Below are 57,671 nucleotides of genomic sequence, written 5' to 3'. Positions count from 1 at the left end.
CGGTAATGACTATATGCATATGAGCGGGACGATTTCGTATTGCATCGATGACTTCAGCCAATGGCAAGACATCATCAATCGGGAATTTGGAAATGGCTAAAGCATTGTTCAGCTCATCCAAAACAAGTAAATCAATGCCCGGATCAGCAAGGGCCAGTTTCACCTTTTCCCAAGCTAACGCCAATGCATTGCGATGCTCTTCCGGGGTTTTGGTCCATGTGAAACCAATACCTAGCTGTTCCATTTTAACTCCTAATTTTCCCAATGCCAATGCTTCCCCATATGTACGCTCTGGAGATTTTATGAACTGAAGGTATTTGACATTCATTCCTCTGCCGATAGCCCTTAAAGTCACCCCTAATGAGGCAGTCGTCTTGCCCTTCCCGTTTCCGGTATAAATAAGCATTAATCCTCTGCGTGCCACTCACTCACCTACCCTCATAGCCAAACTGTTTTTTCTATGTATGAAGTCCTTTTAGTAGCAGGAACCGGTTGATCTCCTTTTGGGTATCCGACAAAAATGGTGCCGATCACTTTTTTGTTATCCGGTGAGCCGATAAATTCGTGCAGGCGTTCATCCCTGACAAGACCCACTCCTCTAGTCCGCCAAACGAATCCAAGACCTAGCTCTTTTGCGGCAAGCCACATCGAATGGACAGCGCAACAAGACGCGAATACATTGTCTTCGGATGAATCTGGATCATCCGGCAAAATATCAGAAGTCACGACAATGATGAGCGGTGTCGTCTTAACAACTTCCAGTGAACTTTCAATCAATTTTGGTTTGGTAGGGAAGCGCTCATGCAGATACCTTTCTGCCAAACTTTCATACCGGTGCTTCGCTTCTCCCTTGATTACATAAAAACTCCAAGGTTCACGCAATCGGTCGTTAGGGGCATACGTAGCCGCTTCCAATAACTGCCTGATTTTTTGATCTTCCACTTCTTTTTCTTCGTAATTCCTTATCGCCCGGCGTTCCTTCAATTCTTGAATGATGGACATTCCAACTCATTCCCTTCCATAATGGACTCTGATTCAATCACTCTTTCAAACCATTGGATTTTTTCTCTTAATTGGACGACATCCCCTACTAGAAAGATTGACGGATTTTGAATTTCTTCTTTTACAGCCTTCGAAGAAATCGAATTCAAAGTACCGGTGATCGTCCTTTGTTTATCTGTCGTGCCCCATTCAATGACGGCCACTGGCGTTTTACCGTCCCTGCCATGCTCCATCAATTTTTCACAGATGAACGGCATATTACCAATTCCCATATAAAAGGCAATGGTATCGATGCCTTGAGCCAACGCCTGCCAATTCAGGTTATCCTGCCCCTTGTAATCACGGCCATGGCCTGTCACAATGGCATAACTTGAGGCATGTTCACGGTGGGTTACCGGGATGCCCGCATAAGCCGGTGCTGCGATTCCTGCTGTGATTCCTGGGACGATATCATATTCAATCCCGTTTGCAGAAAGTATTTCCGCTTCCTCACCACCCCGCCCGAAGACAAATGGATCTCCACCCTTCAGACGGGTGACGTTTTTCCCCTGTAAGGCTTTCTCCACTAAAAGTTCATGTATTTCATTTTGAATGAGATGATGTTTCCCTGGTGATTTCCCGCAATACACCAGTTCTGCATCTTCTTTTGCATAGTTTAATAGTTCTGGATTGACAAGCCTGTCATATGCAATGACATCCGCCTTTTGGATACATTCCAGTCCATATACCGTAATCAATTTCGGATCTCCGGGACCCGCACCGACCAGATGAACTTTTCCCGGTTTCATGCTCGCGCCTCCTCTTAAGCTTCAAAAAATACCTTTTACTAGTTGATAGTTTCATGGGCAGATCTGTTTTTTTGTTTTAAGCAAGCATCGATCCAGTTCTTTGCAAGTGTTGGATTGGAAGCAAAATGAAAGTGAGTATACCCTGCAACAAGGTTGCCCAATACACACCCCTCTTGTTTCGAACCGAATCTGCCTTTGGCTTGATAGGCATATGTAAGATCGGCATCCGCTTCAAATGTCGAGTAGTGGAATTCATGACCTTTTGCCTGCTCCATTTCGTTGATCAAAAAATTGCCTGGAGTTCCTGTGATTTCACGATAACCAAGTGCTGCCAGTTTTTTCTGCATTTTAATCCTGCCCGGTATCATTCCTGCCATCTGATGCGTTTCTCCGGAAGTTGTTTCAATCGATTTGCTCAAAAACATGAAACCGCCACATTCCGCAAGAGTCGGCATCCCCTTTTCTATGGTGCTTCTGATGGATTTGATAGCATCCATGTTACCGGAAAGTTCAGCTGCAAATTCCTCAGGAAAACCCCCTCCAAGGTATAAACCATCGGCATCCAATGGGACTTCCTCCCCTTTTAAAGGAGAAAAATATTTGATGTTCGCCCCATATGCTTCAAGCAGCTCAAGGTTTTCCTGATAATAAAAATTGAAGGCTGCATCTTTTGCGACGGCAATGCACACGTCACTTTCATTTTTGGGTTGAAAAATATTTGAGTTTCCACTGGTAACGGGATCTGTCTTTGACAATCGGTATAACTGATCGATATCGATTGTTTCCATGACCAATTGTGCAAGCTTATCGAAAAACGGATTTAGTTCCCCGCGTTCAATCGCAGGAATTAAACCTAAATGACGGCTTGGAATATCAATATCCAATTCCCGCTTCATAAATCCCAGCACCGGTACATCGCATTCTTGCTCAATGGCTGATTTGACGATTTTGTAATGGCCTACACTTCCCACTTGATTGGCAATGACCCCAATGATGTTCGGACCGGTCGAAAAGTCCTGAAATCCTTTTACGATGGCAGCTGCACTCCGAGCCATGCTGGCACAATTGACTACCAACAGGACAGGGCTTTGCGTGATGATGCTGATTTCAGCCGTCGATCCTGTATTGGCTAACGGACTTTTGCCATCGAAGAAGCCCATGACTCCTTCGATGATTGATATATCAGCTCCGGCACCTGCTTTGTTAAGAATTTCCCGGACAGTGTCATGTTCGAACATCCAACTGTCAAGATTGCGTGAAACCCTTCCTGTAACTGCTGTATGATAAGTAGGATCAATATAGTCAGGACCACATTTGAACCCTTGAACGGTATAGCCTTTCTTCTGGAGGGCTGCCATGATTCCGATGGTCAATGTCGTTTTTCCGACCCCGCTTCCGGTACCCGCAATTACCAGTCTTCTATCGTTCATATTTGTTTCTTCCTCCTTAAAAAGGAATGATCCCAACTGATATGGTTACGTTCCCCGATTTTTTCTTAACAAGCTCCAATTGTTCAGCTTTGGTATAAATCCTCACAGCCGGTTCACTCACGCCATATGCACCCGTGTATTTAAACACTGTATCCGATGGCGCCTCGATTTTGGCTTGATTAAGCTCTTCGGGTTCATAATGCACGAATTCCCAGCCGTATTTTTCAACTACTTCAATCAAGCCGAGTTCGTCTTTCTTCAAGGAAATTGTACAGATAGCCTTAACGCTTTTTAATGAAAATGATAATTCGGCTAATGTTTCTGCAATCACCTGCTCAATTTCAGCCGCCGCCGTTCCCCTATTGCATCCGATACCGAGGGCAATGACCTTTGGACGATATACGATTCCATTTTCCAGGATCCTCATTTCCGACTGCTTAAGCATGCGGTGAGTCACGACCAGAGCAGCTTGCGGCTTTGCTTGAAGCGCTTCTTCAATGGATGGGTATACGATAATTCGTTCAGGTAAAGCCGTATCATAATGCCACCAGTTCCGTTCCCCTGATTCCTGTACAACGGCAACATGCTCTTCATTTACTACGGACGCACTTACTGGCGTCAATTTTTCGGCTGAATCCCAAATCCAGCCGAAGCGCTGGCCGAATAAGTCGACAGGAATCGTTTTTTGTACATCCGAAGCCGTCGTGATTATGGCTCTTGCGTCAAGCGCTGCAGCCACTTCCTTTGTGAGTTCATTTGCCCCTCCCAGATGCCCTGAAAGTACACTGATAACATTTTCCCCTTTATCATCAATGACTACGACACCTGGATCCGTTTTCTTATCCTTCAAAATTGGTGCAATCATCCTGACTACTGCCCCGAGAGAAATAATTAGTATGATTCCTTTATATTCCTTGAACAAAGCTGGCAATAGCATACGGACACTGCCCGAAAAAAGCTGGATCCGTTTATGCTCTTCGTCCCCTTTTTCAAACTTGCTCATGTAATATAGATCGGAATTCGAAAAAACGGTATGTAATTTTCGTGCCAGCTCGACACCATGCTTTGTAATCGCTACGATCGCATAAGTATGGGACCGTTTAATGGGAGCAAGTTCCGCTTCTTTCAATTCAATGATCATGGTTTAACACCTTTTCTGAAACCGTGGGTAAAACTCGCATCATATAGTTTGGAACGGTATTCATCTTTATCATGGATGTCAGGGTCCAAAGCCCATCCAGCCAAAATCATCGCGTGCTTGCGAATACCGTTTTGACGCATGGCATCATCTAAGTTCACTAAAGTGGTACGGACAATTTTTTGGTCCGGCCATGTTGCCCGTTGAATGACTGCGACCGGTGTTTCATCCTTCCAACCTGCTTCCTGAAGTTCTTTAACGATTTTTTTTGTCAAGGTCGCACTCAAGAAAAGGGCAATCGTACAATGATGACTAGCCAAATCACGTAATTTTTCAAATTCCGGAACAGGCGTACGTCCTTCAGCCCTCGTTAATATGAGTGTCTGGGTTAAATCAGGGATAGTCAGCTCTGCTCCTATTGCTGCTGCGGAGGCGAATACCGAACTCACTCCAGGGATCACCTCATAACCAATACCCTCTTTCTTCAATAGGACAATTTGTTCCATGATTGCACCGTACATGGCAGGATCCCCTGTATGGATTCTGGCAACCATCTTTCCTTCTTTAACACGATTGACCATGATGCCAACAATTTCTTCCAAATGCATTCCAGCCGTTTTTAGCACCTCAGCATCGGGCTTTGCCTTAGCAATCAATTCTTCATTCACTAATGAATCCGTATATAAAATCACATCGGCCGTTTGGAGAATGTTCAATCCTTTTACAGTAATCAAATCCGGATCACCCGGGCCGGCCCCTACAATATATATCTTCATTTTCTCACCACCATCAATGTTAAGTATTCTAGTTCAAGTCCTTCCAATTCACTCACTTTCCAAATCACTTCTTCATCGGAAGTGACTTTGGTTACGACCGAGGCCTTTTCAAGTAAGTCCAAATCTTTTAAAACGGAAATCATTAAATCGATGACCTTTGCCACTTTGATGAACACCACGGCATCATGATCTTCGATCGCCTTCTTCATCGCTTCATAATCATCCCTTGCAGGAACTATCGCAACATGATCATCACCATCAGCCAAAGCGATGCCCAGCCTTGACGCTGATCCATTAAAGGAAGAAATGCCTGGGACCGTCTTGATTTCGACTTCAGGATGCAACTCCTGCATCAATTTCATCATATGTATGAACGTACTATATAAAAGCGGATCGCCTTCCGTAACGAAAGCTACATTTTTTCCTTCGTTTAATTTTTGCCAAACCTTTTCAACCGTTCCATTCCATTCCCGATCCAAGATGGCTTGATCTTTCGTCATCGGAAAAACAAGGCCCAGCATCTCCTTCTCTTCAGGACGAATGTAAACTTCAACAATGCGATGGGCGTAGCTTTTACTCCCTTTTCTTTTTTTTGGATACGCAATGACCGGAGATTCCTGAATCACGCGAAATGCCTTTACTGTAATTAGCTCTGGATCGCCCGGGCCCACGCCAAGGCCATATAATGTACCAAGATTACTCATTCATGTCTTCCTTTCGTTGTGCAGTAATGATATAAACCGGATTAAGAGGTACAAATCTGTTCATTCCCAATATTGGCTTACTTCTGGAGATTTGCGCATGCATGATGGAAGTGTGAAAACCAGCTTCAGAAAATGCCTCATTAGCCCGGTAAAGATTCTCGATCGTCGCAGCATTCAGAACGATCCTGCCGCCAACTTTAAGCCGTTTGCAACAAGTATTGATCAGCTCTGCCATTTCGCCGCCGGTCCCGCCAATGAAGATTGCATCAGGATCCGGAAAAGTTTCCAATCCCTGCGGGGCTTTTCCATGAATAGCCGTTATATCGGTACGGAATTTACGTTGGTTTTGATAACAGTTTTCTAAATCAGGCTCATTTTTTTCAATTGCGAAGATTTGGCCTTCGGATGCAAGCTTGGCCGCTTCAATTGCCATTGAGCCCGTACACGTCCCAACATCCCAAACTATGCTGTTTTTCCTTAGCTTCAACGCATGCAGACTTAGTACCCGAATTTCCTTTTTGGTTATGAGGCCTTTGTCCGGCTTACGCTGCGAAAATTCTTCATCTTCTATCCCCAAGGACCAGCTTGGACCTTCTGATTTTCTTTTCAAAATGACGACATTCAAGGGAGAGAATTCCCGCTCCGTCATTTCATCTAGTTCATACCAGCCAGATTCTTCGGCTTCTCCTTGAAGGTTTTCAGCCACAAATGCCCGGTATTCAGTCATTCCGAATGAAAGGAGATATTTAGCCAGTTGATCAGGACTATTTTCACTGTCTGTAAGTAAGGCCACTTTCGCTTTCCCATCAATTCTTTGGGCCAGCCCTTTCATACTGCGGCCATGAATGCTGACGAGAAAGGCATCTTGCCAGCTTTCCCCCATTTTTGCGAAAGCAAGCTGAATCGAACTGAAATATGGGTAAACCTCCATGTTGATTTTGCTGGAAAGATAGCCTCCCATTCCATAAAACATTGGGTCACCGGAAGCTAGGACAACCGTTGGACGAGTTACATCCTGCAGTTGCTCCACGACCTTTTTCAAGCCGCCCTTTATGACAATCTTCTTGCCAGAATAGTTCGGAAAGAAGGATAAGATCCGTTCACCTCCGACCAGCACTTCACTTTCTTCTATCCATTGGGCATATTGAGGCAGTAAGCTTTCCTGACCGTTATCCCCTATCCCAATTAATTTAATCGATTGACTCAATTCCAACAGCCCTTCCCAGTAATTGTCCTTTCAACGAATAAATCGCCGTTTCCATTTCAATGCCGCCCTTCACCTGGTTAATGGCAGAGTGACAGCAGGATTCACATAGTTTATTAAAAAAGTCAAAGTTATTAATCGCTGACATCATATCCCCCACTTGTGATGCTGTGTTTGCATTCTTGATTTCAAGAACAAGATCATCTTCAGCTCCGACGCTTTGGGCTATTTCCGATAGAAAACCAAAGTCGACCGGGGCACTTTTTGAATGCACCATCATCACACCTTGGGCCACTTTGGAGAATTTACCCATCATGCCGACCAATGATACCTTTTTAATTCCCTGCCTCTTACATTGCTTAAGTGAGAAGCCCACAAAATCACCCATTTCAATAAAGGCTTCCTCAGGTAAGTCTGGAAGAAGGCCCATTGCATACTTTTCACTGCGCCCGCCAGTTGTTAAGACTAGATGCTCACACCCACTCGCTTTGGCGACACTGATAGCCTGTACGATACTTGCCATATAGGCGGAACTGGAAAAAGGGACGACAGTGCCCCTTGTTCCCAAAATGGAAATGCCTCCCACAATCCCCAAGCGGCCATTTAATGTCTTTTTCGCTATTTCTTCACCTGCAGGTACGGAGATGACGACTTTCACTCCTCTATTGATCTTAAATTCTTCCAATGTTTGCTGCACAGTGGTTAAAATCATTTTGCGCGGTACAGGATTAATAGCCGCTTCCCCTACAGGAACGGGAAGCCCGGGTTTGGTCACACGACCAACTCCGGTCCCTCCATCCAAGATAATCCCAGGTGCATCGGACCAGCTGACAGTAGAGATAATATGGGCCAGATGTGTGGCATCGGGATCATCTCCGGCATCTTTAACCGTTTCTGCACTAACCGCATTTTCCGATATTTCATATTTCTCAATAGTGAAAGTGGCATCTCGGCCAATTGGCAAGGAAATCGTTGCCTCCTCTAGTGCATCCCCCGTGATCAATGCAGTCAATGCCGCTTTGGTCACGGCTGTCGAACATGCTCCCGTCGTATATCCATGACGCATTTGTGAGGGGTCTTTTTTCACCTTCTTTTCCATGTTTTTTAACTATCAGCTAAAAGGGAAATCGCGTTCAATGCGGCAACAGTGACAGTACTTCCACCTTTTCGGCCAATATTCGTAATGAATGGAACTTCTGTGATCTTAGCGAGTTCCTCTTTCGATTCTGCTGCAGAAACAAACCCAACAGGCATTCCAATGATTAAGTCCGGTTTTGCAATCCCTTCTTTAATGAGGCGAATGAGCTCAAGTAAAGCGGTAGGTGCATTGCCAATGGCATAAATGCCCCCTTCATTTTCCTTTACAGCTTTTTGCATCGAAATGATCGCCCTTGTCGTATTCAAACGTTTTGCCTCGACCATCACATCCGGATCTGAAATATAGCAATGAACGTCCCCGCCGTGTTTTTGAAATCTTTTCTTGCCTGTACCGCTCTCGATCATTTGCACATCAGCAATGACATGCCTTCCTTTGCGAATGGCTTCCACACCAGCTTGAATGGCATTTGGGTGGATGATGACACTTCTTCCCAATTCAAAATCCGCTGAAGCATGAATGACCCTGCGGACGATCTTCCATTCATCTTCAGAAAAATCATGATTGCCCATTTCTTCAGCAATGATCGAAAAGCTATAATCATATATTTTGTCAGGGTCTACCGTGAGTGGTTTAAAATCTGTTTTAAAATCCATCTTGCATTCCTCCTATTTTTCAATTAGCTGTTTATTCAACTCGGCAATGACATGATCAAAACTGGAATGAACATTCTGATAGTCGACATCCGGTCGTGATATCATGATCGTCTCTATTCCACATTCCAACGCGGCTTCCAATTTCTCATCAACTGCACCGACCTTGCCGCTTTCTTTCGTTATCATCAATGTGACCCCATATTGTTCATATAGAGCTTTATTTAATTCTTTGGAAAATGGCCCTTGAATCGCAACGATATTTTTTTGTTCAATGCCCAGCTGTGCACATTTTTCCATATTGTCGATGCGTGGCAGCATTCTCGCTATGACTCTGGTATTCTCGAGCCCCACCAATTCTTTTGCAAACACGGCTAGGGTTTTACTTCCGGTCGTGAGCATGATGACTCCCCGTTTTTCTGCGGCAAGCTTGGCAGCTTCCTCATAATCACGGACAACTATCAATTTATCATTCTGAAACCGTTGACTTTCACGCTCATAACGAATATAAGGAACATTTGCTGCCTTTGCTCCGTTAAGGGCGTTTTTGGATGCTTCTTCGGCAAATGGGTGACTTGCATCGACTACAGCCTGAAAACCTTTTGCAGAGATTAAAGATGTCATATCTTCTGCAGATAATCGGCCAATCCGGGTGGATATCCCTGCATCCTGCAAACTCTTAGCAGCAGATTCGGTTACAACAGTTGCCAAAACCTTGTGCCCCACCTGCTGCATCTCAATCGCTAATTCCCTTGCATCACTTGTACCCGCCAAGAACAAAATCATTTTGATGTCCCCACCGCTTGCCCATCATGATCGTGGTGATGGTCGTGGTCGTGATGGTGATCATGATCGTGATCATGATCGTGGTCGTGATGGTGATGATGGTGAGCATGTCCATGTTCCTCGACATGTTTACGATAGTTTTCCAAATCACGCGCCCCGCTTGATTTGCCTTCACTGGCTTCAATTACTCGTTCTTGCAGAATGTTCTGTAAGGTTGGATGGTATCCAAAATACTTTGCCAATATGAATTCTCGATCATGATATTGCTCTTGATAGCCTTTCAGCATATCCTCCATTCTTTCCATCAACACCCCAGTGAAGAGGAAATATGGCAGCATCACAATTTTTTTTGCCCCTAATCGGATGCATCGTTCAATACCTTCATCCACGTGAGGGTCCGTTACACCCATGAAGGCTGTTTCGACCCATTTAACGCTTAATTTTTCCCATAATAATCGTGAAATTTTATATATATCACTATTGGCATCAGCATCACTGCCACCTCGGCCAATTAGCAATATCGCTGTCTCAGAATGTTCAGAGGTCGTATCGAATCCCGCTTCCTCAAGACGGTCTGTCAGGATCGTCAATACATCATGGTGGACCCCGATCGTTTGGCCGTATGTGAATTTCACTTCTGGATACTTGGTTTTCCCATCCTCTATTTCAGCTGGGATATGTAATTTCGAATGTCCTGCATGCAACAAAATGATCGGTATGACGATAACTTCAGTAGCCCCTCGTTTTACACAATTATCGATTCCTTTGGATATATTCGGTGCCGCAAATTCCAAGAAGCACGTTTCCACTAGGAAACTCCCTTCCATTGCCGGAATCATATTTTCAATAAAATGACGGATTTCTTCATTTCCCGAAGCCAACCGGCTTCCGTGTCCTACGAACAAAACTGCTTTCATTTACTTTCCCCCTCTTGATTAGTCTTCACAAGGCGCAGGCTCTATGTTTATTTTGGGAGCGATGTCCTGATAAGAAAAATTCTGTATCTTTTTCGAACGTTTGAAGTATTTAAAAAGCCGCTCATTAGGATGGGCATTTTGCTTATACTCGCCGACAATGTCCGTGATCAGTTCTACAAGCTGTTCCGGTTCAATGCCTTCCGCTACCGGCTGACCCGGATGGGCCGTTCTTCCAACCGGTTTAGCTCCAAGAAATAAGTCGAACTTCCCTTTTCGGAAGACAATCCCGATATCATCCATCACAGCACTATAACAAGCCATCCCACACCCATTAAAACCGATGTTAAGTTCCTTGGGCATGCTCATTCCGCCAAGCACCCGGTGTATTTCGTCCGCATAAGGAATGGATTCCGCTTTTTCACCATCACAGAAATCACAGGCTTTTAATGTCAGTACATCCCCAATCGGCGACAAAAGAAAGTTTGCTGATTGCAATTTCCCCGTAATGACTTCCGGATCCATTGTCGGGATCTTTAAGACGATTTTATGATTTGGCGTATATTCCATCGTTCCCTTTTCCCCGACAACTTCCGCAAGTGTCATCATTTGTTTGGGAGTGAATTGTTTATTCGCCACACCTGGACTAACGGCAAGTTCGAACACCGACTCCATTTTTTGCTGAACAACCGGCTTAATGGATTGCTGAACGGCTTGACCCTTGACTCTGGACAGGGCTTCCATTGCCATTTCAAAGGAAGCTTGCTTCTTTTCAGGTGCTTTTGTAAGTAAGCCAACTCCTCCAACGGACTCGGGTAAGGCTTCTTGATCTAATGCCCACGGTTCCGCTTCTTTTTGCAGTCGCTGATGCGGCTTCAAAGTTTGCTTTTCCGAATTCAACGTATATTTTCTTTGATAGCCTCTCGGTGTGATGATTTTGTCGTCATATAAAAAGGTGGATGAATTACCGATAATGACGGTGGTCAACATTCCAATATCGTGATTCAACATATCCTGCAAATTGGTAATGACAATATCCTGCCTATCGCGATAAGCACTTTTCACCAACCCGACAGGTGTATCCGGCGAGCGGTAGCGGAGGAGAATTTTCTGTGTTTCAACAATTTGCCGGGTCCGCCTGCCGCTGCGCGGATTATACAGTGCAATGACAAAGTCTGCCATTGCAGCTGCTTCAACCCTTTTAGCGATCAGTTCCCAAGGAGTTAAATGATCACTGAGGCTGATCGTACACGAATCGTGCATGACGGGCGCCCCAAGTAAAGACGCACATGAGTTGATTGCTGAGATGCCAGGAATGACTTCAATGCCCACTCCAGTTTCTTCTTTCCAGCCTTTTTCAATCAATACTTCATAAACCAACCCTGCCATCCCGTAAACTCCGGCATCCCCACTGGAAATCACCGCCACTTTCTTTCCCAGCTCCGCTTGTTTCACTGCTTCCTGTGCACGTGATACCTCTTCGGTCATCCCCGTACTAATGATCGTTTGATCTGTTAGCAGTCCCTGAATGAGTTCAACATAAGTTTTATAACCAATGATGTAGTCACTTTCTTGAAGGGCTTCGACGGCACGTTTGGTAATGTGTTCAAAATTCCCGGGCCCAAAGCCCACGACGAATAATTTACCGTTTGTACTCATTAAAACATCTCCTTTTACGCTTTGTTCTTTGAAATACCCGTATGAGCAGGAAAATCTGGATTAGGGGTCATTTCCCCGTCTTTGTATTGATAGATCATCTGTGGAACAAACTCACCATCATCGATATTACTGACGATCTGCCGACCGAAATCAGGCGTTTCCACTCGATACCAGTTTCCTTGGGGATAGGCAATCACAACGCAGGCATCCTTACATCTCCCGTTACAGCGTGTCCTCGTTGTATGGATTTTCAGATCCAGTCCTTTTGAAGCAATTTCATCGCGAATCGCTTGGGTTACTTCTTCCCCGCCCTTTTTCATGCAGCTGCTCCCATTACAAATCAACAGATGCGTATTTGTACCCGTCAAGTTCCAAGTAGTCATCTTCTTCCTCCTGAGTTCAGGGAAAAGGCAAAATAAAAAACCTTAACATAAGAGTCAAGGTTTTAAAAAAACTATATGAATGAGGAGCCAAAGGCAAGCATGCCAAATCCTCTCAAAATCGTCATAGTCCTTCTACCTTTCCCTCCGAAAAGTATCATGCAATTTTAAAAGCAGGTTTCCTGGCTTACGCTTCATTTTACTTTGTCCCTTCCCGGCATCATGCCAGTGGCTATCGACAATTCATCAGCGTTTACAGTAGCGGGGGCTGCATCGGATTTTCACCGATTTCCCTATTATCCCTTGCTTATTCACACAAGGGCACTTTTAAAATGAAATATTTGGTTTTATTATACATTTCAAACTAACTTAATCTATCATATAACAACTTTGTCAAAATTCAATAGTTTATTCCGACTGTTTAGAAAAGTTTAAACGTGTAAAACCAGTTACAATCCTATCCTCGCAACAAATTTCGGCCCCAAAAAAAAGATAGTGTAGCTGGAATTATTTCTTTATGGTACACTATACGAGAATTTTCTAAATAATTACATAAGTTTCATGGTGTTGAATTTCTCGGAATTCAGCTTAAAAGGGAAGCCGGTGAAAATCCGGAGCGGTCCCGCCACTGTAAAGGGAAGTTCCATTACGTTAACTTTAATCCACTGTCAAATGAGATGGGAAGGATGTAATGGGATGATGAACCAAAGCCAGGAGACCTGCCATGAAGCGTGAAACTGTTTCAGCCTACGAGGATGGGCGTGCGGATCAGGCAAAATGGCCCATGGTTGGTTCATGCTGCAAAATTCCTGTTCATTACGCACTTCTTTCCTTTGAGAGAAGTGCTTTTTAGTTTGGGCGCCGCTTTTCTTCTCAAGATTGATCAGAACAATTAAAAGTGTTGAAAGGAGAAAGAATGAAAAGAACCAATTGGAAAATTATTTATTTTGTCATTTTATTGCTTTTTGTCCCGAAACGGGCATTGGCCATGCATATCATGGAGGGCTTTTTACCCATAGAATGGGCTATATTCTGGTGGGCCGTGACGCTTCCATTTTTAATCTTGGGTTACCGGTCCATTAGGTCCAAAGTAAGGGAAAACCCAGAAACAAAAATGATACTTGGCCTATCGGGCGCATTTGTATTTATATTATCGGCCCTAAAGATTCCTTCCGTTACGGGAAGTTCTTCGCACCCTACCGGAGTTGGTTTAGGTTCCATACTATTCGGACCATTGGCCATGAGTGTGGTCGGCTCCATCGTTCTGTTATTTCAAGCTGTTTTACTGGCACACGGAGGATTGACGACATTAGGGGCCAATGCATTCTCCATGGCCGTTTGCGGACCCTTCATTGCTTACTTTGTCTTCAAGGGCGCAACTAAATTGGGATGGTCTTTTTCACTTGCCGTATTCTTGGCAGCTGCCTTTGGTGATTTGGGCACCTATGTGGTAACTTCTGTTCAACTTGCTCTTGCTTTCCCATCCGAGGTAGGAGGATTCATGGCCTCTTTCAGTAAATTTGCAGGGATTTTTGCCCTGACCCAAATTCCCTTGGCCATCAGTGAGGGGTTATTGACAGTCGTCGTAATGAATTTCTTGAAAAAATACAATCTAGGCGAATTGAAATTGCTGCGAGTTTTATCTAAGGAGGCCCGTTAAAATGAAAAAAAGTTTACTGCTGCTTTTCCTGGTTGTCATTCTTGCAACCTTACCGTTAATCACCCAACAAGGAACGGAATTTGGCGGTGCCGACGGCGAAGCTGAGGAAGCCATCACTAAGATCCATCCGGAATACAAGCCATGGTTCAACAGTATTTGGGAGCCGCCAGGTGCAGAAACCGAAAGCTTATTATTTGCGCTTCAAGCTGCAATTGGAGCCGGTTTCATTGGATACTTCATTGGCGTGATGAGACAAAGGAATAAGCAAACCAAACTAGAATTGGCCGAAAAATCGAAGCATGTTACTAATTGATAAGTATGCCTATTTCAATGGGCTAAAGGATGTACATCCGTTGGAAAAGATGGTTTTTGCACTCTCTCTTTTGCTGTTTTCGTTAACGGTAAGGGATATGGCCGTTTCGCTCATCACTTTTACGGTGATGAGCGCTTTAATCATTTTCGCGGCAAAAATCCCGCTTTCTTATTATCTTAAATTACTTCTATTACCAGGATTTTTTATACTATCAGGAACCATTACCATCCTTTTTTCTTTCACTAGTAAATTCACTTCGATTTCGAATATATGGTGGTCCTGGAAGATCGGGAATTGGCAAATATTCATCAGCGATGACAGCTTTGGTACGGTGGCCAATTTGATCACTGTCGTATTTTGCAGCATCAGCTGTTTATATTTCCTTACCTTAACTACACCCATTACCGTCATCCTATCCGTGCTGCGAAAACTTAAAGTGCCTTCGTTATTGGTCGATTTAATAGAATTGACCTATCGATTCATCTTTATTTTTTTAGATACGGCTTTGGCCATTCACCAATCACAAGCTTCACGGCTGGGGTATGGTTCGTTTAGGAAAGGCATTCGATCTCTCGGATTACTAATTTCATCATTATTTTTAGGAGTATTGCAGCGCTCTGGACAGTTGACGATGGCCATGAACGCAAGAGGCTATCAGGAGAACCTTTCCTATATCGAGGATACTTACACCTATTCCTCACGCAATTGGCTGATTGCGATTGTCATACTAGGAAGCTTAATCCTTATTAATGGATATTTGTAAATTGGAGGCAACCCAACAATGGACGAGCATATTTTTCATATAGAAGGCCTCACCCATCAATTCACAGATGGAACCTTCGCTTTAAAAGGACTTTCGCTAACGATCCAACAAGGTAAAAAAATTGCATTATTAGGCAATAATGGTGCTGGCAAATCGACTTTATTCCTCCATTTAAATGGTCTATTACAACCTACTGCAGGAAAAATCAGATTTAAGGGCAAGAAAATGAAATATGACCGGAAAGCATTATTATCATTACGAAAGCAAGTCGGTATCGTTTTTCAAGATCCCGACTCTCAGCTCTTTTCCGCTAATGTACAACAGGATATATCGTTTGGACCAATGAATTTAGGATGGGATAGAATTACAGTCCAGGAGAAAGTAAATTGGGCAATGGCTGAAACGGAAGTAACCGAACTAAAAGATAGACCTACCCATTTTTTGAGCCTTGGGCAAAAAAAACGGGTCGCCATCGCAGGGGTACTTGCCATGGAGCCCGATGTCTGGCTCCTGGACGAGCCTACCGCTGGATTGGATCCTTATTTCTCAAGACAGATCATGAATCTGCTGGATAGTATCCACCACCCTGACAAAACGATAATCCTCTCAACTCATGATGTTAATTTTGCTTACCAATGGGCTGATGAAATCGTGGTCATGAACGATGGTAAGGTCATATACCAAGGTGACCCTGTTTCCGTTTTCCATGATGAAGACGTTTTGCTGCAGGCACATCTGGAGAAACCGTGGGTTTTTGAAATGTTTCAAGCCCTTCTTCAATCAAGGAATCTTGCAGAAAGGGATCTTTTCCCAAGAACGAAGGAAGAATTGCTTCAAAACTTGGAAACAGAAAAAATTTATTAATTAAGATCCCCTAGCATCTGTTTCACCTTTCCAGAAGCTAGGGGACCCGTTATATCTTTAAAATATTCAGCGATAATCCTTGTTCAAAAGCAAAAACCTCAGTATTACTTTTCTTCCTTTTCTTTTTTAATCTCAATATCCCTTCCGTTTACATCATCAATGACTGCCTTTATCTCGCCTTCCGCATAAGTATCCGAGACTTGTTCGTGGGTTTGAGCCAGTCCAGAAGATAAAGGATCTTCCCGTTTATAATCGCTGACATCATATATTCTCCCGGCAACTTCTGAAGATTCATTTTTTGATTGCTTCCTATCCATTTTTTTCACTCCTAGTTTTTAAATTATCATTGCAGTATTAAAGACAAAGGTATTTTGTGTAAAAAACGAAGCAATATTCAATAATGATGAAAAAAGGAGGGAAAAGACGAAAAAAGCTTACAAGTAAAATCCCCATTCAAGGACTTACTTGTAAGCTTAATGAGAACTTAGGCTTCCTTCTTCACATCCACATTATCGGATGGGTCACCCCAACATTCCACATTCTTCAAACCTTTAATATTGTTAACATGGAAAACTGGATTTTTCCCACTTTTCTTTTGCTTTTGATAATCAGCCAGTGCAGCAAAAGCAATTTTCCCTAGTAATGCTATGGCAATCAGGTTGATAATGGCCATAAGGGCCATAAGCAAGTCAGCCAGTCCCCAAACAAAATCCAGTGAGGCAAGCGAACCGAATATCACCATTCCTACGACTGCGACACGATAGACATTCAGCCAAACCTTATTTTCATTGATGAAGCCGATGTTCGACTCTCCATAATAATAGTTGCCCACAATAGAGCTAAAGGCGAATAGCAGGACGATAATGGCAAGGAAAATACCTGCCCAAGATCCCAATGCCGTTCCGAGGGCATTTTGGGTAAGGACGATTCCATCCGTTTCCTTCGATGTATAAAGACCGGAAAACAAAATGATGAAGGCTGTCGAGCTGCAAATGATGAGCGTATCGACAAAAACACCTAGAGACTGAATGAGCCCTTGTTTGACGGGATGACTGACATCAGCCGTCGCACCAGCATTTGGTGCACTACCCATCCCGGCTTCATTTGAAAATAGGCCGCGCTTGATTCCCTGCATCATGGCAGCTCCCAGTACTCCGCCAGCCACTTCTTTTATTCCATCGAATGCACTTTCAAAGATCAAAGCAAAAACACCAGGTAACTCGGTAATGTTCATGATGATGATAATCAACGCCACTATCACATAGGCTCCTGCCATGATCGGAACGATGACTTCAGATACCTTTGCAACCATTTTGATCCCGCCAAAAATGATGACAGCCGTGACCATAGCCAAGATGAGAGCCGTAACCCACTTTTCAATCCCAAACGATTCGTTGAATGCGCTCGTAATCGTATTGGATTGTACCGAGTTGAAGGCCAGTCCAAATGTAAGCGAAATCAACACAGCGAAAGTGATGCCCATCCAACGGGCATTCAATGCCTTTTCCATATAATAAGCTGGACCGCCGCGGAATGTATCCCCATCCTTGACCTTATAGATTTGAGCAAGTGTACTTTCAATGAATGCGGAAGCAGACCCGATCAGCGCTATTAACCACATCCAGAAAACGGCTCCAGGTCCGCCCGTCGTGATCGCGATGGCAACACCCGCAAGGTTTCCTGTTCCTACCCGCGATGCCGTACTTATGCAAAATGCCTGAAAGGATGTAACACCTTTTTTATCCGCAGCAGCCCCTTCTCCCAAAAGCCTGAACATTTCCCCTACCATTCTGAATTGGACAAACTTCGTGCGGATGCTAAAATAAAGACCCAATCCCACCAACATGATGATCAATATGGAAGACCATAACACACCATTAGCCTCACTAATAAATTTTTCTAAGAATTCCATTAAACCAAACCCCTCTACTTAACTCTAATTATTATTATAAAAACATATACAACTATAATTTATTTCCCGGTTCATTGGGGAGATAAACAAATGAAACCCATAAAAAAAGGAAATTCCACAATGAATCTCCAATACAATAATATATTATATCCTAACACGCAATTTTTTTCATTCATGAATTGGTGGAATCAATCGAAAAATATAATATTTCAGTATCATTTCCTTTAGATAATAATCATACTTCCTCACTTCATTAAACATTCATTCCCAACGGAAGTTATTTTCTATTTATATTACCATCATTATAAAAATACTAAGCGGGTACTGTTTAAATTGAAAAACAAAAAATATTTTGCTGTGCCTATCGTAAAATCAGTAGGCAGAGACTAATAAAAAAAGGAGCATTTCAGCTCCCAAAATCCAAACAAAAAGAGAGACTTAAACAGCCTCCCTATACTCAGCAGTTTTTAAACTACCTCCCTCAGGACATTAAATACCTCTGCCTTACTTGGAGCTATTATGTATCTCCTTCATCCTCATAAAAGCTCAGCATTTTACCATTACATCCTCAGCCATTACTGCAGCCTGAGACACTGTCTCATCATCTGTAAAGAAATTCTCTAAATCAGGAAAGCTCACAGATAAACTCCCCCCTCTTGCTCAACGACAGCATAATATTTGAAGATTTGGTCAAATAAATGAAGTAAATGAAATGAAAATTCACTTACCAAGTAGTGATTTAATGATTATCATGTTGTCACATCACAAGCCCGCCATCTACAAATAAAGTTTGCCCTGTCATAAACTGACTCCAATCTGATGCCAGGAACAACACGGGTCCTGCTACATCTTCTGGTGCTGCAATTCTGCGGAGTGGAGTTTGGGAGATGATGAGGTCCTTCAACTCTTCTTTTGTATCCTTGCTTGTATCCGTTGGATAGACAAGCCCCGGAGCCACACAATTGACCCTGATTCCAAAAGCTCCGAGCTCTGCAGCTAAATTACGGCTGTACCCCATAAGTCCACTTTTTGCTGTCGTATATTCATGGTAAGGTACAATCGGCCTTTGAACTAAATTGCTGATCATATTGATGATGCTGCCATTGCTCTGTTTTTTCATAATGGGTAAGACTGCCTGACACATATAATGTGTCGAGCGTAAAGCCCCATCAATTTGCGCCTGATAATCTTCCCATGTTAGCTCCCATGACATTTTTCGATTGTCAGCATCAAAAATGTAAGACTTGAAGGCATTATTCACGAGAACATCAATTTTCCCCGCTTCCAAAACTTGTTCGATCATCTGTTTGACGGACGATTCAGATGTGACATCTCCCTGTATAGCCCATCCTTCACCGCCCAGTTTAGTACAATCCACGGCAACCTGTTCAGCGGCCTCGTGATTTTGCAGGTAGTTGATGATAACCAGTGCCCCTTCTCTCGCAAAGGCACGGGCAATACTAGCTCCTATTCCTCGGCTAGCTCCCGTCACCAGTACTACTTTCCCCTGAAATTTTTTCATTTTTTCTCCTCCGTTTTGTTAGGAAGAAGATCGTCACGCACTGCCTCTTTCATATCGATGCTATTTTTAATTAGTCCTAATTGCTGGTACGTATCTGCCCCTTTTTGTAAAACCGATGTATCAAGTACCCCTAGCCCCTTACTATCAGTCCCCTCAGAGGAAACACTCGAAATATTTCTCAAATTAATAATTTTCAAGTTTTGTTGTTCATCTTTTCCATCAATGGCATATTCAGATGCTAGTTTAGCGGCTTCCTCCGGATTTTTGATCATCCACTGTGCACTGCTGCTATAAGCCTCCAAAAATTCTTTCAGAACGCCTTTCTTTTCATCATACGTCTTTTCTGTGACAACAAATACATCGCTAGGCACATTCAAATAATCTTTTACTTCCATGACATTTACTTCATCCAATCCTTTTTGTTTAGCGACTGCTAATCCAGTATCCGTTGCAGCTGTTGCATCCACCTTTCCCTGCATCAAAGGAGCAAAATTCAACAATCCCGTCTCCACGATTTTTACATCGTTTTCCGAAAGTCCAGCCTGATGCAGAAGTACCAATAAATTTTGACGCGTCCCGCTTGTTAAACTATATACACCAATTGTTTTCCCTTTAAGATCCTGTGGCTTATTTATTTTTTTGTCTTTAAGGGATACAATGTTAAACACATTTTGTGGATAGATATTATAAATCACCTTCAGCTTTTCCCCTTTGTCTAATGCAAAGAAAAGAGAGCCGGGATCTGTAAACGCAATGTCAGCTTGTCCAGAAACAATATTTTTAATGGCATCCCCGCCACCTTCTCCTGGAATAACCGAAACGTCCAATCCTTTATCCTTGAAAAAGTGTTTTTTCTCATCCACCAATAAATTCGTTTGCTCAGTTATCGGCTTACTCCAATTCGCTACTCTGACCGGCTGTATTTTCTCTGAGCCTGATTCCTTGGTTGTCTCTACCTTCGCTCCACAAGCGCTTGTAATTATTGCTATCATTAATAATAAACCCATTAGCATAATTTTTGATTTCATTTTTTCTCCGTCTCCTTTATAAATCGTTTGACCCATTTCTTTTCCAATAGTTGAACCGCCTGATATAACCCCATTCCCATGGCCGTTAACAAAATCAAGGTAGCGAACATCAATGGTGTATCCATCATTCCCTGTGAAGCGATGATCACAGCTCCTAATCCGTCACTTCCGCCGATAAACTCTCCAACAACCGCTCCTACTATTGCCAAAACAACCGCTACGCGAAGCCCTGCTATAATCCCAGGCATCCCGGCAGGTATCTTTAAATGAATCAAGGTTTGCCAGCGTGATGCACCCAGCATTTTGAACAGTTCCTGCTTCTGCTTATCCGTATACTTTATGGCCATCACCGTATTCTCCAATAATGGGAAAAAACAGATCAGTGCCGTAATCACCACTTTAGAGGTCATTCCAAATCCAAACCAAAGGATAAAAAGTGGGGCTAAAGCAAGCTTCGGAACGGCTTGACTGGCAATAATGTAAGGAAACAAGAGCTTCCGTAAAAAAGGCACCTCGCCCAAAATAATGCCTGCCACAAATCCGAATACCCCTCCAAAAAACAGTCCCAGCAACACCTCTGATGTGGTTCGGATAATATGCGGGGTAAAGTATCCGTCGATTATGCCTTCAAAAAGAGTATGGAAAATCACAATAGGTGTCGGCAGGACAAGCTCTGACATGGACCTTGCTGCTAGATCCCATAAAAATAGCAAAAGCATTAAAAGGATTACGGAGTATATAGGAAATCGTTTCATATCCGTGCTCCCCCCATAACCTGGTGGATCTTGAGGCAAAGTTCATTAAAATACGAGCTGTACCTCATTTCCACCATTCGCGGCTTTTCAAGATCGACAGCTGTATCATAGACAATGCTTCCTTGATCCATTACCGCTATCTTGTTCTGAGAGATAAACAGCTTCTGAAATATCATGTGTTATAAAAAGGACTGTCGTATTTTGCTGTTTGCATATCTTTAAAAGGTCGTCCTGTAATTCTTCTCTTGTAATCGCATCCAATGCAGCAAATGGTTCGTCCAAGAACATCATGGACGGCTGTTCAACAAGTGCCCTTGCAATGGCTACACGACTCTGCTGACCTCCTGATAATTGTGCCGGGAAACTTTGAAGATAGTCTGCTAACCCAACAGTGTCCAATAACTTCATCGCATACTCTATATCCTTTACCGTCACTTTCCCCCTAAGGGAAACGGGCAACAGAACGTTATCCATTACAGTTTTCCACTCTAATAGGGTTGGGGATTGAAAGACAAATCCGGCTTCAGGGGACGGCTTGTTTACGATGTTTCCATTCAGGGAAATAATTCCAGCATCAACCTGCAGTAAGCCTGCTGCCAGCTTTAATAACGTCGTTTTCCCGCACCCACTCTTCCCTAGCAAACAATGAAACTCCCCTTTTTCTAATTCCCAGCTTACACGATTGATAACTGACCTTTTGCCCTGATAGCTGTATGTCACATCTTTAACTGTCAAAAAACCCATTCCACTACCTCCTAATCAACATAAGGGGCAAATCTTTCACTGAACACTACAGCAGAGGACTCTATATCTACCATGTTGATCAAATCTAGTAAATTAAAGCGGCCATCATGATGCCATCCCGCTTCGGGAGACGTCATACTGCCCAAAGCCGTTAACCTCGTTACACCAATCCCCCCCAATAACTCGGCCCAATGAAAAAGTTCTCCTGGGCTTGCAGCTATACCAACGGTTTGGAGGAAAGCACGGTGAGGCTCAATGGAAGGAATCAGGTCCTCTATTTTTTCAAAGGCAATCACTTTTATTACTCGATTCAAACTACTTGGAGTGAAGGAAATGCCCTTTTCTTCATATACGACGGTCCAATCAAGTGCTGCATTTCCCAATACCTCTTTTTGGGAATCATAAAAAACACTCATCTCTTCTCTTTGACGCCACGATGCCAGTGCTGCAGACTCTTCCATTGAAAGACTCCGCCGAGGATACCTTTTTTCCATGTTTTCAAGTTCATGTGCCAGATATCTCGCAAATTCTTTTGGCGAAACATTGCCGCCATGTTGGACATAAAAAATATGGGGAGAGTAGCAGCCTTGCTGATCATAACGGATGACATCAATTGCCGCTTGACGTGCCGTTTCAAAAGCTTTTTGTGAATCCAGGCTTAAACGAGAGATCAACCCAAAACTGATTTTATGCCCATATGCCAAAAATCGGGTGGTTATTGGCGTTCGGCTTTGAAGAGACTGAAGCGAAGCGTTGCCGCCGTACCCTACTACAACGTCACTTTGTTCCAATATGCATGCTTCCCGCTCTTCATCGCCCCCTTTCCACCAAACAATGGCAAAGCAATCCGCTAATTTAGGTTCAATTTCCACTAACAAACGGGCAAACAAGCCCGCAAACAGAGGCTCCGCGCTTGAGACCTTCCCAATGTTTCCTGACTTGGTAAGCAAGGCGGAGATGAAGCTCCACAAAGGAAGACCAGGGACATTCCCCGACCAAATATGGGTGATTAGATTTGGCCCGACTGCCTTAGAGTACCCTCCTTTGATTCGAGGTTGAAAGTCATCAAGCAACAGGGGATTTCCAAAATCTTCGACAACAAAGCGTTGGAGTTCATGTTTGCGGAACTTTTTCAAATAGACAGTAAGACCAAGACGAACTATTTCCTCATCGTACCCTGTAATAATCGGCAAGAGCTGTTCAGCCTTTTGACGGTACGGTGAACGACGATCCAGCAATCTCTCAATCGCTTTGTCAATAATGTCCATGATTTCCACCGTCGTAAATGCCTTTAATGTCTCAACACTCGCCCTTTTAACTTTTTCTATAACCTTATTCATCTGTTCTATCGTAAGAAGGGGAATCTCCACTTCCACTTCTTCATACTTTCTCTTAAATACTAAAATCCTTTTTGTGAAATCTTCATCCCCTATATCCGGTATATATCCTGCAATCTCTCTCATTCCGAAAAGCCCTTTGCAGCTTTTAAAAACTCATCCACTGCTATGGAACAACCTTTTGCTTCTGTTCCCTGCACTCTCCCTAATAAAAGAAAACCACCATCCACCTCGACCCCTAAATCTTCTGTTAGGATGGTAGTGACCGAATTAAAATTAGCTAAGTCACAATGAACAAGTACTCCCCGCTCGCCCTTTTGGACCTCTTCCCCACTTAAAGGATTAATCACTCTAGTCCTTATCCAATGCGGTCCCGATTTCACAGGAGGAACAGTCTCGTTACCATCATCATAAAATTGCGTGCTTAGCTCTGTCATCCCATACATATTGATACACTCAGACCGGTCTACACCTAAGTGAGTGGAAAGCATACGATAGAATTCATCCATACCCAATTCCTTTGATTGATTTTTATATCCTCCCGTATCAAGGATTTTACTTCCCTTTGGTAAACTAAAGGTCTTTCCCATTCGTTCTAATTCTTCGATCATATGTACGAAACTAAAACTCGCGCCTACAAGGGCATAAGGCTCCCCAGTTTTTTCCGCATGCTCAAGGTCCTCCAGCAGGCGGTCCATATCAATTCCACTTTCATTTAATAGATAGTGACTATCCTTCGTACCGAATTCACGCATTCCAAGACCCAAGTAGCGAGCTAATGAGGAGTTAGGCATTTCTATTTCGGTTGGAAAAAGAATCCCCATGCAGATTTTCTCCGTTTCCTTCATAAATCTTTTCCTAAAATTTAAAATCATGGACTCATCAAACACTTCCAAAGTGGGATGATAATGTTTGCCCTTAATTCCTTTTGTAGTTCCGCTCGTCATGAAAACCGCCTCTGTTTCAGAGGGATCTATGGAGCTTAGCGTGACCTCTTTAAAAGCATTAATCGGAACGGCCGGAATATCCCTCCATGTCTTGACTACCCTTGGTGTCTTTCCTTTTTGAAAACAAAAGGTTCGATAGGGAAGATTATGATGGTATTGATAAGAAAATAATTGTAAGGCCTGTTCATTGAATGCCTCGTCTGATGTACCTTCATTCTGCATAAAGCGAACAATATTATTGGTTATGACTTGCTGTTGATTCATCTCGAATCCATCCTTTCATAGAAAATAAAAAAGCACTTTGCGTAAGCAAAGTGCATAGTGGTCCTCTAGTCACAATCCCTACGCTGGCATTACCCAACAGGTTCAAACGGTCTACAACAGTTAGTCATACTCTCAGCCTGATTCCACAGACTCCCGTAACATTAAATTTTATTCAAGTCTATTCCTTCTGCCTAAAAAATGCAACTCCATTTTAAACTATCGTTAAAGACACTAAATCATAGATTCATATTTCATTAAAAGGAGTGAACACTATCATCACCATCGATTTTCTCAATTTTTCATTTTATATGAAGGCATATAATTCTATAAATAATGACATATAAAAGAAATACCATTCCAAACTCTAAAGTAAAAGCTATGTGCTTGTCTGCTGGATATAAATTAAGGTGAAAAACAAAAAAGTCACAGCTACTTTTGGATTGAATATGTTTGCTAGAAATCCTTCTTTAGTATAATTATTATCGATGACCATCAGCTTTTCCGTGAAGGCGTAAAGCACATATGCTTTTTTTATTGACGGCGAAAATGAGATTTGGGGGTAAAAAAAAGTGAGACTGACCAGCTAAAGGGAAAAATAAAGGCTATCAGGAAGAAGATTCCCCACAGCCTTTACCTATTATTTCGTAAAAATTTCAATAAGTTCGTTAACCCCTAAATAGACGAACATCATGAGACAAGCTGTTAAAACCAAATTAGGAACCGCTTTGTTCCTAAACTCTTTATCTACCTTTTTCGAATTTAATAATAAAATCAGGGAGATCGCCAGAAATGGCATAAATAATGCTCCTAAAGCTCCATATATGATGATTAACTCGACGGGTTTCCCGAAATAAAACAAAATCATCGGAGGGAATGTCAGCCAGGCTAGATAGGCACGATAAGCAGGTTCCGTTTCTGAAACAGCCTGTTTTCCTGGAGCCTTTTTACTGCGTATCGTTTTGACAAAGTCAGCAAAAAGATACGGAACCCCATTCCAAACTCCAAGTAAGGAAGAGAAAGCTGCAGACCAAAATGCAATTAAGAATAACCAACGCATAGGTGTGCCAAACTCCGCCCCAAGCATTTCGGCAAGTTGGATAAGCCCTTGATCATCACGGATGCTGACACCTGTACCCGCAAGAAATTGAGCACCGATTATCAATGCAGCCAATGTAAAAATAGCTGTTAATGTATAGGCAACCTTGGTATCTGTTCTCATCATGGAAATCCAACCTTTTCCACTCCAGCTTTTTTCACTTAACCAATAACCATAGGAAGCCATAGTGATTGTTCCACCAACTCCACCAATCAAGCCTAGCATTAAAATGAATGAGCCTTCTGGAACTCTAGGAACGAATCCGATTGCGAAATCTCCTAAGCTAGGTAGGAAAAGAATCGCAGTACCGATAATCGTTACAAACATAATACCTATTAAAACTGTCATTACACGTTCAAACAGCAGATAACGGCCTGTCCAAACGAGACCGAAGCCTAGAATCGAATGGACGATAGCCCAAGCCCAAAGCGGCATGATTGGAAACATGGCGTGCATGGCCAATGCTGAAGTCGATGCTGCAGCTGCTCCATAGATAAATCCCCAAATGACTGAGTAGATACCAAAATAACCTGTTGCCCATTTCCCTAATGAATGCCAGCCATCAATCATGGTTTGTCCAGTTGCCAAATACCAGCGTCCTACACCTTCATTTAAAAAGTATTTCAAAATTGCACCGACGATAATGGCCCATACAAAGGTCATTCCAAAAGACGTTCCAATAACGATAGATGTTATCAAATCGGCAGTTCCCACACCTGTGGCAGCGACAACTATACCTGGTCCAACCTGTCTTAATTTTTCCCCCATCGTAGCTGGTGGAATTTTGAGCTGTGGCTTATTAAGTTCTGTCTCCATGTAATGCCTCCTCAGATCGTAAATGTCCAAAATATATTTATTTAATGCAGTTCATTCATTTAGAATCGTCTTAGGCTAATTCTAATAAAATAGCCATGCCCTGACCTCCGCCAATACATAGAGTCGCTATCCCGTATCTTTCTTGTCGTTTTTGCATTTCATGAATTAATTTCGTTATGATTATCGCTCCAGTTGCCCCTAATGGATGACCTAATGCGATAGCCCCACCATTGACATTGATTTTATCAGGATCTAGCTTCGCTTCACGTATCACGGCAAGTGATTGCGAAGCGAAAGCCTCATTCAATTCAAACAGCCCAATATCCTCAACCTTCAGACCAGTTTTTTTCAAAAGTTTTTCGATTGCGGGAACTGGACCGATTCCCATATATCGTGGATCGACACCGGCTGTAGACCAGTTAATGATTTTGGCAATAGGTTTGATACCTATGTTGGAAGCCTTTTCTCGAGTCATTAAGACTAAGGAACTCGCTCCATCATTTCGGCCACAGGCATTACCCGCTGTGACAGTTCCATCCTTTTTAAAGACTGGTTTCAATTGGGTTAATTTTTCTAAGGTTGTGTCCCTTGGGTGCTCGTCTATTTGGAAAATCGATGTGTTTTTTCTAGTTTTTATTTCAATCGGAACAATTTGCGATTTAAAGGATTCAGACTCGATTGCTAATTTTGCCCGATTCTGGCTTTCCAAAGCAAATGCATCCTGATCCTCACGGGAAATATTATATTTTTCCGCAACGTTTTCAGCTGTAATCCCCATACCTAAGTCTTTTCCAAAAACTTCGATTGGCTGCTGGCCATTTTCAAGATTAGAATCAACAAGGTAAGGATTTCCTTCTCCATATCGTGAATTTCTTAAATAAATGGGGGCCCTACTCATATTTTCCGCTCCGCCGGCAACAACAATATCATCCGGATTAAATGCTAAGTGCTGAACCCCCGATACAACAGCCTGAATGCCTGAAGCACATAGTCGGTTTACTGTGAAAGCAGAGGCCTCATGGGGAATACCAGCTCTTAATGCAGCAACACGTGCTAGATTAGATGATTCAGTGGACTGCCGTACCTCACCAAAAATCACTTCATTGATCTGCTCAGGTTCTAGCCCAGCACGCTCAATCGCATCTTTAATGGTTGTTGCAGCTAGATTTCCAGCCGGCACCTCTTTTAATCGTCCGCCAACTCTACCAATGGCTGTACGGTTTGCGCTAACAATTACAAATTCATGATCCATTATAATACCTCCGGATTGTTAATTCATTCGACTGAATACGCTTTCAAACTTGGTGAAATTATAAAATTTGCAGGTGTGATTTCTTTTAATTTCTCTATCGTACACCCCTTGTCTAACTCTTCTAAAATCATTTCATTATCTTTAAATCGAAAAACTGCATATTCAGATATTAATGTCGATACGACACCTTGGGCTGTTAGTGGAATATCGCAGTGATTGACAATTTTCGGATTGCCCTCTTTGGTGCAATGCTGAGTTGCAATGATGACTTCCTTTGCACCCACGACTAAATCCATTGCTCCACCAACTCCTAAAATATCCTTTCCCGGTACAGCCCAGTTTGCTAAATCTCCTGTTTCACTGACTTGAAGGGCTCCTAAAACGACTGTATCAATATGTCCGCCGCGAATCATCGCAAATGATTCGGAGGATGAAAAATAAGCAGCACCTTTTTGTGCGGTAACCGGTAATTTCCCGGCATTTATGATTTCAGGGTCTTCCTTCCCTTTCTCTGGCGAAGGACCTACTCCAAGGAGCCCATTCTCCGTATGAAGGTACACGGATTTGTTTTCGGGTATATAGTTAGCAACCATGGTCGGAATGCCGATCCCTAAATTGACGATTGTTCCCTCTTTTATTTCCATAGCAACCCTTTTGGCTATCATTTCTTTAATAGTAAGTGTCGACATCTTCGGTCAATTTCTCCTTTCCACTATAAAATCCACGAACAAATGAGGCGTTATGATTTCCTCGGGAGATATCTTGCCCATTTCAACAATCTCCTCCACTTCAACTATAGTTATTTTTGCTGCACTAGCCATATCAGGGTTAAAGTTCCGAGCTGTTTTTGAATAGATTAAATTACCCAACCTATCTGCTTTTTTAGCCTTCACTAAAGCCACATCAGCAAATAACGGTAACTCTAAAACATATTCTTTTCCATTAATTACGCGTGATTCTTTATTTTCTCCTATAAGTGTCCCCGCTGACGTGCGAGTATAAAATCCACCTATACCTGCACCTGCTGCTCGTAACCTTTCTCCTAATGTCCCTTGCGGAACCAGCTCCACTTCCAACATACCTTGCTTGACGTAACGGACGGCATCCATATTACTCGTAAAATATGAACCTATCCCTTTTTTTATTTTATTTTGGAGTAGAATCTTACCTAGACCTTTTCCTCCGGGTTCCCCTAGGTTATTGCTAATGATTGTTAAATCGGAAACTGGATGTTCAGCCATTGCTTCCACCAGGTTAAGAGGGCATCCTACCAACCCAAAACCTCCTACAGCGACGGTGTCTCCATCTTTTATATACGAAACAGCTTCTGATGCAGTAATGATTTTATTCAACTTAGCTTAAAGCCTCCTCTTCCACGTAATGTAATCCCTTACATATTCTTTGAAAAAAATTAAAAATAAGAGTTGTATAATTGCGATCATAAGTGTACACTATACGTATATATTGTACATATAGCGTACCTTGGGATAATCATAATTATCTTTTGTTAAGAAGTCAACCTAATTGTTTGTTTTTTCTAACAATTAGGCTGATAATTCACTATAAATTTTCATTATTTTTAGGAGGAAGTTCGAGATGAATAATGAAACGGAACAATCATCTTATTTCGTCCAATCAGTCGCAAAAGGATTTGAAGTGTTAAAAGCTTTTGATTCAAGTTCTGCCAGTCTTTCGCTTCGGGAACTTGCAGAGCGGACAGGCATTAATAAAGCGACAGTTAGACGCTTTGCATTAACCCTTGTCGACCTTGGTTATATAAGGTTAATAGAAGACAATAGATTTCAACTCAGCCCTAAGGTTTTGGATTTAGCGGTCCATTATTTACAAACATTGAATTTACCGGATCTTGCTCAACCAATCTTGGAATCTATCTCTGCCACTGTAAAGGAATCAACAAATCTGGCCATTTTGGATGGTGCGGAAGTTGTCTATGTTTCCAGAGTGAATGCAGCTAAAAGGATCGTCGGGGCAAACTTGAAGGTCGGTTCAAGGTTGCCTTATTATGCAACCTCATTAGGAAAAGCACTTGTTGCCTGGTTACCCGAAAACGAAAGGAAAAAAATTTGGGGAATCACCAATATCGAAGCTTTTACCCAAAATACAATCACCACTTATGAAAAATTCGAGGAAGATTTGGCCATGACCAGGGCACGGGGTTATGCGTTAGGTGATGAAGAGCTAGAAGAAGGACTCCGCTCCATTTCAATGCCCATTATCAATTGGCAGGGGGCAACGATAGCCGCAGTAAATGTTTCTACCCAGGTCATCCGAACAGATAAAAAGAAATTATTAGAAATCTACTTGCCAGCCCTTCAAGAAGGAGTTAAAAAATTAAATCATCAAACGGGATCTAAAAGTTAAAATCAAAATACACACTTGAAAAAATTGAGGCCACTTAATTTAGTAGAAAAAAAGACGACTCCAATTTATTTTCATAAAATTGGAGTCGTCTTTTTTATTATTAAGGGTTCTGGTGCGGAAATATTTTTTAGGAATATATACCTAAATCCCCTATTCTTGTATGAATTATGATGTAACTTAAAATAATTTGTGTCTATCTTATATTTTCTAGTTTTCTGTAGGTATCAATGTTGAAATTAAGTCTGTTATGATACACTTGTTCTGCCTCTCCTAAATGGTTAGAATACCTTGTGAAAACATCTTTCTTAATTCTTTTTTATCTATTTTTCCAATCGGCGTTAATGGGAACTTATCAAGAAAATAGGAAATTTTAGGAACCATATACTTAGAGGTCCTTTGTTTGCAGAAATCAATTAATTCCTCACTAGTACAGCTCAATCCTTCATGCAATGCTATCACGACACACACTACTTCTCCCCAATCTGGATGGGGAACGCCAATGCATGCGCTTAATGCAACAGAAGGGTGCTGGTTCACCACTCGCTCCACTTCTGAAGAATATACATTCATCCCGCCTGTAATGATCATATCTTTCTTCCTATCTACAATATAAAGGTAACCGCTTTCATCCCATTTACCAATATCCCCCGTGTAGAACCAGCCATCACGGATGTATTCACTGGTAAGATCCGGTCTTTGATAATATCCAACCATCATGGCTGGGGACTTTACGATAATTTCTCCAAACTCGGTTGGTTTTACATCATTTCCATTCTCATCAATCAGTCGAACTTCGGTAAGAATGCACGGTTTTCCACAGCTTTTCAAAACTTCCGGATTATTATGATAAGCCCATACATGAGCGCTCTTCGATAGTCTTGAAATGACAATATTACATTCTGTCATGCCGTATTGCTGGCGCATGATAGGCCCGAATACTTCAAAAGCTTCTTTAAGGCGCTTCTGTGAAATCGGTGACGCACCATAGAAGATATTGCGCATGGAGCTCATATCATATTCCATCTTCTTGGTCTGATCAAGAAGCCTGTATAACATGGTCGGTACCATGAATGTCGTCGTGATTTCATGTTCCTTTATCGCCTGTATGAATGCTGCAGCGTTGAATGAGCCCATCACATAAACATGGACGCCCGAAACAAGGGATCTCCAAAGTAGTGAACCGGCTGAATGCACAATGGGCGTACTTAGCAATACCCGGTCCCGGTCGTCCAGCGGGTCTTCGATAGCTGCAGAAAATATCGCGGCGCCGAGTCCTTTCTGGGAATGCATGACGCCTTTGGGTGTACCCGTTGTCCCGCCTGTATAGGACAGAAGGGCAATGTCATCTTCTTCAGCTATTGGCAAGTCTAAATTATTTATTTCACTAGGCCATTTAAATAGTTCAAACTCCTCCGGATAATTACTATTAAAGCCAGGGAGCCCAATAACATGGACATCCTCCTTCTTCATTTCTTCCAAATACTCTAAGAAGGTGTCGAAGTGTGTCTGTGTAGCAATTATGACCACTTCTGGTTTTGCTTCCTTTAAAATGAATTGTATTTCTCGTTTTCCGAGTTTTTCACTTAATGGCACCAAGGTAGCCCCGCATTGCTGGACGGCCAAACCAAACATCACACTTTCTAAACTGTTTGGAATGATGGTCGCTATGCGGACGCCCCTACCTGCACCTAAACGCATTAAATAAGATGTGATAAGTTCTGTTTTCTTCCATAACTCGTCGTAGGTTATCGTTTCTCCGTTTGGCAACAAGGTAATAGCCGGCAGTTCGCCGAATCGCTTCATTCCTTTATTCAACAGTGACTGAAATGTCAACTTATGCAGCATATATATTTCCTCCCCCGAAAAAGTTTTCACCCTTTTAATAGTGCTTTGGCAATTGTATTTTTTTGAATCTCTGAGGTTCCGCTCAGAATCCGATACATCCGTGCACTCCTGTACATTTTTTCTACTGGATGCCCTTTTACCAAGCCTTTGGAGCCAAAGATTTGGATGGCCTTGTCAGCTACACGGCAATTTACTTCTGAAGCAAACAGCTTAGCCATGGATGTACCGGCCCGATTCTCTTTTCCTTGATCAATTTTATCAACCACATCATAGACCATGCATTTTGCTGCATAGATTTCCGTCGCCATATCAGCGAGCATATGCTGAATTGCCTGGAAGTCACCGATGGGCCGGCCATACTGGACTCGCGTTTTGGCATGTTCAACAGATAAATCGAGAAGGTGTTGAGCCATTCCGATAAAGCCGGCGGCATGGGAAGCGCGATTTGTGTTTATTCTTTTCAATCCGAGCAGCAACCCTTTTCCTGGTTCTCCGATTATATTGGCGGCAGGCACTCGACATTGATTGAAATTCAATTCGGCATGTATGCGTTCTCCTGATAGGGGAACTTGAATGTCTCCTAGTTCAAACCCTGGATGTTGTGGTGTTTTTTTATCAACTAGGAAAGCAGTGATCCTTTCTTTTTCTCCTTTCCGGGATTCTTTTGCTATGACAATGGCGAAATCAGCATAGGGGGCCGCACTGATAAAATGTTTCTTTCCGCTTAATATATAATCATTTCCGTCTTTAACGGCTGTTGTTTCGATAGCAAATGCATCCGACCCGGCATTTGGTTCTGTAAGGGCAAAGCAGCAACTCACTTCTCCCGTCACAACGGGCATTACATATTTTTCTATTTGCTCCGGTGTAAAACTTTCCAACATCTGACCAATTCTTAGCGGCCCGCCAATCTCCCCTATAACCTGCCCCCATAAAACCGCTCCGGAACGTGCCAATTCTTCCTTGAACATGCATAATCCTTTTAAGCTTACTTCTTGTCCGCCATATTTTTCAGGGAGGTTAATTCCGTAAAAGCCCAATTCCCTGGATCTTTTCCTTGCCCATTTTATGGCTTCCATCGGAATATCCTCTTCAGCGTTCAAGCCATGCTCCTGTTCATATGGAAGCAATTCATTTTGGATGAAATCCTGCAACTTTGTTTGAAGTACCTCTAATTTCTCTTCCTGGGTCGTTACCATAAGTTTCCCCTTTCGATTTTTATTTTCGTTGAATTTTTTAAGTATTTAAAATGTTATAATATTAATTTTAAATGTAAATAATATTTAAGTAAAATAAGGATATATGATATAAATATAAAAAATATTGATGTAAATAAAAAAATATTAGTTCCCTATCATCATAGGAAACTAATATTTAAGAGTGGTATAGAAATCGAGACATTTAATAAACTCCCTGGAAGCTTTTGAAAAATACTGCTTCTTAGAGCGAACGTAACCGAATTCCATTGTATTATTTTCCAGCTCCACCAAAGGAATGGCCACAAGTTCCCCGCTTAGGAAATAGGGGTCGCTGTTAACTCCAATATCATAAGAAAAGGCAATCGCTAATCCCTCAGCGACGGTTTTTTTGATGATCTCTGTATTATTTGTGAAAAACAAAATATTCATCTCACCGTAATGATCAAAAAAACCTTTAATGAACGACTTCATTCTTGGTCCATTGTAAATGACCAAATTTTGGTCCATAAGCTCTCGTGGGGTTATGCTTTTACGGTTCACTAAAGGGGAGTTCTTACTGACCATCACAATCACTTTTGCTTCCATCAAAGGTTGGAATTCCAACTCAATTTCTTTTGGTTTAACCTTTGGGATATTCAATAGCCCGATGTCTATTTTACCATTCCGTACTTCTTCGGTTATCTCTTGTCCCCCTTTTTCTTCAATGACAATTTTCACCTCGGGATACTTCTTCTTAAATAAGGCCAAGGATTTAGGCAAAACCGTTAGAAATAAACCTTGTGTTGATGAAAGGCGCAACTCTTTTTCCATCGTATCTGAATGTATTTGGGCACTGTCTCTTATTTCTTCCAATTTGCTTAATACTTCAAGAGCTTTCTGGATGATTTCCTTTCCGTCTTCTGTAGGTATGGTTCCTAACCTTGACCTCTTGAAGATTTTTATACCTAATTCCTTCTCCAAACTCGTAATGGCCATACTGATTCCAGATTGAGAGATATGGAGGCTTTCTGATGCAGTGGAAATCGAGTTAACCTCGGCCACCTTAATGATATATTCCAATTGTTCAATATTCATGGTTTATTCTCCTTCTAGCCTATTACTACTATCATACCTCGAACAGAAAGCCCTTTCAATTTTAGAGAAGTGGAATCAGAATACCTCAAGCTTTATCCTCAAAAGCAGAATCTAGTTTTATACAATGGTAGATGTTTTTTCGTATTCTTTAGCGGGTTGTGCCTGATTATTTTTAATAGATACGGCAACAATCGTTCCTAATAACGCTATTATCACCAAAAACAGGAAAGCGGCATTATAGGAGTCATTAAACAGACTGATAATCAAACCGAGGGCTAAAGGAGAAACCGCACCTGCAATTTGACCGGCAAAAGTTACGAGTCCGGAGGCAGAGCCCGTTAGTTCCTTTGGTGAGTATTTTATGATGATCGTATAAAGAACCGTTCCAAAGAAAGACAGTGCTACGGAGTTGAGAGTGAGATAAGTGATGATAAGTGCTATAGACGTGGCGTTAGACATTAGAAAGAGAAAAATTGCCGATAATAAAGCGCCTGCAGCGGCAAGATACTTCTCCCGGTTAGCCATATGCTTATCCAGAAGCCACCCGCTTACATTAAACATCAAGAAACCAAAAATATAAGGGATTGCCAATAAACCTCCGGCGGCTATTAAATCCACCCCTTTTTCTTTAACCAAATATATAGGCATCCAAGTGATCAGACCATAGTTGATAATATTTGATATAAACTTGAATGTTATGAGTTTCCAAATATTTTCGATTTTAAATAACAGTTTCAGAGCAACCTTTTTTTGTTTCGGTTTGTCTTTTTTAACCTCTTGATTTCCTTGAGGCTTTAGAATGAACCAAATTCCGAAAGAAGCTAATATCCCTAGAATCCCGGAAATGGTAAACATGCCCCGCCAACCGAATGCCACCACCATGGAAGCTGCAAGTGCAGTACCTAATATCCCGCCAATATTTTGGGCAGACAGGAAAAACGAATTTGCCCTGCCCCGTTCTTCTTCCGGGAAGTTATCTCTTATAGTGGACATACTGGCAGGATAGAAAGGCCCTTCACCTAACCCGAACAGAAAACGGATGAATAATAAAGACATGAATGACCAAGCAAACCCAGTCATTACAGTGAACAAGGACCAACTAAGCAAAGAAACAGTAACCATGACCCTGGCGCCATACTTATCGGTCATCCATCCACCAAGCGGTTGCATGAGTGAGTAGCTAACAAAAAATATACTAATTAAAATACCTGTCTGGGACGTATTGAGATGAAACTCATCTGCAATAGGGATAATCCCGACATTTATGGCAACGCGATCAAAAAAACTTAAAATCATTCCAACAAATAAAAGGCCGCTAATCATTATTTTTCGTTTCTTACTTGCATATAACTGCATTTACCATCACTCCATTTTTTTATATTTTCACAAAACCTCAGCCTCACAGGAAGCGCTTACAATTCCTTTCGAATTACAAAACTTGTTCTGTAACTATTAGGAGCGTTTTATAAAAAATTAAAAACGAAACAGGATGCCTACAGGATTAATAATACATTCAAACCCACGAGACTGCTAAGTAGACTCGTGGGTAACCGATCCATCCTTGTTTCAGAATATGAAGTGTTTGATTATCACGGAGTTACGATATTAACCTTTGGTTGGAATTGATCCAGCAAAGTCAGGAAATCTTCAAATTGTTTTTTATCACCGGAAATGGCAACTTTACCGGCTGCTTCCATTTTGGATAAATCTTCACGTCCCAGAGCAATCTGATAGAAGGTTATTCTATCTAATGTTAATGCTGCATCAGGGTTGGACGCCATTTTCCCTTTTTTGAAGTTCAATACAGAATTATTCAGATCGATCGTGTAATTGGTTTTTGAATCTGTAAATGTCAAATTGAAAGTCATATTTTTATTTTCCGCTTTCATTCCGTTTAATTTAATGGACAAGAATTTCAGGAAATCATCCATTGGCATATTGAGCAGCGTATCGAGATTCATCATTCCGCCACTTCCCTTTGAGTCTGCCACACCATTCCTTAACTCGTCTGCGCCGGTAAGATAGAAATTACGCCACACAGAAGATTCAGCTGTGTATCCTAATTGCTCATAAGCTTTAGCCAATAAATTTTTTGCTTCTGTATTTTTCGGGTTGGCCATGACGACATGCTTTAAGACTTGAGCCACCCAGCGATATTCCCCTCTTTTATAATCAAGTTTTGCCTGTTTAATGACCTTCTTTTCCCCACCCATATACTGTACATATTTAGCGCCCGATTCCTCTTGTGGTAATGGATCCAAGTCGGATGGATTACCGTTGAAATATCCTAAATAAAAGTTGTACACCGCTTTTACGTTGTGTTTCAATGTTCCGTAATACCCCCGATTGGCCCAGACTTTATCCAACTTTTCAGGAAGCTTTAACTCTTCCGCGATTTCATCAGGTGTAAGTCCTAAATTCGCTAATCGTATGGTTTGGTCATGAATATATTTGTACAAATCACGCTGACTTTCCAACTGCTCCAGAACATCGTCCCTTCCCCATATGGGCCATGTATGGGCCGTTACCATAGCATCTATATCTTCGTTTCCAAACAGATCAACTGTTTCATCAAGTGCTTTCACCCATTTTAGGGTATCTCTGGTTTTAGCTCCCCTTAATGTATAAATATTATGTAACGTGTGTCCGGTGTTTTCCGCTACCACTAACGTTTTGTAATCATTGATATAATAATGCATTTCAGATGGAGCTTCCGAATCCGGCGTCAATAAAAATTTAAATGTAATTCCGTCTATTTCCACCGTTTGAATATCATCCTTCACTTCCATTGTTGGAGGTAAATAGCTAAAAGTTCCGTTACTTAATCCAGGGCCAATACCAGAAGTAACAAACCCCCTTTCATTTGCGGTTAAGAGATTTCCAAACATATAACCTGCACGGCGAGACATTATATTGCCTAAAAGAATGTTTTCACTTAGCGCTTCATCGTTAAAACCTGCTGGGACAATAATCGGCACCTTAGCTGGATTGTCAGCATATTGAGCAATGCCTTTCATACCACCAAAGTGATCCGCATGACTGTGACTAATAACAATTGCACTTACTGGATTTTTGGGCCGATGTTCAAAATAAAGCTCCATGGCTGCTTTTGCCGTTTCAATTGTAGAAAGTGTATCCAAAACTATTAATCCTGTTTTTCCTTCCACAATGGTAAGCACTGATAAATCCTGGCCCCGAACTTGATAAACGCCATCTACCACTTTAAATAAGCCTGTTATATTTTGTAATTGAGCCTGCCGCCACAAGCTTGGATTTACAGTAAAACTTGCCGGCTGATCTTCTTTGATGAATGAATATCGATTACTATCCCAAACTACGTCACCTTTTGAATTTTTAATGGGATTCATATTCAAAGGCGCAATGAAACCTTTATGTGCATTCTTGAAATCTTCTTTATCTGTAAAATTCAACTGTTCATAAAAAGCCTTATTTGCTGAAATTGTTGCATCTGTGGCCGGCATCGGCTCATCTGAAGCAGCCTTTGTAACAGAAGAACCTGCCAGTAAAACAAAAACAATGGGAACGGTTATAATTCCTTTAATAAAAGATACTTTGAACATTTCATACCCCTTTCTAAGTAGATATTATGTATCTATTCCGAATGTTGCAGCAGTAAACTTTCTCTTTTTCAGGAATTTTTAGAATAATATGAATTTATTTTATAATTAATTTTACTTTAAGTATATTTCCTATTTCTAATGGTAACTTCAATTTTATTTATATAAAGGCTATGTTAAATTCTAATGTTGATATTTGACCATAAGAAAACCGCCTTGGTGAAAAGGCGGTTCATTGAGCTATCGTCCCCGTAGTTAAATAAATTAGTTGTGTCTGTTTTTATTGAGTGTCTTCGTCGCTTTTGTACTCCAAAAATCACCTGGCTGACAATCAAAATTCTTACATATCCGTTAATCATTCATTTTTTGACATTATATCTGGGTCATTTTTTAATGGCTTTTGAAGTGCGTCCACAATGGCTGCGATGATACTTGTTGCTAAAATACCCATTAGACATAATGATGTAGGACCCGCTGCATCATCACTACCTGTAACTTTAGCAAGCACCCTTAAGCTTACTATTCCTAACAAAATGAGGAAAATGACTGTAAAAGTACATTTCTTTATAATCTTCAAAGATTTAAGGGATAATTCAGAGAAAGCATTGTTCTTTTCGATGTAGGTTAATAGTTTATAGGCTTGATACAACGCAACAGAAAATGCAATATAGAAACCGTATGCACATACTAAAAAGGGGATTAGGAAGTAAGCCGTATCTGGATGTACCCTTGCATCTCTAACGGCTATCTCAGGCAACCAGATACACAAAGCAAGTACTGCAATTCCAGTCAGAAAAATAATTACCTTTAAGAAAGTGGTTGAACCTCGTTTAACATTCATTTAAAACACCTCACCTATTTAATGACAACTTGATTTTAGCATATTATTTATCGTATAACAGTAAATTTATATTGTTTTTATTTACATTATTATTGTTATTGAAATATCCTTTTAATTTTGACAAAAATAAAAAGCACTTCTCATTACAAAGAAATGCTCTTACTTTAAAATGTTAAATTTACAACTTGTTCAACAAAACTGCCCTTTTAGATTTATGTGGTCTTCTGATGCGTTGAAGGGGCGTGTTTGTGAGGTCGTTGAAGGTTTGATGGCAGGCTTTACAGCTGTAACGCTGCTGTTTCACCTCTCCAGCACATGTTTTGATAAGGTATTTACCAAATCGCACAACAAAATGGCTGTCGCAATGTGGCCAAACAAGACTAGCTTTATGTTTTTGTACTTGGATTTCATCAATTGCACGAATAGGAGCCGACATTGGTTTCGTTCGAGACTGCAAGAAATATACAAGTTGCTGTTTACCGCTTTCATTTAATTCTTCGGCGAGCTTCTTTATTTCCTTTAACTCCACGCTATATCATCTCCGAACCATCATTATATCTTTTATTATGACCATTAATCCCTTTGTTTGTCTAACCGAAGACTGAACAACCAAATACAAAATGCCCTTCCCGATAGAGAAGAGCTTTTATAATCAATGCAGTATATTCAATTTACCATGACTTTTGCTAGCTGCCGGGGCCACGCCGTTAATCACGAAACTGAAAACGCTGCCAATTGTATGAGTGAACAAAGGCAGCGTCCATCCTTATTGAAGAAAATCAACAAATTTAGACACCCCTATTTTATTAAAACGCTTGTTTTTCCTGACTAGCCATAAATTTCTTGCCATATTTATTCTGTATATATCCACTTCCCGCAAAAAGCCTTGCTCCAATTCTCTGGCCACTGTCAACCTTGGCAAAATGCTGATTCCAAGTCCGGCTTCAACCGCACTTTTTATCGCTTGTGTACTGCCAATCTCCATGTAGCTTTCAATTTTTTCTAAAACCCCATGCTCCCGTAGCATATTTTCTACGATAAGCCGTGTTCCGGAAATGGATTCACGCCAAATCATCCTTTCATTTCCCAATTCCTCTAGCTGAATTTCTTTTCTGCCTTTCCATGGGTGGTCGGATGGACATACCAAAATCAATTCGTCTTCGGCGAACTTGTCTACAATAAAATCGGTGTTTTCCACAAGTCCTTCCACCAAGGCCAAATCAATGACATCGTTTGAAAGATCCTCCAGAACCCGGGGAGTATTTTTAATCGTCAATGTCACTTTTATTTCTGGCTGTTGTTTTTTGAATCTCCCAAGCAAGCTCGGCAACAAATACTCGCCGATAGTCAAGGAAGCCCCTACTATGAGATTTGCATTGTACTTCCCCGTCGATTGCTGAATCACTTCTTTTGAATGGTTGAAGTCATTTACTATGGCTTTAGCAAAAGGGTATAACAGCTTTCCTGCTTCTGTAACTCTCAGCCTTCCTTCCTCACGGTCGAATAACAAAGTGTTATAATAATTTTCCAGTTGATGGATCTGCCGTGTTACAGCGGGCTGTGATAAGAAACTTAACCTCGCTGCCTGGCTTATGCTTCCTTCATCCACCACTAAACAAAACATTTTCAGATTTTCCAATTTCAAGAAAACGACCTCCATGTTTTTAGATAGTTTATTAAAATGATAGCATCATTAGGTAAATGGTGAAATGAAAATAGTGAGATACATTCTAAGGCTTCAATTTTTAGCGGCATTCTAATAAAACGGATAAATCTTCTGGGTATAACGTTTTGTTATACCCGATGATTTTGTTGCAATTTACCCAGCCCTTTTTCTTTGATATGTTAATGATAAGAATTAAACAAAGCATGCAAAGGAAGTGACTGATGTCAATGAAAGGACAATGGAAAACTCTATTCCAATTATTTTGGACCTTTTTTAAAATAGCACCTGTCACATTCGGAGGCGGGTTTGCGATGATCCCTTTAATCGAAAATGAAGTGGTCGAAAAGAGAAAATGGATGAAAAGCGAAGAAGTTACGGATGTTTTTGCTTTATCTCAGTCCGTACCGGGAGCTGTCGCCATTAACTCCGCCACCTTTATCGGCCATCGAATTGCCGGAATGAAGGGGGCAATTGCAGCCATGATCGGTGTTTCATTACCTACCTTTTTAATTGTTCTGCTCCTGGGCATTGTGTATTTTTTCATTCAGGATAATCCGAAGGTTGAATCCGCATTCATATCGATCAGAGCTTCCATTGTAGCCATCATCGCCTATGCGGCTATCAAGATAGGAAAAAACGCAGTTGTAGACAAATCAACTTTCTGTATTTTAATAGCAGGAATTCCCGTCCTCTTCTTTCTTCACCCTGTGATGGTTATATTAGCAGGAGCTCTAGCCGGTATTGTGACCATCTCCATTAAGAGAAAATTAGGTTACGATGTCAAGATGGACAAAAAAGATAGGAAAATAGAAGAAAATGATTTCGAACCTTTCATGGGTGCTGGCATATAGGTAACACAAAATAGGGACTAACTAATTTTTAAGAAAGCATGTGATGGAATGATGGAATTGTGGGAGTTGTTTAGCACCTTCTTTATTATCGGCTTTGTATCTTTCGGAGGCGGATACGCCATGATTCCCGTAATAGAATCGGAAGTCTCACAGCATGGATGGATGACAACGCAGGAATTCACCGATATAATCGCCATTTCCGGGATGTCCCCAGGACCTGTCACCGCCAATAGTGCCATTCTCGTTGGCTATTCGACTGCTGGGTTAGCAGGAGCCATATCATCTGCTCTAGGAATCTTGCTTCCTGCCATTATATTCGTAACCGTTATAGCCACATTTTTCAGTAAATTGAATCATTATCCAGTTGTTCAATCCATGTTTTATGGATTAAGACCGATTGTCACTAGTTTGATCATCTTTGCAGCGATCAGTTTAGCACTTTCCAATCATATGATAGCCGTGAACTTTTCATGGCATACGATAAGCTTATTAATCGTTTTTGGTTTATCGTTATTTGCCCTAATGAAATTACGCTGGCATCCAGCCTATGTAATTATTCTTTCCGGTTTAGTTGGTGTTGTCCTCTATTCATGACAGGTGTCTCACACACAACCATCATTAATTTGGACCGGAATTAAGCAGAAAAATTGAAAAGTGTGAGAAAACTTTATTATGTTTATGTATTTACCATACAGAAAACACCCTGCATCCAATGATTCAGGGTGTTTTGTTATTATATTCTCTTTTTAAGAGGTACGTTTCTTCATTTCATCATTTCCCGGCTGAAACCGTGGAAAACCAATCAGGATGGCAATGACGCCACAAAGTCCAATCAGGATTGGGTAATATGAATACGGCAAGATGCTTAACGGAGAAATTTTTGCTACCCCTGCTGCAACAAGCAGTTGTGCTCCATATGGGATCAACCCTTGGATACAACATGCAAAAATGTCAAGGACGCTCGCCGATTTCCGCGGATCAATCCCATACTTTTCAGAAATATTTTTGGCAAGTGGCCCGGCAATGATAATCGAAATCGTGTTATTTGCCGTTGAAAGGTTCGTTAAACCAACAAGCCCCGCAATGCTGAATTCCGCCCCTTTTTTCGATTTGCTATTTCGTGTCACTAGGTGGAGTAGATAATCGATGCCACCATTATGTTTGATTACGGCTACCATACCTGCAATTAAAATGGCAAGGAAGGAGATTTCATACATTCCCGCCATTCCTTCTCCAACTTTTTGAATGACACCCAACGGTTGATAACTACCATCAGCCAAGCCGATGATTCCGGCAAATACGATTCCGATGGAAAGGACCAAGAACACATTGACTCCTGCCAATGCAGTGACCAATACGCAAAGATACGGAAGAATCTTCACCCAATCATAAGACTGTTGGGAAATGTCAGCCTGTTCACCCATCGTTAAAATTCCTAGGATGGCACATGTGATGATGGCTGCAGGTAAAACGATGAAAAAATTCACTTTAAACTTATCCTTCATTTTCGTTCCCTGAGTTCGGACAGCAGCGATTGTCGTATCTGAAATGAATGAAAGGTTATCCCCAAACATCGCACCACCAATAACGGCTGCCATTGAAAGGGCAAGTGAAATATCAGTTTGTTCACTAATCCCTACCCCGATAGGTGCCAGGGCTACGATCGTTCCCATGCTTGTCCCCATGGATAGAGAAATAAAACAAGCGATGATGAAAATCCCCACCATTAATAGATTTTGGGGGAAAACAGCTAAGGCAAGATTCACGGTTGATTCAACTGCCCCCATGCCATTGGCAACTTCGGCAAAAGCGCCGGCCAAAAGGAAAATGATAACCATTAACATAATATTGGCGTCCCCGGCACCTTTACAGAAGATATCAACCTTTTCATTGAATGTCTCTTTCCGATTCATCGCCAATGCAGCTGCCGATGCAATGGAAATCGCTACAATCACCGGAAATGAATAAAAATCTTTAGTGATGATTCCGGATCCAATAAATAAAATTAAAAATACGACAAATGGGATCAATGCCCATGGATTCCCTTTATTGTTTGCACTCATGATGTACACCTCTTTTTATTATTCCCGCGACATGTGTCACAGCTCTTATTCTATTAACAGTTTTCGCAAATAACTCCAATTTGAACCTACCTGATTTTCCAGTCATGGAGCTGTAGCAAAAAACTGGCATAAAAAAAGACCCCTTCTATTTAATAACAAGAAGAGGTCTTTTAATTTATAAAAAACACCCTCCTTATCTTTCAGGCGAAAATCAGCCTGCTGGATTTGGCACAGCACTCCATTTAAGTCCGCTGCCGAGACATCTTCGGGCCAGTCCCTCCGTCTCTCTTGATAAGAAGATTACATTATATAATTATTTAAAAATTACGATGCCTGCCAGAAAAGTACCACGCTGGAAACTTGCCTGAGTTCCTGACATCGAAAGTCGTTTTGAAAAGCAAATATAACAGTACAGCATTTTGTCTATTTTCGCAAGGGTTAATTTTTAAAGTGTTTCACATGCACTCCTTACTGTTTATAAAGAGATCTAAGTTGATTGGAGCGGGTGTGCGAGACTCCTGGGGGAAAAGCGAGTGCCTGGAGGCGACGTCAAATTGTAAAAACCATAAAAAAATGTAGACAAACTCGATTTTCACCGAGTTGTCTACATTCTGAGAGGCCTAATGAACTCTCAACAAACTTGTTGGATTAGGTTAGGTGTATTATTTTTAGTCGAGTTTACATCAGTCGATACTTCAAATGCTTCCATCTGTTCCGAATCGAATGATTTTAAATACTGTTGCAGATATGCAGGATCATTAATGGAAGGATTCAACCAATCTTTTTCATCTTCTGGTTTTAGGATGACAGGCATGCGGTCATGAATGCTGGTCATTAGCTCATTTGGCACAGTTGTTATAACAGAGCACGAATAGATGCTGATGCCTTCAGGAGATTTCCAGGATTCCCAGAGACCGGCCATTCCAAATGGAGCATGATTCTTCAGTTTTATCCGCATCGGTATTTTTCTTTCTGGTGTCTTCTTCCATTCATAAAAAGAGTCAGCGATTATCAAGCATCTCTTCTTCTTATACGCATTCCTGAAGCTTGCTTTCTCAGCAATGGTTTCCGCTCTGGCATTGATCATTTTGTAGCCCGCTTTTTCGTCTTTTGCCCAGAAAGGAATGAGTCCCCACCGAAGATATCCAAGCCGGTTCCTTACCCCGTCATTAATGACGGAGAGCACGGATTGGGAGGGAGCAATATTGTAGCTGAATTGGTATTCCTCATCAAATGACCCTTGGATATCAAACCGTTCTTTTATTTCTTCTATGTCAGTGAAAAGAGTGAAACGTCCACACATAATATCGCCACCGTATTAAGATTTATTACAGTGTATCAAATGGAATGGGCAGGCACAAATCAGCTTTCTAAAATCTTGATATCAGTAAATGGTTGATTAAATAATTCGCTGGAAATCAAAAGAGTGCCAAGGACTTCTCTTTCATCTTCAGCTTTAATGATTTCCGACAAAATTAAGGTACTGCCATTCCTGACCGTTACTTTATATTCATTCATGGAATCCCTCCTCAAAAGGCTAGATGGTTGTTATTATAAACCAAAAACCCACAAGTATCAGTATTGAACTTAGCAGAGGCATGGAAAATCCACATGCCTTTATACTTTAAATGGTTAGTCGAACGAAGCAATGCCAAGGACCATGAATCCTTGTGAAGGAGGCGCAAAAAACTGTCCATGAATGATTCATGGACAGTCTGGGGGCTTTAAAGGTTTTTCGCTTCAATATTGAAGATAACATTAAGGAAAGCCCCAACAGTCGATACGAAAAGAAACGCTCTTTCTGGGAAGACCGAATTGGAGTTGCCGCCATCCCATGTCCATTATTTAAAATGCAGCAAAACCTCATTTATTAAATGCCCTGCCAATGTAACGGTCTTATTATTTTCGTCCAATGAAGGGTTCACTTCAGAGATATCAAATGAGAGGATCTTTTCATTCGATACGATATGCCTAATAATGGCACGGACCAATTTCGGATCCAGTCCAAACGGCGATGGTGCACTTACCCCAGGTGCGTAGGCTGAATCAATAACATCCGTACATAATGTAAGCATGATATAGTCACTTTCCTTAGCGAATTCATTTATCCTCCGCTTCGTTTCATCCATTTCGTATAATGACAAATCTTCTTCCAATATGTAGTCGACATTACTCCTCTCCGCAGTTTCAAACAGTGCCTTCGTATTCCCCTGCTTCTGAATTCCGACACATAAATAGCCACAATTTTGATCTTCGTCCAAAATCTGCTTAAACATCGTGCCAGATGAAGTTTCATTTTCATAAGGTCTCATATCAAAGTGAGCGTCAATATTAATAATCCCTAGTCTAGCTTTTGGTCCAATGGATTTCCTAATCCCAAGATAATGGCCATACAGGGTTTCGTGACCTCCCCCAAGTATGATAGGAATCGCTTTACTCTCCAAAATCCGGGCAACAGCTGATCCCAGTTGAGATTGGGCGGCTTCCATCTCTGTACTTTCACATATTACATCGCCAGCATCCACCAGCTCGGTTTGGGAAGGTAAATGACAAGGTAATTTTGCCAACGATTGCCTAATATGATCAGGACCCTCGGCAGCACCAACCCTGCCTTTATTCCTTTTGACGCCTTCATCACATTTAAAGCCAATCAGTCCAAAAGTTCGTGATGCATTGGAAGAGGTGGCTAATTCCGAAATGGGTGCCAAGCGCACTCTTTGGTGGTATCTGAAGCTGTCCAGGTCAGTTTGGGAATCAATTCTTCCATTCCAATATTTTAAAGTCGGGTGAGTATACATAATTTCTCCTTTATTTTAAAAATTCCGAAATATCTTTCTTAAAAATTATAATAGAGATAATGTATAATTACCAATACAAAAATTTAATATTTCTATAGAAGGTCAGCGTACATTTATGATATTGACAGATATATCTGTTGGAGAATATCTTCCTTGTATCCGTTTGACATTGCTGCTCAAGCCAGTAGATTTAGCAAGGGCGTTTCGATTTTGCCTATAAATAAAATCCACAAAAAGCCCAATTTCTCGGTGTTGTAAAGAGAGAAATTGGGCTTTGGCATCATATAAAAGCGACCTTTAACAGAAGGCCCGATCTCAAGTTGATCTTACTAAACTTTAGTATCAATTTTCAGTTACTGCCCCCTTATATGACCTAGTGACAGGGGGCTTGCCAAAAACCGCAAAGCATCATGATTTCAATGATTCTCCTAATTCGAATGTTCTTCTTTATGATAGAAATGTAATGAATTATAGTATTTCTATATAACCTTCTGTTCCATTTACTCGAATACGTTGCCCATCTTTTATCAGCTTGGTGGCATATACCACACCGACAACGGCAGGTAAGCCATATTCACGTGCGATGACTGCTCCATGGGTCATCAGCCCGCCAACTTCGGTGACGAGTCCTTTTATGGATACAAATAATGGTGTCCAGCTAGGATCGGTGAAGGTTGTAACCAGTATATCTCCATCTTCTAGATCTGCATCTTCCATGTTTAGGATGACGCGTGCTTTGCCCTCTATAATTCCGGAAGAAACCGGTAGACCTACAATAGCCTCGGCCATGAGATTGTCTCGTTTATACTCCCCTACAATGACTTCACCATCAGACGTGATAACACGTGGTGGAGTAAGTTTTTCATATAATCTGTACTCGTCTTTTCGTTTGCTGATAATCTGGTAATCTAGTTTATTTGTGCGTACGACTTCATGAAGTTCTTCAAAAGTAAGATAATATATATCTTCTTTTTCATGAATAACGTTGGCTTGTACGAGTTGTTCGGCTTCCTTGAGTAAAGACTGCTTATAAACGAAGTAGCGGTTAACCATGCCGTATTTTGGATATTCCCGATAACCGATGAAATTCCGGATTAGACTGATCATTCGTTTTGTTTCTTTGGCTTTTTGTTCACCATCCGGTAATTGCTTCAATCGATCTAATATCTCTAGTTCTTTTTTCAAAGCTTCCTGTCGCCCTTGCTCAAATTTCAGATTGCTAGCATTAGGCTCAAAGTTTTTGATATTACTTAGAATCACGGGGACAAGTGTAGTTGGTTTTTCGCTCCAACGGGTTTTAGTAATATCGATTTCTCCAGCACATCGCATTCCGTATTTGCCGAGATAATCATAGATAGCATCCTGAGTTTCCTGACCACCATCAAACTTAACTAGTTCATCCATAAAATTATCATCTTTTACTTGTTGTAAGTAATCAATTACTTTTGGATAAGGACGTATCACATCTGCGACATCCATTAGGGCCAGACCCATTTCTGAAGTTATATTGTTTGGTACAGATTGAGAAAGCGTGTCTGCTGCGTTTTTTTCACCTAACCACTTATTCATTTTTTCATTGATCCATGATGATGCATCTATAGCAGCCATAAACACTGCTGAACTTTGTGGGTCAAATAAAATCTTCTTTAATATCTGGATATCTTCCAGAATGAAATCAAATAACTCCGAACCTGATTTCGTTTGGATGTTTTGTTTTAATTCTTCTATCGATGTTTGACTACGTTTAATCAAATCAGAAACGATTGTCGGGTCGTTTTCAATTTGTGCCCTAGAATCCGCAGACGGCACACTTTTATTGCTTTTACCGGAACTCTGTTCTTGCTTATCATTTGGTACAGATTTTATGAAATCCCCTCGCTCTATTATGTTAATGAGTGCGTCTTTCATGAGCGGGTCGTGTTGTCCCATGGCCTCTACTAACATTTTTCTGCTTTCAGGTGAAGCCACCATATGTGTGACATCAACAAACAACCTTCCGCCAGCTATACGCATGGGTGCAGGAGTCGTTAACAGCCAAAAGGATAATCCCAATGGTTTCATGGCGTCAGTCATCATTTGTTGATGACCGACAGATACATAAACGTGATTCTCTTGATCATTCGCTTCTGGGATGGGGTATAAAGTAGTGATTGGACGGCTCTGGACAATATAAAATGTATCATCAACCAAACACCATTCGATATCTTGCGGACAGCCAAAATGCGCTTCAAGCTTTCTGCCGATCCTTTCAAGCCCCAACACTTGCTCATCTGACAGGGTCGATAAAACCTGCTGCCCCGGCTCAATTTCCTTTTCCATCGTTCCGCCATCTTTTCGTGCATATATAGCCAACTTTTTGGCAGAAATCTTCTTCTCCACAATCCTACCTTCTTGCACTTTATAATTGTCCGCAGACACTAAGCCAGAGACAAGTGCCTCACCCAGCCCAAAGCTAGCATCGATCGAAAGCACCTTGCGGTTTGAGGAAACTGGATCAGCTGAAAATAGTATTCCGGAAGCTTGTGGAAAAATCATCCTTTGAATAACAACAGACAGATAAACCTTGCGATGGTCAAATCCGTTTTGCATTCGGTAAATCACAGCACGATCAGTAAATAGTGAAGCCCAGCACTTACTAATATGTTGTAAAATTGCATCTTTTCCTTTGATGTTTAGATAGGTATCCTGTTGACCTGCAAAGGAGGCAAATGGAAGATCTTCGGCAGTAGCGCTAGAACGAACAGCATATGCATGCTCGAAGCCAAAAGTTAAGAGACATCGGTCGATATCTTCTTCGATCCCCTTGTCGATCTCGATTCCCTCAATCAGATCACGAATCTTCCTGCTAATTTCACTTATTCTTTTTCGTTCGTCCACTTTTTGTACTGCAAGCTGATCGAGTAATTGATGAAGCTCATCATTTTCCCCAATGACTCTTTTAAATGCCTCAGTAGTAACACAAAATCCTTCTGGTACAAGAATTCCATCCATCTTCGAGCATTCGCCCAAATTCATCCCTTTGCCACCGACCACCATTTGTTTCGTTTTATCGATCTCCCGAAACTCCAGTACATATGGTTTCATTTCTTTCCCTCCCATTTATCGCTTAATACCAAGAGAATCATATGACAAAAATTGTTCATGTGATCAACCATTAACGCTGTCCAGTCGTTCTTGCTCCTACTGAAGTTCCATGTTCCTATCAAACACTCCTTTAAAAAAATAAAAATAAGGATTGACTGAGAAGGAAATTATGTTGTATAATTATAATAGGGTATAATTTATAAAAAATAATAAATTGGTGTATCTATATAAATTTAACACAGTTTTTCATTTTTTTCAATGTATTTTCATGACCACAATTGTAGTAAATACAAAGTCAGAAAACCCCATTTTACAAGACAACTCACATAAATGATTTCCGAATATCCAATCATTTATTGCAGCTTAAGGGAAAATACAGATGTACAACCTTAATAACCTCCAATAGTAAAAATCCCGGTTTCTTAGTATTAAGAAATCGGGATTTTTTAGATACTCCATTAAAGCGTCCGAGCTTTATTGAGAATTTTTAAAATTTTTACCTTCCCAAATAATAGTAACGACTTTACAAAGAAGGATGTCTTCTGGTTTAGATTAATTGACAGTAAACATCCATGAAACACCAAATTTATCCTTCAACGAACCGTGAAGTTTCGCAAAGAATGTTTCATGAAGATCCATATGTATAGATCCCTCTTCTTTTAATATGTTCCATGCCTTTCTAGCTTGTTCCACCGAGTTCAGCTCCACACTTACAACCACTTTGTCACTATCATTCAATTCACGGTTTGAATCAGAACCCATTATAACTCCATCTTCTGTTAATCTTAATTGTGAGTAAAGAACAAGGTCTTTATCACTTTCTTCAACAGGAAAGTCTGGACTTGATGGGATCTCACTATATTTTTGCATAGCAATAAGTTCCCCGCCAAAAGCCTCGATATACAATTTGAAAGCCTTTTCACATTCTCTGTTAAACATTAAATATGGTTTAATCATTTTCATTCTCCTTTGAATCAAGATTGGATTCCTTAATAATAACCGGTACCAAGATTATCATCGTTACAAGCATACACGAACATCAGTTCTATTTTCAAATAAAAACTTCTGATCGTTCTTTTTTATAATAGAACTTAAACCTATATCATTATGCACAAAAATAGCATTGTTATATTCTCGACGTACAGCATGGTAAACGGTTTCCAAATATAGAACGTGATTTCATCAACAAAACTTATAATGATATCCACAATGCGGCACTATCCCGGAACAAGGATCAGCGCTCATTTTTCATTTTAGGGGAAGGATATTTTTGGTACCGCCTCGTGTAGGACAACAATACATTTCTTCAATATTATTTGACGGGAATATTCCTGTTTGTTTATATCTCACCCAAAGGACTATCATTCTAATAAATCGTGGGGTAAAGATGAATACTACATTATTAATTACTCTTCGAGTGGGAATGGCGAACTCAATGGAAACGGCCCTTTCACCGCGGGAGAATATGCAGAACGACTTCAGATTCGGCACCCATTGGCATCCAAATATATAAGCGGGCTTCATAAATCAGGAGTTGTGGAATTTATGCGGAAGCAATTCGTCGAATTTACAAGCTTCGTCCAGAGCCCTTTAGGATTAAACATTTGGTTTGAACAGTATTGTGAAATATGGGAAGAAAGACTCGACAGCTTGGAACATTAACTGAAATAATTGGAGGAATAAAATGTTTCCAAAAACCGAAATCACCCGCAGTTTCAATGCTCCTCGCGAGCTTGTATTTAAGGCTTTTACCGAATCAGAACATCTGCAGAACTGGCGGGGCCCAAAAGGATGGGCTTTTGATATTTCTAAGTTTGAGCTTCGCCAGGAAGGTGTTTTCCATTACAGCCAGACATCTCCTGACGGTAATGTAATGTGGGTCAAATTTGTTTATCATGAAGTAAATGCCCCAGATAAACTCGTTTACACCCTTTCTTTTCTGATGAAATGGGTAACATCGTACGTGCTCCTTTTAACGACAACCGGCCATTGGAAACTCTCAATACTTTTACATTCACCGAGGGCACCTGTATCCCCAACCGAGGAGGAAACGGTTCAGGAGGGCTTTTCAGGAACCTTCGTTCAACTGGCTGACTACCTCTCTACTATTTCATATGACTAAAAAACAACCCCAGACCTCTCTTTACATAGAGAATTCCGGGGTTGTCAAGTTTAGGTTCATTTAGTAATCAAGTTCCCGAGCGGACTTAGAAAAGCAATCAATTCGTGACACTGCCATCTTCGTCCGGATCCTCAATATCCGCCGGATCTTTTTCCAATAGTGCCTCTTTGTCTTTTTCGTTCCATTTTGTTTTATACCCTAATGATTTCGCTACTCCTAACACAGGTAGATACGATTTTTTATCTGGTTTAAATGTTTCTAAATCCCTTGTTTGGATTACACCCAAACCTAGTAGTAATTTATCTGATTGGATATAGGGTTTTTCATCGATCAGTTTCATTTGATCAGCTGTATAAGGATAAACGGCTCCATTCACTTTTAAGGTAAACGGTCCCTTTTTTTCTTCTTTTATTTCTTTCGGCTTTTTCGATTTATGGGAAACATCATACACACCTTGAACAGTTCCTTCTCTCGTATTATCGGCTCCTCCATACATTTTTCCCTTTTCATAATCATAAATAACTGCTTGCACATTTCCGATATGTTGCGGTTTTTCTTCATAAACATGGCCTTTAGCCATTAACTCAAGCCTTGTATTTTGTTCAATTCCCGGTTCCCATCTTACTGTCGGATAACCAGCAGAATAAATACGTGGCGCATATATGGCATCTTGAATGAGCATTTTATGATCAAGCACGTTCATGATCGTTTCAGATACCGATGCGATTATCGTCGCTCCTCCTGGTGAACCAATGGCCATGAAAGGATTTCCATCTTTCAATACGAAGGTCGGGGACATACTGCTTCTTGGTCTTTTTCCTGGTTCCACCTGGTTAACTCCACCCGGTGTGGCATCAAAATCCGTCATTTCATTATTTAGCATGAACCCATAATCTGGTACCATGATACCAGATCCGAATACTTGCTCGATTGTAGTCGTATAAGCTACCATATTTCCCCACTTATCCATTACAGAAAAGTGAGTCGTTTGTCCGATTGGGGTTTTCTCTTCTTTTACCATCTTCATTGCAGTGGGTTCTTTGCCCTCATACTTCCATGGATCGCCCGCTTTGACATCAGCTGTTGATCTATTTGGATTGATGAGTTTTCTTCTTTCTTTAATATAATCTTCATCTAATAGTCCCTCTGTTGGTACATCATAAAAATCCTCATCCGCCATATAAGCAGCGCGATCGGCAAACGCAAGATGCATGGCTTCGGTTAGGTGATGAAGATACTCAGGTGAGTTGGCCCCCATCTTTTGCACATCGTATCCTTCCATAAGCTCCAGGATTTGCAGAACAGTCAAACTGCCTGAGCTTGGTGAAGCTGCCCCTACCACTTCAAATCCCCTATATTCCGATTTAATCGGCTCTCTTTCTTTCACTTCATAGTTTTCCAAATCCTCAGTTGTCATCGTTCCTTCACGCTTTTGAACTTCTTTGGTGAGTGCTTCCCCGATTTCTCCTTTATAAAAAACGTCAGAACCTTGTTTTTTTATTAACTTAAGAGTCTTTGCCAGGTCTGGCTGAACGAGGGTGTCTCCCTCTTCCAACGGCTTTCCGTCTGGTACAAAAACTTTTGCAGCCGATTGGTTATTTTTAAGCTTTGTTACATTTTCATCGATATATTGTGCTGTTGCCCAATTGACTTTTACCCCTTCTTCAGCTTGTTTAATGGCCGGGCCTATGACTTGTGATAATTTCAATGTTCCATATTTCTCCAGAGAAGTCTCCACCCCCATAAGAGTCCCAGGAACAGCAACCGCTTTCCCGGATGTATGCCGCTTACTAAAAGGAATAGGTTTTCCCTTTTCATCTAAAAAAAGTTTAGGCGTAACATTTTGAGGTGCCATTTCGCGATTTTCGATCATCGTTATTTTATTTTCCTTTTTATTATAAATCATGATAAAACCACCGCCGCCGATTCCAGACATCATTGGTTCAACCACATTTAACGATAATTGAATGGCTGCCGCTGCATCGACTGCATTTCCGCCTTGTTTTAGTATCTCTATACCCGCTTCAGCTGCTAACGGATGAGAAACTGATACGATTCCATTTGTAAAACCCTTTCCCATTGACCCATCCACTCCAGGAACACTTGCAAAAGCCGGTGTGATCATACAAAAGAAACTGAAAGTAACTAAAATAAAACTTTTTAAAAATTTCATGAATTAGTCTCCTTTCAAAATAAAACAAATTGGGTTTTATCATAAGGCAAGTGGATATACGAGCAGAATTCTCTTGTAGGAATATGCTGGTTGTCTCGATAAAAAACAGTCTGCACATTCCCATTTTCGTTGCATTCCCAATGGTGCTCACTTCAAAAAATCACCCCCCCGAATGGTTAAGCTCTACCCTTTACTTCCGGATTGATATTCGCAGGGTCAACTTTTCTCAATACTTTGGTTATTTTCTAAGATCTTGGAGCTGTCGTGATTGTCATTTTTCCAAAGATATTGTAAAGCCAGCAACACGATAAAAGCAGATATCCCAATGATGTCCGATACCGTTTCAGGGTAGATCAATAGTAAACCTACGATTACGGCGAGGACTCTTTCTAACCAGTTCATTCCCCTCATCCAGTAACCTATGACACCCGCCCCAATTGCAATCATACCTGCCATTGCAGTAAGTACTACCCACGCAACCTCCATCCATGTTGTATCGATCATTAGCATTTGCGGGGAGAGAACAAAAATATATGGAATGATGAATGCAGCGATGGCAAGTTTCGATGACTCAATCCCCGTTTTTATCGGCTCGCCTCCCGCTACCCCTGCCGCTGCAAATGCCGCTAAAGCAACTGGAGGAGTTATATCTGCTATAATGCCAAAATAGAAAACGAATAAATGTGCAGATAGATCAGGAACACCAAGCAAAATTATCGCAGGCGCTGCAATCGTCGAGGTGATTACATAATTGGCAGTCGTAGGTGAACCCATACCTAATATAAGTGCCGCTACCATAGTTAGCATCAGTGTTGGAATCAAATATCCACCAGATAAATCAATCAAGCCATTAGCAAGCTTAAGTCCTAGCCCAGTTTTCGTGACGATACCGACAATAATGCCTGCTGCTGCTGTTGCAGCGGCCACTGCAAGTGCTGTTCGGGCTCCATCCACCAATGCATAGATGATATCGATGAATTTCATGCGGACATCCTTGTTTATGAAACCTACAAGAACCGAGATGGCGATGGAATACAGTGCTGCATGTGTTACCGTGATATTCGCCATGAGCAAAATGATAATGGCAAGAATCGGTATTAGTAAATAAAACTTGCCGAACACTTCCTTTTTACTCGGCATCTCTTCTTGCGTTAACCCACGCAGCCCAAGTCTTTTCGCTTCAAAATGGGTCATGATCCAAATTCCTGAAAAATAAAGGATAGCTGGAATCGCAGCCGCCTTTGCTATATCCCAATACGTTATTCCATTCCCAATGAACTCAACCATTAAGAATGCCGCTGCCCCCATTACCGGAGGCATCAATTGACCGCCTGTCGAAGCAGCCGCCTCCACTGCCCCGGCAAATTCCTTCTTATATCCAAGATTTTTCATCATCGGTATCGTAAATGCTCCTGATGTGACAACATTAGCCACAGAGCTCCCGCTAATCGTTCCTTGAAGAGCACTTGAAAAAATCGCAACCTTCGCAGGTCCCCCTATCCGTCTGCCGGCAATTGCGGTAGAGAGATCATTAAAGTATTGACCGACGCCTGTTCGGACCAGAAAGGAACCAAACAGTAAAAATAGGAAGATGAATGTCGATGACACCGCTAACGGGGTACCCAAAATGCCCTCTGTCGAGAAGAACATCGTTTGCACCAAACGTTCCAAAGTTAAACCACGATGAGCGAGGAATCCCGGCATATACTGTCCAAAAATTCCATAGAAAATGAATAATAATGCAATGACCATGATAGGAATCCCAACTGCACGCCTGGTTGCTTCCAAAACTAGGAGGATGGCCAATAAGCCAACGGCAAAATCCAATGCGCCCAAACGTCCTACATTCATGACGATATCTTCGAAAAATAAGGGCCAATATGCACCTACCCCAATACTAAGGAGCGCTAATATGATATCGTACCAGGCAATTTGAAACTTTCCTTTTTCACGCTTCTTCCGGTTTGCAGGAAATAGTAAAAAAATCAGGGAGAGTGCAAACCCTAAATGTATCGTCCGTTGGATTTGTGCTGTAAAAACGCCAAAAATGGCTGTATATAATTGGAATAACGAAAAAGCTAAAAGTCCAAAAAACGCAATGTGCCCCAAGGCACCAGTTAATTTCCTTGTCCCGGCTTCTGGATCATATTTCTCCAATAACTCCTGTTGCTCTGCTTCGGTTAAATATTTCGTTTTTTCTTTATCAGCCACTAATCTTCACTCCCTTCAACTGTTCCCACAATGAAATGCTTTCCGATGAAATCCTGATCCATGTCCCAGGTTTAATGAAGTCTGATAATGTATATGTTTTTTCATCATATACCAATCTATGGTTAGCCCTGACTTGTCCTACCCGTAAATCTATAAAGGCGAAAGTGCGTTTCATATTTTTTATGAAGTAGGTACCTTCTTTTTCTTCGAATACCTCCTCCCCCTCTGCATTGGAAGGCATACCGACTGCAAAGTCATGATAAGCAAGTTCGGTTTGTATGATTTGCTTATCGGAAAAACGATATGATTCCAGTACATCCGAAAGGTGGATGGAGTGGGTATATTTAATCTGGAAATTCCTTTCGTTTTTCAATGGTAAGTACGCGACTAATTCCCCTTGGTCCTGATAGGAAAATGCAATTACCTGTTTATACGGAAAAAATAAAAGAAATGCGATGAGCAGAGGTATACCAAAAGCCATGAATTTCTTGAATATCATAGGTACCCCTTTCACAACCAGTGTCCCATTTAGAAAAAAATGAAGCCGATAGGCCACATAAAGCGAGCTACCGACCCAATTGCATTACTTGGAAACACCTTTTTCTTTAAAGTATTTTGCTGCCCCAGGATGCACTTCCATATCCCCTAATCCTTCAAGTGCAGTTTCTGCTGTAAGGAACTTGCCTTTTGCATGTGTGATTTGATCAGTGTTTTCATATACAGCTTTAGTCATTTCATAAACTAAATCTTCATCAAGATCCTTTGTAACCACTAACATCGCTTTAACTGCAACTGTTTTAACCTCGGAATTGATTTTGTACGTTCCACTTGGAATGGTATCTTCAGCATAGTATGGATACTTTTTAACCAAAGCTTGAATCTTGTCCTCTGCAATAGGCAGGACCATGATATCATTTTGTACGGACAGCGCCTCAACAGCGCCAGTTGGTGTTCCGGCCGTAATGAAAGCTGCATCAATATTGCCTGCTTGTATTCCTTCCGCCGACTCATCGAAAGATAGATTTTGCCCTTTAATATCTTTCTCAGACAACCCATGAATCTCCAGGATTTGCATGGCATTGATGTATGCACCTGAACCCGGTGCACCCACTGATACCTTTTTACCCTTTAAATCCTCTATTGATTTAATTCCGCTTTTCGCAGTCGTTATAATTTGAACAGTTTCAGGATATAAGGAGCTGATCGCCATAATATTGTCAATGGGTTTCCCATCGAACATTTCTGTTCCTTCAAGTGCATATGCCGCGATATCCGTTTGCGAAAAGGCGATTTCAGCCTCTCCAACCCTTAACGTTTCCATGTTTTCTGCGGAGGCACCGGATGTCTGAGGTGTTATATTCGCTTTTGTTTTATCGGAAATGATTTTTCCAATTTGTCCTCCAAGCGGATAGTATGTACCCCCCGTTCCACCAGTCAACAGGCTCAAGTTTTGGTTACCGCTTCCTGAGGCACCTTCATTGCTGTCTTTACAAGCCGTGATAATACCGGTGACCGTCAAAATCATGACCAATAAAAAGCACTTATGAAATTTTTTCATAAAAATCCCCCCTCATGTTTATTCATCATCTGCAAAAGATGATAATGTTATTATTCTACCGACCGACTCACTTTCCCTTTTTTTACAAAATCAGACATATAATCAAAAAGGACTAGTAATTGATTTGAATTTTTTTATAGAAACCAGAATAACAAGCACAAATATGTATAAACACCTATTAAAAACAAGGAAAATCCGCTATCCAATAGTAATATTCTACCTTTTATTACCTATTCTCCCTTTCTTTAAGGATAATATTGACTCTTCCATTTTAGAAATATATTATTGTTATAAACTTATAAGTCTATATTATAAAATGATCTTCTAACCTTAAATTTTATATCCAGCTTTTTTTTGCGAGGGAATATTAGGGATTCCCCCTTTCTTTAGCCTTGTATACTCAAATCCAATTGAAGTGGGTGA

52 protein-coding genes, 1 pseudogene and 3 riboswitches (1 of these 56 only partly in view) are annotated in these 57,671 nt (G+C 41.3%); of the genes and pseudogenes, 9 read left to right on the top strand and 44 right to left on the bottom strand.

Annotated elements, in window-relative coordinates; all coding sequences use genetic code 11:
* The 14 genes in view from AC0VX1_RS11420 to AC0VX1_RS11355 are tightly spaced (at most 38 nt apart) and all read right to left on the bottom strand, a layout consistent with a single transcriptional unit that may run on beyond the window.
* Positions 1 to 424 carry the 5' portion of a cob(I)yrinic acid a,c-diamide adenosyltransferase gene (locus tag AC0VX1_RS11420; RefSeq protein WP_048678477.1) on the bottom strand. 113 nt of this gene lie to the left of the window's left edge, so the window shows 424 of its 537 coding nt (coding positions 1-424); it begins with the start codon at positions 422 to 424; the stop codon falls past the left edge of the window.
* Between the two features lie 14 nt (positions 425 to 438).
* On the bottom strand, positions 439 to 1,002 hold the full coding sequence (locus tag AC0VX1_RS11415) for a nitroreductase family protein (protein WP_057275916.1): 564 nt from the start codon (positions 1,000 to 1,002) through the stop codon (positions 439 to 441).
* A complete protein-coding gene (gene cobA, locus AC0VX1_RS11410) occupies positions 981 to 1,790 on the bottom strand; it encodes a uroporphyrinogen-III C-methyltransferase (protein WP_052137432.1) in 810 nt (269 codons plus the stop codon). The genes AC0VX1_RS11415 and cobA overlap by 22 nt, the downstream gene beginning before the upstream one ends.
* Positions 1,791 to 1,828: 38 nt before the next feature.
* Positions 1,829 to 3,220, bottom strand: a complete 1,392-nt coding sequence (locus tag AC0VX1_RS11405; protein ID WP_475471292.1) for a cobyrinate a,c-diamide synthase — start codon at positions 3,218 to 3,220, stop codon at positions 1,829 to 1,831.
* Between the two features lie 16 nt (positions 3,221 to 3,236).
* Entirely contained in the window at positions 3,237 to 4,361 is a 1,125-nt protein-coding gene (locus AC0VX1_RS11400) for a cobalt-precorrin 5A hydrolase (RefSeq protein ID WP_475471291.1), read from the bottom strand.
* Complete coding sequence (gene cobM, locus AC0VX1_RS11395; RefSeq protein WP_400449147.1) at positions 4,358 to 5,134, bottom strand: precorrin-4 C(11)-methyltransferase; 777 nt, start codon at positions 5,132 to 5,134, stop codon at positions 4,358 to 4,360. Before cobM ends, AC0VX1_RS11400 begins: the two co-directional genes overlap by 4 nt.
* Positions 5,131 to 5,838 (bottom strand): precorrin-2 C(20)-methyltransferase, encoded by a 708-nt coding sequence (gene cobI / locus AC0VX1_RS11390; RefSeq protein ID WP_475471289.1) that lies wholly within the window; start codon positions 5,836 to 5,838, stop codon positions 5,131 to 5,133. Before cobI ends, cobM begins: the two co-directional genes overlap by 4 nt.
* A complete protein-coding gene (gene cbiE, locus AC0VX1_RS11385; protein ID WP_413021018.1) occupies positions 5,831 to 7,045 on the bottom strand; it encodes a precorrin-6y C5,15-methyltransferase (decarboxylating) subunit CbiE in 1,215 nt (404 codons plus the stop codon). The genes cobI and cbiE overlap by 8 nt, the downstream gene beginning before the upstream one ends.
* Positions 7,029 to 8,141: a cobalt-precorrin-5B (C(1))-methyltransferase gene (locus tag AC0VX1_RS11380; protein ID WP_054396212.1), complete on the bottom strand. Its 1,113-nt coding sequence runs from the start codon at positions 8,139 to 8,141 to the stop codon at positions 7,029 to 7,031. Before AC0VX1_RS11380 ends, cbiE begins: the two co-directional genes overlap by 17 nt.
* Before the next feature lie 5 nt (positions 8,142 to 8,146).
* The gene (locus tag AC0VX1_RS11375) at positions 8,147 to 8,794 is read right to left on the bottom strand and encodes a precorrin-8X methylmutase (protein WP_034312499.1); all 648 of its coding nucleotides are present in this window, start codon (positions 8,792 to 8,794) and stop codon (positions 8,147 to 8,149) included.
* A 12-nt stretch (positions 8,795 to 8,806) separates the two neighbouring features.
* Positions 8,807 to 9,577: a precorrin-6A reductase gene (gene cobK, locus AC0VX1_RS11370; protein WP_413021017.1), complete on the bottom strand. Its 771-nt coding sequence runs from the start codon at positions 9,575 to 9,577 to the stop codon at positions 8,807 to 8,809.
* On the bottom strand, positions 9,574 to 10,494 hold the full coding sequence (locus AC0VX1_RS11365; protein WP_475471286.1) for a sirohydrochlorin chelatase: 921 nt from the start codon (positions 10,492 to 10,494) through the stop codon (positions 9,574 to 9,576). The genes cobK and AC0VX1_RS11365 overlap by 4 nt, the downstream gene beginning before the upstream one ends.
* Before the next feature lie 18 nt (positions 10,495 to 10,512).
* Positions 10,513 to 12,150, bottom strand: coding sequence for a precorrin-3B C(17)-methyltransferase (gene cobJ / locus AC0VX1_RS11360; protein WP_400449143.1), 1,638 nt, complete (start codon positions 12,148 to 12,150; stop codon positions 10,513 to 10,515).
* A gap of 14 nt (positions 12,151 to 12,164) precedes the next feature.
* The gene (locus AC0VX1_RS11355; RefSeq protein ID WP_048678453.1) at positions 12,165 to 12,533 is read right to left on the bottom strand and encodes a (2Fe-2S) ferredoxin domain-containing protein; all 369 of its coding nucleotides are present in this window, start codon (positions 12,531 to 12,533) and stop codon (positions 12,165 to 12,167) included.
* A 152-nt stretch (positions 12,534 to 12,685) separates the two neighbouring features.
* Positions 12,686 to 12,874: riboswitch (cobalamin riboswitch) on the bottom strand.
* A 201-nt stretch (positions 12,875 to 13,075) separates the two neighbouring features.
* A riboswitch (cobalamin riboswitch) is annotated at positions 13,076 to 13,271 on the top strand.
* Between AC0VX1_RS11355 and AC0VX1_RS11350 the strand changes: the two genes are divergently transcribed.
* The 5 genes from AC0VX1_RS11350 to AC0VX1_RS11330 all read left to right on the top strand — a co-directional run bounded on the left by AC0VX1_RS11350 (position 13,255) and on the right by AC0VX1_RS11330 (position 16,130).
* Positions 13,255 to 13,383 carry a hypothetical protein gene (locus AC0VX1_RS11350; protein ID WP_264641018.1) on the top strand — a complete coding sequence of 43 codons (129 nt, stop codon included), beginning with the start codon at positions 13,255 to 13,257 and terminating at the stop codon, positions 13,381 to 13,383. Its footprint overlaps the riboswitch before it by 17 nt.
* Before the next feature lie 63 nt (positions 13,384 to 13,446).
* On the top strand, positions 13,447 to 14,190 hold the full coding sequence (locus AC0VX1_RS11345; protein WP_034312513.1) for an energy-coupling factor ABC transporter permease: 744 nt from the start codon (positions 13,447 to 13,449) through the stop codon (positions 14,188 to 14,190).
* Position 14,191: 1 nt separating this feature from the next.
* Positions 14,192 to 14,503: an energy-coupling factor ABC transporter substrate-binding protein gene (locus tag AC0VX1_RS11340; protein ID WP_475471283.1), complete on the top strand. Its 312-nt coding sequence runs from the start codon at positions 14,192 to 14,194 to the stop codon at positions 14,501 to 14,503.
* Positions 14,490 to 15,266, top strand: coding sequence for a cobalt ECF transporter T component CbiQ (gene cbiQ / locus AC0VX1_RS11335; RefSeq protein ID WP_034312519.1), 777 nt, complete (start codon positions 14,490 to 14,492; stop codon positions 15,264 to 15,266). The genes AC0VX1_RS11340 and cbiQ overlap by 14 nt, the downstream gene beginning before the upstream one ends.
* 18 nt (positions 15,267 to 15,284) lie before the next feature.
* Entirely contained in the window at positions 15,285 to 16,130 is an 846-nt protein-coding gene (locus tag AC0VX1_RS11330; RefSeq protein ID WP_440438560.1) for an energy-coupling factor ABC transporter ATP-binding protein, read from the top strand.
* 104 nt (positions 16,131 to 16,234) lie between these two features.
* Here the strand turns inward: AC0VX1_RS11330 and AC0VX1_RS11325 are convergent, their stop codons facing one another.
* From AC0VX1_RS11325 to AC0VX1_RS11270, 12 genes are all read right to left on the bottom strand, one after another.
* On the bottom strand, positions 16,235 to 16,447 hold the full coding sequence (locus AC0VX1_RS11325) for a YozQ family protein (protein WP_057275929.1): 213 nt from the start codon (positions 16,445 to 16,447) through the stop codon (positions 16,235 to 16,237).
* A 167-nt stretch (positions 16,448 to 16,614) separates the two neighbouring features.
* Positions 16,615 to 18,042 carry an alanine/glycine:cation symporter family protein gene (locus AC0VX1_RS11320; protein WP_475471280.1) on the bottom strand — a complete coding sequence of 476 codons (1,428 nt, stop codon included), beginning with the start codon at positions 18,040 to 18,042 and terminating at the stop codon, positions 16,615 to 16,617.
* Between the two features lie 757 nt (positions 18,043 to 18,799).
* Positions 18,800 to 19,564 (bottom strand): SDR family oxidoreductase, encoded by a 765-nt coding sequence (locus AC0VX1_RS11315; protein WP_096338596.1) that lies wholly within the window; start codon positions 19,562 to 19,564, stop codon positions 18,800 to 18,802.
* On the bottom strand, positions 19,561 to 20,592 hold the full coding sequence (locus tag AC0VX1_RS11310) for an ABC transporter substrate-binding protein (protein ID WP_475471278.1): 1,032 nt from the start codon (positions 20,590 to 20,592) through the stop codon (positions 19,561 to 19,563). The genes AC0VX1_RS11315 and AC0VX1_RS11310 overlap by 4 nt, the downstream gene beginning before the upstream one ends.
* Complete coding sequence (locus AC0VX1_RS11305; RefSeq protein WP_475471276.1) at positions 20,589 to 21,347, bottom strand: ABC transporter permease; 759 nt, start codon at positions 21,345 to 21,347, stop codon at positions 20,589 to 20,591. Before AC0VX1_RS11305 ends, AC0VX1_RS11310 begins: the two co-directional genes overlap by 4 nt.
* A gap of 105 nt (positions 21,348 to 21,452) precedes the next feature.
* Positions 21,453 to 22,091 (bottom strand): ABC transporter ATP-binding protein, encoded by a 639-nt coding sequence (locus tag AC0VX1_RS11300; RefSeq protein WP_475471274.1) that lies wholly within the window; start codon positions 22,089 to 22,091, stop codon positions 21,453 to 21,455.
* Positions 22,092 to 22,102: 11 nt separating this feature from the next.
* Entirely contained in the window at positions 22,103 to 23,554 is a 1,452-nt protein-coding gene (locus tag AC0VX1_RS11295; RefSeq protein ID WP_475471272.1) for an acyl-CoA reductase, read from the bottom strand.
* Positions 23,551 to 24,639 (bottom strand): LuxE/PaaK family acyltransferase, encoded by a 1,089-nt coding sequence (locus tag AC0VX1_RS11290; RefSeq protein ID WP_475471270.1) that lies wholly within the window; start codon positions 24,637 to 24,639, stop codon positions 23,551 to 23,553. Before AC0VX1_RS11290 ends, AC0VX1_RS11295 begins: the two co-directional genes overlap by 4 nt.
* Positions 24,640 to 25,276: 637 nt before the next feature.
* Positions 25,277 to 26,551 (bottom strand): Nramp family divalent metal transporter, encoded by a 1,275-nt coding sequence (locus AC0VX1_RS11285; RefSeq protein ID WP_413021005.1) that lies wholly within the window; start codon positions 26,549 to 26,551, stop codon positions 25,277 to 25,279.
* Positions 26,552 to 26,621: 70 nt separating this feature from the next.
* A complete protein-coding gene (locus tag AC0VX1_RS11280) occupies positions 26,622 to 27,803 on the bottom strand; it encodes a thiolase family protein (RefSeq protein ID WP_413021003.1) in 1,182 nt (393 codons plus the stop codon).
* A gap of 23 nt (positions 27,804 to 27,826) precedes the next feature.
* The gene (locus AC0VX1_RS11275) at positions 27,827 to 28,492 is read right to left on the bottom strand and encodes a 3-oxoacid CoA-transferase subunit B (RefSeq protein ID WP_098866401.1); all 666 of its coding nucleotides are present in this window, start codon (positions 28,490 to 28,492) and stop codon (positions 27,827 to 27,829) included.
* Positions 28,493 to 28,498: 6 nt separating this feature from the next.
* On the bottom strand, positions 28,499 to 29,155 hold the full coding sequence (locus AC0VX1_RS11270; RefSeq protein ID WP_098185350.1) for a CoA transferase subunit A: 657 nt from the start codon (positions 29,153 to 29,155) through the stop codon (positions 28,499 to 28,501).
* Between the two features lie 244 nt (positions 29,156 to 29,399).
* On the opposite strand from AC0VX1_RS11270, the gene AC0VX1_RS11265 reads away from it, so the two are divergent.
* Positions 29,400 to 30,185 carry an IclR family transcriptional regulator domain-containing protein gene (locus AC0VX1_RS11265; RefSeq protein ID WP_400449134.1) on the top strand — a complete coding sequence of 262 codons (786 nt, stop codon included), beginning with the start codon at positions 29,400 to 29,402 and terminating at the stop codon, positions 30,183 to 30,185.
* 270 nt (positions 30,186 to 30,455) lie between these two features.
* Here the strand turns inward: AC0VX1_RS11265 and AC0VX1_RS11260 are convergent, their stop codons facing one another.
* From AC0VX1_RS11260 to AC0VX1_RS11225, 8 genes and pseudogenes are all read right to left on the bottom strand, one after another.
* Positions 30,456 to 32,030, bottom strand: a complete 1,575-nt coding sequence (locus tag AC0VX1_RS11260) for a class I adenylate-forming enzyme family protein (protein WP_475471267.1) — start codon at positions 32,028 to 32,030, stop codon at positions 30,456 to 30,458.
* A 26-nt stretch (positions 32,031 to 32,056) separates the two neighbouring features.
* A complete protein-coding gene (locus AC0VX1_RS11255) occupies positions 32,057 to 33,229 on the bottom strand; it encodes an acyl-CoA dehydrogenase family protein (RefSeq protein WP_475471265.1) in 1,173 nt (390 codons plus the stop codon).
* A 168-nt stretch (positions 33,230 to 33,397) separates the two neighbouring features.
* Positions 33,398 to 34,303: a LysR family transcriptional regulator gene (locus AC0VX1_RS11250; RefSeq protein ID WP_475471264.1), complete on the bottom strand. Its 906-nt coding sequence runs from the start codon at positions 34,301 to 34,303 to the stop codon at positions 33,398 to 33,400.
* A gap of 117 nt (positions 34,304 to 34,420) precedes the next feature.
* The gene (locus tag AC0VX1_RS11245; RefSeq protein WP_413008216.1) at positions 34,421 to 35,659 is read right to left on the bottom strand and encodes an MFS transporter; all 1,239 of its coding nucleotides are present in this window, start codon (positions 35,657 to 35,659) and stop codon (positions 34,421 to 34,423) included.
* A 233-nt stretch (positions 35,660 to 35,892) separates the two neighbouring features.
* Positions 35,893 to 37,884 carry an alkyl/aryl-sulfatase gene (locus AC0VX1_RS11240; RefSeq protein WP_475471262.1) on the bottom strand — a complete coding sequence of 664 codons (1,992 nt, stop codon included), beginning with the start codon at positions 37,882 to 37,884 and terminating at the stop codon, positions 35,893 to 35,895.
* Positions 37,885 to 38,236: 352 nt separating this feature from the next.
* On the bottom strand, positions 38,237 to 38,722 hold the full coding sequence (locus AC0VX1_RS11235; RefSeq protein ID WP_475471260.1) for a DUF2975 domain-containing protein: 486 nt from the start codon (positions 38,720 to 38,722) through the stop codon (positions 38,237 to 38,239).
* Positions 38,723 to 38,936: 214 nt separating this feature from the next.
* Positions 38,937 to 39,251, bottom strand: a pseudogene (locus AC0VX1_RS11230) (transposase); the annotation flags it as partial.
* 237 nt (positions 39,252 to 39,488) lie between these two features.
* The gene (locus AC0VX1_RS11225; RefSeq protein WP_475471258.1) at positions 39,489 to 40,367 is read right to left on the bottom strand and encodes a LysR family transcriptional regulator; all 879 of its coding nucleotides are present in this window, start codon (positions 40,365 to 40,367) and stop codon (positions 39,489 to 39,491) included.
* Positions 40,368 to 40,609: 242 nt separating this feature from the next.
* Here AC0VX1_RS11225 and AC0VX1_RS11220 point away from each other — a divergent pair, with 242 nt between their 5' ends.
* Both AC0VX1_RS11220 and AC0VX1_RS11215 read left to right on the top strand, forming a co-directional pair.
* The gene (locus AC0VX1_RS11220; RefSeq protein WP_475471257.1) at positions 40,610 to 41,239 is read left to right on the top strand and encodes a chromate transporter; all 630 of its coding nucleotides are present in this window, start codon (positions 40,610 to 40,612) and stop codon (positions 41,237 to 41,239) included.
* Positions 41,240 to 41,287: 48 nt separating this feature from the next.
* Positions 41,288 to 41,833, top strand: a complete 546-nt coding sequence (locus tag AC0VX1_RS11215) for a chromate transporter (protein WP_413020996.1) — start codon at positions 41,288 to 41,290, stop codon at positions 41,831 to 41,833.
* Between the two features lie 152 nt (positions 41,834 to 41,985).
* Here the strand turns inward: AC0VX1_RS11215 and AC0VX1_RS11210 are convergent, their stop codons facing one another.
* The 6 genes from AC0VX1_RS11210 to AC0VX1_RS11185 all read right to left on the bottom strand — a co-directional run bounded on the left by AC0VX1_RS11210 (position 41,986) and on the right by AC0VX1_RS11185 (position 50,141).
* Positions 41,986 to 43,302, bottom strand: coding sequence for a Na+/H+ antiporter NhaC family protein (locus AC0VX1_RS11210; protein WP_187049278.1), 1,317 nt, complete (start codon positions 43,300 to 43,302; stop codon positions 41,986 to 41,988).
* A gap of 190 nt (positions 43,303 to 43,492) precedes the next feature.
* A riboswitch (SAM riboswitch) is annotated at positions 43,493 to 43,600 on the bottom strand.
* A gap of 333 nt (positions 43,601 to 43,933) precedes the next feature.
* Positions 43,934 to 44,605, bottom strand: coding sequence for an SOS response-associated peptidase (locus tag AC0VX1_RS11205; protein ID WP_475471255.1), 672 nt, complete (start codon positions 44,603 to 44,605; stop codon positions 43,934 to 43,936).
* A gap of 59 nt (positions 44,606 to 44,664) precedes the next feature.
* Complete coding sequence (locus AC0VX1_RS11200) at positions 44,665 to 44,820, bottom strand: hypothetical protein (RefSeq protein ID WP_412993556.1); 156 nt, start codon at positions 44,818 to 44,820, stop codon at positions 44,665 to 44,667.
* A 323-nt stretch (positions 44,821 to 45,143) separates the two neighbouring features.
* Positions 45,144 to 46,100 carry a formimidoylglutamase gene (hutG, locus tag AC0VX1_RS11195; RefSeq protein ID WP_475471252.1) on the bottom strand — a complete coding sequence of 319 codons (957 nt, stop codon included), beginning with the start codon at positions 46,098 to 46,100 and terminating at the stop codon, positions 45,144 to 45,146.
* Positions 46,101 to 46,568: 468 nt separating this feature from the next.
* Positions 46,569 to 49,184 (bottom strand): phosphoenolpyruvate synthase, encoded by a 2,616-nt coding sequence (ppsA, locus tag AC0VX1_RS11190; protein ID WP_475471251.1) that lies wholly within the window; start codon positions 49,182 to 49,184, stop codon positions 46,569 to 46,571.
* Between the two features lie 552 nt (positions 49,185 to 49,736).
* Positions 49,737 to 50,141: a VOC family protein gene (locus AC0VX1_RS11185; protein WP_475471249.1), complete on the bottom strand. Its 405-nt coding sequence runs from the start codon at positions 50,139 to 50,141 to the stop codon at positions 49,737 to 49,739.
* Between the two features lie 727 nt (positions 50,142 to 50,868).
* Between AC0VX1_RS11185 and AC0VX1_RS11180 the strand changes: the two genes are divergently transcribed.
* On the top strand, positions 50,869 to 51,306 hold the full coding sequence (locus tag AC0VX1_RS11180) for an SRPBCC domain-containing protein (protein ID WP_475471247.1): 438 nt from the start codon (positions 50,869 to 50,871) through the stop codon (positions 51,304 to 51,306).
* 97 nt (positions 51,307 to 51,403) lie between these two features.
* Here AC0VX1_RS11180 and ggt read toward each other — a convergent pair whose 3' ends face one another.
* The 4 genes from ggt to AC0VX1_RS11160 form a co-directional block, all read right to left on the bottom strand.
* Positions 51,404 to 53,479 (bottom strand): gamma-glutamyltransferase, encoded by a 2,076-nt coding sequence (gene ggt / locus AC0VX1_RS11175; RefSeq protein ID WP_475471245.1) that lies wholly within the window; start codon positions 53,477 to 53,479, stop codon positions 51,404 to 51,406.
* Between the two features lie 216 nt (positions 53,480 to 53,695).
* Positions 53,696 to 55,690 carry a TRAP transporter permease gene (locus AC0VX1_RS11170; RefSeq protein ID WP_475471243.1) on the bottom strand — a complete coding sequence of 665 codons (1,995 nt, stop codon included), beginning with the start codon at positions 55,688 to 55,690 and terminating at the stop codon, positions 53,696 to 53,698.
* Positions 55,683 to 56,189: a DUF1850 domain-containing protein gene (locus AC0VX1_RS11165; protein ID WP_475471241.1), complete on the bottom strand. Its 507-nt coding sequence runs from the start codon at positions 56,187 to 56,189 to the stop codon at positions 55,683 to 55,685. Before AC0VX1_RS11165 ends, AC0VX1_RS11170 begins: the two co-directional genes overlap by 8 nt.
* 84 nt (positions 56,190 to 56,273) lie before the next feature.
* Positions 56,274 to 57,248 (bottom strand): TAXI family TRAP transporter solute-binding subunit, encoded by a 975-nt coding sequence (locus tag AC0VX1_RS11160; protein ID WP_095390262.1) that lies wholly within the window; start codon positions 57,246 to 57,248, stop codon positions 56,274 to 56,276.
* Positions 57,249 to 57,671 lie beyond the last annotated feature (423 nt).

It is taken from the genome of Peribacillus sp. QJM3NY_7, assembly GCF_056173225.1.
This window is presented reverse-complemented; position numbering and strand designations above follow the sequence as displayed.

Excerpts from the sequence above, each read along its gene's own strand:
- AC0VX1_RS11415 (WP_057275916.1), bottom strand. The coding sequence starts at position 1,002 with ATGTCCATCATTCAAGAATTGAAGGAACGCCGGGCGATAAGGAATTAC.
- cobA (WP_052137432.1), bottom strand. The coding sequence starts at position 1,790 with ATGAAACCGGGAAAAGTTCATCTGGTCGGTGCGGGTCCCGGAGATCCG.
- AC0VX1_RS11405 (WP_475471292.1), bottom strand. The coding sequence starts at position 3,220 with ATGAACGATAGAAGACTGGTAATTGCGGGTACCGGAAGCGGGGTCGGA.
- AC0VX1_RS11400 (WP_475471291.1), bottom strand. The coding sequence starts at position 4,361 with ATGATCATTGAATTGAAAGAAGCGGAACTTGCTCCCATTAAACGGTCC.
- cobM (WP_400449147.1), bottom strand. The coding sequence starts at position 5,134 with ATGAAGATATATATTGTAGGGGCCGGCCCGGGTGATCCGGATTTGATT.
- cobI (WP_475471289.1), bottom strand. The coding sequence starts at position 5,838 with ATGAGTAATCTTGGTACATTATATGGCCTTGGCGTGGGCCCGGGCGAT.
- AC0VX1_RS11380 (WP_054396212.1), bottom strand. The coding sequence starts at position 8,141 with ATGGAAAAGAAGGTGAAAAAAGACCCCTCACAAATGCGTCATGGATAT.
- AC0VX1_RS11375 (WP_034312499.1), bottom strand. The coding sequence starts at position 8,794 with ATGGATTTTAAAACAGATTTTAAACCACTCACGGTAGACCCTGACAAA.
- cobK (WP_413021017.1), bottom strand. The coding sequence starts at position 9,577 with ATGATTTTGTTCTTGGCGGGTACAAGTGATGCAAGGGAATTAGCGATT.
- AC0VX1_RS11365 (WP_475471286.1), bottom strand. The coding sequence starts at position 10,494 with ATGAAAGCAGTTTTGTTCGTAGGACACGGAAGCCGGTTGGCTTCGGGA.
- cobJ (WP_400449143.1), bottom strand. The coding sequence starts at position 12,150 with ATGAGTACAAACGGTAAATTATTCGTCGTGGGCTTTGGGCCCGGGAAT.
- AC0VX1_RS11355 (WP_048678453.1), bottom strand. The coding sequence starts at position 12,533 with ATGACTACTTGGAACTTGACGGGTACAAATACGCATCTGTTGATTTGT.
- AC0VX1_RS11350 (WP_264641018.1), top strand. The coding sequence starts at position 13,255 with ATGAAGCGTGAAACTGTTTCAGCCTACGAGGATGGGCGTGCGGATCAG.
- AC0VX1_RS11345 (WP_034312513.1), top strand. The coding sequence starts at position 13,447 with ATGAAAAGAACCAATTGGAAAATTATTTATTTTGTCATTTTATTGCTT.
- AC0VX1_RS11340 (WP_475471283.1), top strand. The coding sequence starts at position 14,192 with ATGAAAAAAAGTTTACTGCTGCTTTTCCTGGTTGTCATTCTTGCAACC.
- cbiQ (WP_034312519.1), top strand. The coding sequence starts at position 14,490 with ATGTTACTAATTGATAAGTATGCCTATTTCAATGGGCTAAAGGATGTA.
- AC0VX1_RS11330 (WP_440438560.1), top strand. The coding sequence starts at position 15,285 with ATGGACGAGCATATTTTTCATATAGAAGGCCTCACCCATCAATTCACA.
- AC0VX1_RS11325 (WP_057275929.1), bottom strand. The coding sequence starts at position 16,447 with ATGGATAGGAAGCAATCAAAAAATGAATCTTCAGAAGTTGCCGGGAGA.
- AC0VX1_RS11320 (WP_475471280.1), bottom strand. The coding sequence starts at position 18,042 with ATGGAATTCTTAGAAAAATTTATTAGTGAGGCTAATGGTGTGTTATGG.
- AC0VX1_RS11315 (WP_096338596.1), bottom strand. The coding sequence starts at position 19,564 with ATGAAAAAATTTCAGGGGAAAGTAGTACTGGTGACGGGAGCTAGCCGA.
- AC0VX1_RS11310 (WP_475471278.1), bottom strand. The coding sequence starts at position 20,592 with ATGAAATCAAAAATTATGCTAATGGGTTTATTATTAATGATAGCAATA.
- AC0VX1_RS11305 (WP_475471276.1), bottom strand. The coding sequence starts at position 21,347 with ATGAAACGATTTCCTATATACTCCGTAATCCTTTTAATGCTTTTGCTA.
- AC0VX1_RS11300 (WP_475471274.1), bottom strand. The coding sequence starts at position 22,091 with ATGGGTTTTTTGACAGTTAAAGATGTGACATACAGCTATCAGGGCAAA.
- AC0VX1_RS11295 (WP_475471272.1), bottom strand. The coding sequence starts at position 23,554 with ATGAGAGAGATTGCAGGATATATACCGGATATAGGGGATGAAGATTTC.
- AC0VX1_RS11290 (WP_475471270.1), bottom strand. The coding sequence starts at position 24,639 with ATGAATCAACAGCAAGTCATAACCAATAATATTGTTCGCTTTATGCAG.
- AC0VX1_RS11285 (WP_413021005.1), bottom strand. The coding sequence starts at position 26,551 with ATGGAGACAGAACTTAATAAGCCACAGCTCAAAATTCCACCAGCTACG.
- AC0VX1_RS11280 (WP_413021003.1), bottom strand. The coding sequence starts at position 27,803 with ATGGATCATGAATTTGTAATTGTTAGCGCAAACCGTACAGCCATTGGT.
- AC0VX1_RS11275 (WP_098866401.1), bottom strand. The coding sequence starts at position 28,492 with ATGTCGACACTTACTATTAAAGAAATGATAGCCAAAAGGGTTGCTATG.
- AC0VX1_RS11265 (WP_400449134.1), top strand. The coding sequence starts at position 29,400 with ATGAATAATGAAACGGAACAATCATCTTATTTCGTCCAATCAGTCGCA.
- AC0VX1_RS11260 (WP_475471267.1), bottom strand. The coding sequence starts at position 32,030 with ATGCTGCATAAGTTGACATTTCAGTCACTGTTGAATAAAGGAATGAAG.
- AC0VX1_RS11255 (WP_475471265.1), bottom strand. The coding sequence starts at position 33,229 with ATGGTAACGACCCAGGAAGAGAAATTAGAGGTACTTCAAACAAAGTTG.
- AC0VX1_RS11250 (WP_475471264.1), bottom strand. The coding sequence starts at position 34,303 with ATGAATATTGAACAATTGGAATATATCATTAAGGTGGCCGAGGTTAAC.
- AC0VX1_RS11245 (WP_413008216.1), bottom strand. The coding sequence starts at position 35,659 with ATGCAGTTATATGCAAGTAAGAAACGAAAAATAATGATTAGCGGCCTT.
- AC0VX1_RS11240 (WP_475471262.1), bottom strand. The coding sequence starts at position 37,884 with ATGTTCAAAGTATCTTTTATTAAAGGAATTATAACCGTTCCCATTGTT.
- AC0VX1_RS11235 (WP_475471260.1), bottom strand. The coding sequence starts at position 38,722 with ATGAATGTTAAACGAGGTTCAACCACTTTCTTAAAGGTAATTATTTTT.
- AC0VX1_RS11220 (WP_475471257.1), top strand. The coding sequence starts at position 40,610 with ATGTCAATGAAAGGACAATGGAAAACTCTATTCCAATTATTTTGGACC.
- AC0VX1_RS11215 (WP_413020996.1), top strand. The coding sequence starts at position 41,288 with ATGATGGAATTGTGGGAGTTGTTTAGCACCTTCTTTATTATCGGCTTT.
- AC0VX1_RS11210 (WP_187049278.1), bottom strand. The coding sequence starts at position 43,302 with ATGAGTGCAAACAATAAAGGGAATCCATGGGCATTGATCCCATTTGTC.
- AC0VX1_RS11205 (WP_475471255.1), bottom strand. The coding sequence starts at position 44,605 with ATGTGTGGACGTTTCACTCTTTTCACTGACATAGAAGAAATAAAAGAA.
- AC0VX1_RS11200 (WP_412993556.1), bottom strand. The coding sequence starts at position 44,820 with ATGAATGAATATAAAGTAACGGTCAGGAATGGCAGTACCTTAATTTTG.
- hutG (WP_475471252.1), bottom strand. The coding sequence starts at position 46,100 with ATGTATACTCACCCGACTTTAAAATATTGGAATGGAAGAATTGATTCC.
- ppsA (WP_475471251.1), bottom strand. The coding sequence starts at position 49,184 with ATGAAACCATATGTACTGGAGTTTCGGGAGATCGATAAAACGAAACAA.
- AC0VX1_RS11185 (WP_475471249.1), bottom strand. The coding sequence starts at position 50,141 with ATGATTAAACCATATTTAATGTTTAACAGAGAATGTGAAAAGGCTTTC.
- AC0VX1_RS11180 (WP_475471247.1), top strand. The coding sequence starts at position 50,869 with ATGTTTCCAAAAACCGAAATCACCCGCAGTTTCAATGCTCCTCGCGAG.
- ggt (WP_475471245.1), bottom strand. The coding sequence starts at position 53,479 with ATGAAATTTTTAAAAAGTTTTATTTTAGTTACTTTCAGTTTCTTTTGT.
- AC0VX1_RS11165 (WP_475471241.1), bottom strand. The coding sequence starts at position 56,189 with ATGATATTCAAGAAATTCATGGCTTTTGGTATACCTCTGCTCATCGCA.
- AC0VX1_RS11160 (WP_095390262.1), bottom strand. The coding sequence starts at position 57,248 with ATGAAAAAATTTCATAAGTGCTTTTTATTGGTCATGATTTTGACGGTC.